Origin of the sequence: Enterococcus sp. AZ128, from assembly GCF_051714485.1 — a bacterium.
Taxonomy (GTDB): Bacteria; Bacillota; Bacilli; order Lactobacillales; family Enterococcaceae; genus Enterococcus_A.
The window spans coordinates 1-56247 of the sequence record NZ_JBIORZ010000006.1 but is presented as its reverse complement, the minus strand read 5'-3'; the positions used below and the strand labels follow the sequence as shown (position 1 = coordinate 56247).

At 36.5% G+C, this 56247-nt stretch carries 65 protein-coding genes and 6 pseudogenes (1 of these 71 only partly in view); 22 read left to right on the top strand and 49 right to left on the bottom strand.

Going from position 1 to position 56247, the window contains the following annotated elements; all coding sequences use genetic code 11:
- From IGI38_RS24260 to IGI38_RS24250, 3 genes are all read right to left on the bottom strand, one after another.
- Positions 1-1296, bottom strand: partial view of a SpaA isopeptide-forming pilin-related protein gene (locus tag IGI38_RS24260; RefSeq protein WP_438734518.1) — the beginning only. The gene continues 1509 nt to the left of window position 1, outside the view; 1296 of the gene's 2805 nt are visible here — the first part of the coding sequence; the start codon lies at positions 1294-1296; the stop codon falls past the left edge of the window.
- 209 nt (positions 1297-1505) lie between these two features.
- The gene (locus IGI38_RS24255) at positions 1506-2189 is read right to left on the bottom strand and encodes a hypothetical protein (protein WP_438734517.1); all 684 of its coding nucleotides are present in this window, start codon (positions 2187-2189) and stop codon (positions 1506-1508) included.
- Positions 2190-2225: 36 nt separating this feature from the next.
- Positions 2226-3029 carry a LysM peptidoglycan-binding domain-containing protein gene (locus IGI38_RS24250; RefSeq protein ID WP_438734516.1) on the bottom strand — a complete coding sequence of 268 codons (804 nt, stop codon included), beginning with the start codon at positions 3027-3029 and terminating at the stop codon, positions 2226-2228.
- A gap of 147 nt (positions 3030-3176) precedes the next feature.
- Between IGI38_RS24250 and IGI38_RS24245 the strand changes: the two genes are divergently transcribed.
- Complete coding sequence (locus tag IGI38_RS24245) at positions 3177-3416, top strand: hypothetical protein (RefSeq protein WP_438734515.1); 240 nt, start codon at positions 3177-3179, stop codon at positions 3414-3416.
- Between the two features lie 22 nt (positions 3417-3438).
- Here the strand turns inward: IGI38_RS24245 and IGI38_RS24240 are convergent, their stop codons facing one another.
- From IGI38_RS24240 to IGI38_RS24210, 7 genes are all read right to left on the bottom strand, one after another.
- On the bottom strand, positions 3439-4809 hold the full coding sequence (locus IGI38_RS24240) for a C39 family peptidase (RefSeq protein WP_438734514.1): 1371 nt from the start codon (positions 4807-4809) through the stop codon (positions 3439-3441).
- A 465-nt stretch (positions 4810-5274) separates the two neighbouring features.
- Positions 5275-5448, bottom strand: coding sequence for a hypothetical protein (locus IGI38_RS24235; RefSeq protein WP_438734513.1), 174 nt, complete (start codon positions 5446-5448; stop codon positions 5275-5277).
- A gap of 37 nt (positions 5449-5485) precedes the next feature.
- Positions 5486-5692: a hypothetical protein gene (locus IGI38_RS24230; protein WP_438734512.1), complete on the bottom strand. Its 207-nt coding sequence runs from the start codon at positions 5690-5692 to the stop codon at positions 5486-5488.
- A 105-nt stretch (positions 5693-5797) separates the two neighbouring features.
- Complete coding sequence (locus IGI38_RS24225) at positions 5798-6217, bottom strand: hypothetical protein (RefSeq protein WP_438734511.1); 420 nt, start codon at positions 6215-6217, stop codon at positions 5798-5800.
- A gap of 576 nt (positions 6218-6793) precedes the next feature.
- A complete protein-coding gene (traE, locus tag IGI38_RS24220) occupies positions 6794-7132 on the bottom strand; it encodes a type IV conjugative transfer system protein TraE (RefSeq protein ID WP_438734510.1) in 339 nt (112 codons plus the stop codon).
- A gap of 1107 nt (positions 7133-8239) precedes the next feature.
- Complete coding sequence (locus IGI38_RS24215; RefSeq protein ID WP_438734509.1) at positions 8240-9283, bottom strand: replication initiator protein A; 1044 nt, start codon at positions 9281-9283, stop codon at positions 8240-8242.
- A 22-nt stretch (positions 9284-9305) separates the two neighbouring features.
- Complete coding sequence (locus IGI38_RS24210) at positions 9306-9626, bottom strand: XRE family transcriptional regulator (protein WP_438734508.1); 321 nt, start codon at positions 9624-9626, stop codon at positions 9306-9308.
- 371 nt (positions 9627-9997) lie between these two features.
- On the opposite strand from IGI38_RS24210, the gene IGI38_RS24205 reads away from it, so the two are divergent.
- Together IGI38_RS24205 and IGI38_RS24200 are read left to right on the top strand one after the other, a co-directional pair.
- Entirely contained in the window at positions 9998-10963 is a 966-nt protein-coding gene (locus IGI38_RS24205; protein WP_438734507.1) for a ParA family protein, read from the top strand.
- The gene (locus IGI38_RS24200; RefSeq protein ID WP_438734506.1) at positions 10963-11430 is read left to right on the top strand and encodes a hypothetical protein; all 468 of its coding nucleotides are present in this window, start codon (positions 10963-10965) and stop codon (positions 11428-11430) included. The genes IGI38_RS24205 and IGI38_RS24200 overlap by 1 nt, the downstream gene beginning before the upstream one ends.
- Positions 11431-11732: 302 nt before the next feature.
- On the opposite strand, the gene IGI38_RS24195 is transcribed toward IGI38_RS24200, so the two are convergent.
- From IGI38_RS24195 to IGI38_RS24185, 3 genes are all read right to left on the bottom strand, one after another.
- Positions 11733-12263 carry an IS30 family transposase gene (locus IGI38_RS24195; RefSeq protein ID WP_438734505.1) on the bottom strand — a complete coding sequence of 177 codons (531 nt, stop codon included), beginning with the start codon at positions 12261-12263 and terminating at the stop codon, positions 11733-11735.
- 6 nt (positions 12264-12269) lie between these two features.
- Positions 12270-12680 (bottom strand): transposase, encoded by a 411-nt coding sequence (locus IGI38_RS24190; RefSeq protein WP_438734504.1) that lies wholly within the window; start codon positions 12678-12680, stop codon positions 12270-12272.
- A gap of 350 nt (positions 12681-13030) precedes the next feature.
- Positions 13031-13642: a recombinase family protein gene (locus IGI38_RS24185; protein WP_438734503.1), complete on the bottom strand. Its 612-nt coding sequence runs from the start codon at positions 13640-13642 to the stop codon at positions 13031-13033.
- A 477-nt stretch (positions 13643-14119) separates the two neighbouring features.
- Here IGI38_RS24185 and IGI38_RS24180 point away from each other — a divergent pair, with 477 nt between their 5' ends.
- On the top strand, positions 14120-14206 hold the full coding sequence (locus IGI38_RS24180) for a type I toxin-antitoxin system Fst family toxin (protein ID WP_127446299.1): 87 nt from the start codon (positions 14120-14122) through the stop codon (positions 14204-14206).
- A gap of 251 nt (positions 14207-14457) precedes the next feature.
- Here IGI38_RS24180 and IGI38_RS24175 read toward each other — a convergent pair whose 3' ends face one another.
- The 3 genes and pseudogenes from IGI38_RS24175 to IGI38_RS24165 all read right to left on the bottom strand — a co-directional run.
- Positions 14458-15312: an ISLre2 family transposase gene (locus IGI38_RS24175; RefSeq protein ID WP_438734502.1), complete on the bottom strand. Its 855-nt coding sequence runs from the start codon at positions 15310-15312 to the stop codon at positions 14458-14460.
- Entirely contained in the window at positions 15249-15842 is a 594-nt protein-coding gene (locus IGI38_RS24170) for a UPF0236 family transposase-like protein (RefSeq protein WP_438734501.1), read from the bottom strand. The genes IGI38_RS24175 and IGI38_RS24170 overlap by 64 nt, the downstream gene beginning before the upstream one ends.
- Before the next feature lie 163 nt (positions 15843-16005).
- Positions 16006-16358, bottom strand: a pseudogene (locus IGI38_RS24165) (DDE-type integrase/transposase/recombinase); the annotation flags it as partial.
- A 279-nt stretch (positions 16359-16637) separates the two neighbouring features.
- Here IGI38_RS24165 and IGI38_RS24160 point away from each other — a divergent pair.
- Complete coding sequence (locus tag IGI38_RS24160) at positions 16638-17582, top strand: N(5)-(carboxyethyl)ornithine synthase (RefSeq protein WP_438734500.1); 945 nt, start codon at positions 16638-16640, stop codon at positions 17580-17582.
- 225 nt (positions 17583-17807) lie between these two features.
- Here IGI38_RS24160 and IGI38_RS24155 read toward each other — a convergent pair.
- A pseudogene (locus tag IGI38_RS24155) lies at positions 17808-18130 on the bottom strand (transposase); the annotation flags it as partial.
- 126 nt (positions 18131-18256) lie between these two features.
- Here IGI38_RS24155 and IGI38_RS24150 point away from each other — a divergent pair.
- Positions 18257-19654: an IS5 family transposase gene (locus IGI38_RS24150; protein WP_438733013.1), complete on the top strand. Its 1398-nt coding sequence runs from the start codon at positions 18257-18259 to the stop codon at positions 19652-19654.
- Positions 19655-19899: 245 nt separating this feature from the next.
- On the opposite strand, the gene IGI38_RS24145 is transcribed toward IGI38_RS24150, so the two are convergent.
- The 4 genes and pseudogenes from IGI38_RS24145 to IGI38_RS24130 all read right to left on the bottom strand — a co-directional run bounded on the left by IGI38_RS24145 (position 19900) and on the right by IGI38_RS24130 (position 22633).
- The gene (locus IGI38_RS24145; RefSeq protein ID WP_438734499.1) at positions 19900-20154 is read right to left on the bottom strand and encodes a transposase; all 255 of its coding nucleotides are present in this window, start codon (positions 20152-20154) and stop codon (positions 19900-19902) included.
- Between the two features lie 70 nt (positions 20155-20224).
- A pseudogene (locus IGI38_RS24140) lies at positions 20225-20359 on the bottom strand (transposase); the annotation flags it as partial.
- 149 nt (positions 20360-20508) lie between these two features.
- Entirely contained in the window at positions 20509-22410 is a 1902-nt protein-coding gene (gene feoB, locus IGI38_RS24135; RefSeq protein ID WP_438734498.1) for a ferrous iron transport protein B, read from the bottom strand.
- Positions 22397-22633: a FeoA family protein gene (locus tag IGI38_RS24130; RefSeq protein ID WP_438734497.1), complete on the bottom strand. Its 237-nt coding sequence runs from the start codon at positions 22631-22633 to the stop codon at positions 22397-22399. The genes feoB and IGI38_RS24130 overlap by 14 nt, the downstream gene beginning before the upstream one ends.
- 475 nt (positions 22634-23108) lie before the next feature.
- Here IGI38_RS24130 and IGI38_RS24125 point away from each other — a divergent pair, with 475 nt between their 5' ends.
- The 6 genes and pseudogenes from IGI38_RS24125 to IGI38_RS24100 all read left to right on the top strand — a co-directional run.
- Entirely contained in the window at positions 23109-23663 is a 555-nt protein-coding gene (locus tag IGI38_RS24125) for a recombinase family protein (RefSeq protein WP_438734443.1), read from the top strand.
- 3 nt (positions 23664-23666) lie between these two features.
- Positions 23667-24596 carry a DUF4158 domain-containing protein gene (locus tag IGI38_RS24120; RefSeq protein ID WP_438734442.1) on the top strand — a complete coding sequence of 310 codons (930 nt, stop codon included), beginning with the start codon at positions 23667-23669 and terminating at the stop codon, positions 24594-24596.
- A 78-nt stretch (positions 24597-24674) separates the two neighbouring features.
- Entirely contained in the window at positions 24675-25622 is a 948-nt protein-coding gene (locus tag IGI38_RS24115) for an IS30 family transposase (RefSeq protein WP_438725454.1), read from the top strand.
- Positions 25623-25884: 262 nt separating this feature from the next.
- Positions 25885-26139: a transposase gene (locus IGI38_RS24110; protein ID WP_438734496.1), complete on the top strand. Its 255-nt coding sequence runs from the start codon at positions 25885-25887 to the stop codon at positions 26137-26139.
- Positions 26136-27023: an IS3 family transposase gene (locus IGI38_RS24105; protein WP_438734532.1), complete on the top strand. Its 888-nt coding sequence runs from the start codon at positions 26136-26138 to the stop codon at positions 27021-27023. Before IGI38_RS24110 ends, IGI38_RS24105 begins: the two co-directional genes overlap by 4 nt.
- A 43-nt stretch (positions 27024-27066) precedes the next feature.
- A pseudogene (locus tag IGI38_RS24100) lies at positions 27067-27432 on the top strand (transposase); the annotation flags it as partial.
- 242 nt (positions 27433-27674) lie between these two features.
- On the opposite strand, the gene IGI38_RS24095 reads toward IGI38_RS24100, so the two are convergent.
- The 5 genes and pseudogenes from IGI38_RS24095 to IGI38_RS24075 form a co-directional block, all read right to left on the bottom strand.
- Positions 27675-28145, bottom strand: coding sequence for an OsmC family protein (locus IGI38_RS24095; RefSeq protein WP_438734495.1), 471 nt, complete (start codon positions 28143-28145; stop codon positions 27675-27677).
- A complete protein-coding gene (locus IGI38_RS24090; RefSeq protein WP_438734494.1) occupies positions 28138-29325 on the bottom strand; it encodes a cobalamin-independent methionine synthase II family protein in 1188 nt (395 codons plus the stop codon). The genes IGI38_RS24095 and IGI38_RS24090 overlap by 8 nt, the downstream gene beginning before the upstream one ends.
- Before the next feature lie 23 nt (positions 29326-29348).
- Positions 29349-30158, bottom strand: a complete 810-nt coding sequence (locus IGI38_RS24085; RefSeq protein ID WP_438734493.1) for a phosphate/phosphite/phosphonate ABC transporter substrate-binding protein — start codon at positions 30156-30158, stop codon at positions 29349-29351.
- A gap of 18 nt (positions 30159-30176) precedes the next feature.
- Positions 30177-31307 (bottom strand): acyl-CoA dehydrogenase family protein, encoded by a 1131-nt coding sequence (locus tag IGI38_RS24080; protein ID WP_438734492.1) that lies wholly within the window; start codon positions 31305-31307, stop codon positions 30177-30179.
- A 480-nt stretch (positions 31308-31787) separates the two neighbouring features.
- A pseudogene (locus IGI38_RS24075) lies at positions 31788-32471 on the bottom strand (IS6 family transposase); the annotation flags it as partial.
- Between the two features lie 117 nt (positions 32472-32588).
- Here IGI38_RS24075 and IGI38_RS24070 point away from each other — a divergent pair.
- A complete protein-coding gene (locus tag IGI38_RS24070; protein ID WP_438734491.1) occupies positions 32589-33404 on the top strand; it encodes a hypothetical protein in 816 nt (271 codons plus the stop codon).
- Here IGI38_RS24070 and IGI38_RS24065 read toward each other — a convergent pair.
- Positions 33321-34019: an IS6 family transposase gene (locus IGI38_RS24065; RefSeq protein WP_438734490.1), complete on the bottom strand. Its 699-nt coding sequence runs from the start codon at positions 34017-34019 to the stop codon at positions 33321-33323. The genes IGI38_RS24070 and IGI38_RS24065 overlap by 84 nt on opposite strands.
- Here IGI38_RS24065 and IGI38_RS24060 point away from each other — a divergent pair.
- From IGI38_RS24060 to IGI38_RS24035, 6 genes and pseudogenes are all read left to right on the top strand, one after another.
- A pseudogene (locus IGI38_RS24060) lies at positions 34011-34484 on the top strand (UPF0236 family transposase-like protein); the annotation flags it as partial. The gene IGI38_RS24065 and the pseudogene IGI38_RS24060 sit on opposite strands and share 9 nt — an antisense overlap.
- Before the next feature lie 104 nt (positions 34485-34588).
- The gene (locus tag IGI38_RS24055) at positions 34589-35536 is read left to right on the top strand and encodes an IS30 family transposase (RefSeq protein WP_438725454.1); all 948 of its coding nucleotides are present in this window, start codon (positions 34589-34591) and stop codon (positions 35534-35536) included.
- A 26-nt stretch (positions 35537-35562) separates the two neighbouring features.
- Entirely contained in the window at positions 35563-35742 is a 180-nt protein-coding gene (locus IGI38_RS24050; protein WP_438734489.1) for a hypothetical protein, read from the top strand.
- 391 nt (positions 35743-36133) lie between these two features.
- Positions 36134-36442: a hypothetical protein gene (locus tag IGI38_RS24045; protein WP_438734488.1), complete on the top strand. Its 309-nt coding sequence runs from the start codon at positions 36134-36136 to the stop codon at positions 36440-36442.
- 32 nt (positions 36443-36474) lie between these two features.
- Positions 36475-36900: a universal stress protein gene (locus IGI38_RS24040; RefSeq protein ID WP_438734487.1), complete on the top strand. Its 426-nt coding sequence runs from the start codon at positions 36475-36477 to the stop codon at positions 36898-36900.
- 103 nt (positions 36901-37003) lie between these two features.
- Positions 37004-37366, top strand: a complete 363-nt coding sequence (locus IGI38_RS24035; protein WP_438734486.1) for a universal stress protein — start codon at positions 37004-37006, stop codon at positions 37364-37366.
- Between the two features lie 491 nt (positions 37367-37857).
- On the opposite strand, the gene IGI38_RS24030 is transcribed toward IGI38_RS24035, so the two are convergent.
- The 4 genes from IGI38_RS24030 to IGI38_RS24015 all read right to left on the bottom strand — a co-directional run bounded on the left by IGI38_RS24030 (position 37858) and on the right by IGI38_RS24015 (position 40089).
- On the bottom strand, positions 37858-38805 hold the full coding sequence (locus tag IGI38_RS24030; RefSeq protein ID WP_438725454.1) for an IS30 family transposase: 948 nt from the start codon (positions 38803-38805) through the stop codon (positions 37858-37860).
- A 286-nt stretch (positions 38806-39091) separates the two neighbouring features.
- The gene (locus IGI38_RS24025) at positions 39092-39427 is read right to left on the bottom strand and encodes a hypothetical protein (protein ID WP_438734485.1); all 336 of its coding nucleotides are present in this window, start codon (positions 39425-39427) and stop codon (positions 39092-39094) included.
- 30 nt (positions 39428-39457) lie between these two features.
- The gene (locus IGI38_RS24020) at positions 39458-39724 is read right to left on the bottom strand and encodes a helix-turn-helix domain-containing protein (protein WP_438734484.1); all 267 of its coding nucleotides are present in this window, start codon (positions 39722-39724) and stop codon (positions 39458-39460) included.
- Positions 39725-39726: 2 nt separating this feature from the next.
- A complete protein-coding gene (locus tag IGI38_RS24015) occupies positions 39727-40089 on the bottom strand; it encodes a type II toxin-antitoxin system RelE/ParE family toxin (protein WP_438734483.1) in 363 nt (120 codons plus the stop codon).
- A 308-nt stretch (positions 40090-40397) separates the two neighbouring features.
- On the opposite strand from IGI38_RS24015, the gene IGI38_RS24010 reads away from it, so the two are divergent.
- On the top strand, positions 40398-41342 hold the full coding sequence (locus IGI38_RS24010) for a N(5)-(carboxyethyl)ornithine synthase (RefSeq protein ID WP_438734482.1): 945 nt from the start codon (positions 40398-40400) through the stop codon (positions 41340-41342).
- 115 nt (positions 41343-41457) lie between these two features.
- Here IGI38_RS24010 and IGI38_RS24005 read toward each other — a convergent pair whose 3' ends face one another.
- A complete protein-coding gene (locus IGI38_RS24005; RefSeq protein WP_438734481.1) occupies positions 41458-42036 on the bottom strand; it encodes a recombinase family protein in 579 nt (192 codons plus the stop codon).
- Positions 42037-42051: 15 nt separating this feature from the next.
- Positions 42052-42402 (bottom strand): BRCT domain-containing protein, encoded by a 351-nt coding sequence (locus IGI38_RS24000; RefSeq protein ID WP_438734531.1) that lies wholly within the window; start codon positions 42400-42402, stop codon positions 42052-42054.
- Positions 42403-42612: 210 nt separating this feature from the next.
- Here IGI38_RS24000 and IGI38_RS23995 point away from each other — a divergent pair, with 210 nt between their 5' ends.
- Positions 42613-42891, top strand: a complete 279-nt coding sequence (locus tag IGI38_RS23995) for a hypothetical protein (RefSeq protein WP_438734480.1) — start codon at positions 42613-42615, stop codon at positions 42889-42891.
- Between the two features lie 128 nt (positions 42892-43019).
- On the opposite strand, the gene IGI38_RS23990 is transcribed toward IGI38_RS23995, so the two are convergent.
- The 5 genes from IGI38_RS23990 to IGI38_RS23970 all read right to left on the bottom strand — a co-directional run bounded on the left by IGI38_RS23990 (position 43020) and on the right by IGI38_RS23970 (position 46520).
- Complete coding sequence (locus tag IGI38_RS23990) at positions 43020-44381, bottom strand: PqqD family peptide modification chaperone (protein WP_438734479.1); 1362 nt, start codon at positions 44379-44381, stop codon at positions 43020-43022.
- 582 nt (positions 44382-44963) lie between these two features.
- The gene (locus IGI38_RS23985) at positions 44964-45239 is read right to left on the bottom strand and encodes a helix-turn-helix transcriptional regulator (RefSeq protein WP_438734478.1); all 276 of its coding nucleotides are present in this window, start codon (positions 45237-45239) and stop codon (positions 44964-44966) included.
- Positions 45236-45595 carry a type II toxin-antitoxin system RelE/ParE family toxin gene (locus IGI38_RS23980; protein ID WP_438734530.1) on the bottom strand — a complete coding sequence of 120 codons (360 nt, stop codon included), beginning with the start codon at positions 45593-45595 and terminating at the stop codon, positions 45236-45238. The genes IGI38_RS23985 and IGI38_RS23980 overlap by 4 nt, the downstream gene beginning before the upstream one ends.
- Positions 45596-45680: 85 nt before the next feature.
- Complete coding sequence (locus tag IGI38_RS23975; protein ID WP_438734477.1) at positions 45681-46289, bottom strand: hypothetical protein; 609 nt, start codon at positions 46287-46289, stop codon at positions 45681-45683.
- Positions 46290-46310: 21 nt separating this feature from the next.
- Positions 46311-46520 (bottom strand): hypothetical protein, encoded by a 210-nt coding sequence (locus IGI38_RS23970; protein WP_438734476.1) that lies wholly within the window; start codon positions 46518-46520, stop codon positions 46311-46313.
- A gap of 213 nt (positions 46521-46733) precedes the next feature.
- On the opposite strand from IGI38_RS23970, the gene IGI38_RS23965 reads away from it, so the two are divergent.
- Positions 46734-47681, top strand: coding sequence for an IS30 family transposase (locus tag IGI38_RS23965; RefSeq protein ID WP_438725454.1), 948 nt, complete (start codon positions 46734-46736; stop codon positions 47679-47681).
- Between the two features lie 4 nt (positions 47682-47685).
- Here IGI38_RS23965 and IGI38_RS23960 read toward each other — a convergent pair whose 3' ends face one another.
- The 11 genes from IGI38_RS23960 to IGI38_RS23910 all read right to left on the bottom strand — a co-directional run.
- On the bottom strand, positions 47686-49611 hold the full coding sequence (locus IGI38_RS23960; RefSeq protein WP_438734475.1) for a relaxase/mobilization nuclease domain-containing protein: 1926 nt from the start codon (positions 49609-49611) through the stop codon (positions 47686-47688).
- Positions 49611-50033, bottom strand: coding sequence for a plasmid mobilization protein (locus tag IGI38_RS23955; RefSeq protein WP_438734474.1), 423 nt, complete (start codon positions 50031-50033; stop codon positions 49611-49613). The genes IGI38_RS23960 and IGI38_RS23955 overlap by 1 nt, the downstream gene beginning before the upstream one ends.
- 250 nt (positions 50034-50283) lie before the next feature.
- On the bottom strand, positions 50284-50547 hold the full coding sequence (locus IGI38_RS23950; RefSeq protein WP_438734473.1) for a hypothetical protein: 264 nt from the start codon (positions 50545-50547) through the stop codon (positions 50284-50286).
- Between the two features lie 25 nt (positions 50548-50572).
- Positions 50573-51544, bottom strand: coding sequence for an ArdC-like ssDNA-binding domain-containing protein (locus tag IGI38_RS23945; RefSeq protein ID WP_438734472.1), 972 nt, complete (start codon positions 51542-51544; stop codon positions 50573-50575).
- 9 nt (positions 51545-51553) lie between these two features.
- On the bottom strand, positions 51554-52921 hold the full coding sequence (locus IGI38_RS23940) for a hypothetical protein (RefSeq protein WP_438734471.1): 1368 nt from the start codon (positions 52919-52921) through the stop codon (positions 51554-51556).
- Entirely contained in the window at positions 52911-54107 is a 1197-nt protein-coding gene (locus IGI38_RS23935) for a hypothetical protein (protein ID WP_438734470.1), read from the bottom strand. The genes IGI38_RS23940 and IGI38_RS23935 overlap by 11 nt, the downstream gene beginning before the upstream one ends.
- Positions 54100-54462, bottom strand: a complete 363-nt coding sequence (locus tag IGI38_RS23930; RefSeq protein ID WP_438734469.1) for a hypothetical protein — start codon at positions 54460-54462, stop codon at positions 54100-54102. The genes IGI38_RS23935 and IGI38_RS23930 overlap by 8 nt, the downstream gene beginning before the upstream one ends.
- Positions 54463-54542: 80 nt before the next feature.
- A complete protein-coding gene (locus IGI38_RS23925) occupies positions 54543-54764 on the bottom strand; it encodes a hypothetical protein (protein WP_438734468.1) in 222 nt (73 codons plus the stop codon).
- Entirely contained in the window at positions 54757-54957 is a 201-nt protein-coding gene (locus IGI38_RS23920; protein WP_438734467.1) for a hypothetical protein, read from the bottom strand. The genes IGI38_RS23925 and IGI38_RS23920 overlap by 8 nt, the downstream gene beginning before the upstream one ends.
- A gap of 169 nt (positions 54958-55126) precedes the next feature.
- Positions 55127-55750, bottom strand: a complete 624-nt coding sequence (locus IGI38_RS23915; RefSeq protein WP_438734466.1) for a hypothetical protein — start codon at positions 55748-55750, stop codon at positions 55127-55129.
- A 22-nt stretch (positions 55751-55772) separates the two neighbouring features.
- The coding region (locus tag IGI38_RS23910) for an NlpC/P60 family protein (RefSeq protein WP_438734465.1) at positions 55773-56247 on the bottom strand (475 nt) is incomplete at its 5' end.

The following is a 56247-nucleotide window of genomic DNA, read 5'->3' as shown; positions in this document are numbered from 1 at the left end:
CGTAGTGATCGTGCTAATGACTTCGCCTGTTTCACTATCTTTATGGATTTCAAAAACATTTCCAGCTAAACTATAGTTTGCGTTCCATAACTCGTGTCCACTTTCTATGCCTTGCTTTTCAATCAGGATTTGTCCTTTTGCTTTCATGTTCCGTTGTGTTAGCGTAATTTCTTGCCCTGCAACAACGTCCCCTTCTACAACATCCGACTCACCAAGTGCAGACCCTAACACATACGGATTAGGGACAGATATCTCGGTCGCTTTTACATGGACTTTATGATTAATCCCTTTAATGGTAGCAAGACCATTTTTATTTGTTTTTACCATTTGTGTCGCTGGAGCACCATTCCCGCTAAATTCTACTTTAAACTCTGTGTTAGGAACAACGTCCCCAGTTTCTTTATCTACTTTTTTGATCGAAATATCCCCAGTTGTTTTGATGTTAAAATTAACCACATAGAGATTTGGATCTTTAACGCTAGGTAAATAGACTGTTTGTGATCCTTGTTTTTCTAACGCAATTGGTGTGCCTTCCATAAACGAACGTTTATAAATTAATTGACCACTTTGTACACTTGGGTCTGTTGGTGTTACATCAACAGATTTTCCATCTGCCGCTACATTCCAGTTTACTTTTGCACTGTTTGATACTAGCGTTTCAAATGAATGTAAATCAACCGAAGAATTTAGACGTTTAGTTTCGCCAAAAGTTAAATCAACAGTTGATTTGTTAAATTCAGGTAATCGTTTATATTCTTCTATACCTGCATATAACTTTTGCTTCCTTGCTTGAAAATCAGGAATACCGCTAATAGCATCTACTTTGATTCCATATTGCGGCAATAACTCCCAAATTACGGCTTGAGCGGTGATACGATCGGCGATCGTCCAATTATCACCAAACGCATAAAACGTGTTCCAAATAACGGAAGCAATTTGAGCATCCTGCGGAATATCATTTACACCAACTGCTTCATATCCGGGATTGTCCGTCGATGTAAACGGTACACCCGGTTCAATGCAAAATACGATTTTTTGGTTGCTCCCATTATCAGGTGATACTGCCATAACTGCTGTTTCATCCGACCAAGGTGCACCATGTTTTGTCCCACTCATTGTATAAATGTTGTTCGTGTCATAATAGATATTTCCGGTTTCTCCCGGTTTCATTTGTAATTCGTCACTTGCCGCATTTGCAGGCATTGAAGCCAAACTTATTCCTGTTACAATAGCTAACAGTCCCAGAACCGTTAATAAAAATTTGGAGATTTTACTTTTTTTTCTAACTATTTTCATATACGTCTTCCTTTCTATTTTTGGTCACAAAAAAGAACGTAGCCATATACGCTACGCTCTACCTACAATGATTCAGTTTTTCTCATAGGATTCCCCCTCTCAAAATATATCTATACTTAACGTGTGAGTAATTATACGTTAGAGCCTTATAACACAAAAAAGCACTTAAGAAGTATTTTTTCTTAAGTGCTTTGTATACCACTAATTTATTATTGAACGAGATACGAAGACACTCCATAACTACTTGGTGTTACATTCTCTTTTGATAAATTCACAGCATAGTTATCAATCCACGTTGTTGCTTCTGCTTCTGTATTAAACAACTTATTTCCCTTAGAAATATTGTGAACCGCATCTGCGCTATCAGAAGCCGTGTACCACACAGTGAATTTTGTAACAGTCACAGATGTACTAGAACCTGAATAGAATGCGACGCCTTCATATCGCCAGCCTTTGCGTCTTAGATTATCTCGTTCAGACGTATGAACTGTAAAATGATGCGTTCCTGTTTTAGCATTCGGATTATACAAGCGATACACAGGTGTTGATCCGCCTGATTTCCAAGATTCACCTTCATACCGCCAGCCTTTGCCCTTTAGCATGTTCACTTCGTTCCAATTTTGCGTATAATGATGATCTCCCCCGTTGTTCGGATTGAACATACGGTAGACTGGGGAACCTTGACTCGGTGCCTCCCATGCTGTACCCTCGTTGTTCCAGCCTTTTGAGACTACAAACGGAATTTCATTGCTGTTTTGCGTATATAAATGTTCCCCTGTGTTCGGATTGTATGCCCGATACAATGTAGCTGCAGAAGCTGTAACACTAGTTGATACAAAAAATAAACCAACGAAGCATACTACGCCTATAATACTTCCCAATGCCTTTTTCATTTTTTCTCTCCTCCTAGTTCCGATTCGTTAAAAATATTATACCTGATAAGAAGATACTCCGTAACTACTTGGCGTTACGTTTTCTTTTGCCAAATTTTCAGCATAACTGTTAACCCAAGCTGTTGCTTCTGCTTCTGTACTAAAGACTTGCATACCTTTAGAAATGTTGTGTGCTGCATCCGCTGGATCAGAAGCTGTATACCATACGGTAAATTTTTCAACCGGTTGGGTTGGCTCCTCAGTTTCACCAGTCCCGCCACCATTTGTTCCTCCTGAATTTTCTTCGGTAGTTGGCGTGGTTGTTCCACCTTGCGTTCCATTCATAGAAGATGAAGTCGGTTGGGTTGGCTGATTTGGTTGCTGTTCAATCGTTGTGTTTGGCGCACTGCTCGCTGGTTGATCGGTAACAGGTGTTACTACACTGGAAGGTACGGCTTCATTCTGACTTACTGGAGGTGCAACAGACGTACCAACCGATTGATTAGGCTCAACTTTTTCTGCTTCTTGGATAACCGACTGCATGACCGTTTGTCCTTGACTATTTTGAACAGTAGCAACATTCCCATCAAACAACAACTTGTTCCCTGCGAAAATCAAATCATTATTTGCAATTTTGTTCATATCTGCCAGCTTTTGCACTGAAATATTGGTGGCGCCACTGATTCCGCTCAGTGTGTCTCCCCAAACAATTGTATATTCTTTTCCATTTGTTTTTCCAATATCTACCTTTATTTGTTCAATTGTTCGTGGAGTCCATTCCGCGGCATTCGCATTAACTCCTACAGCTAACCCAATTCCTCCAACGGTAACACCAATAGCCAACACGTTTAAAAACTTCATGATTCATTCCTACTTCCTTTTAATTTTATTATAGTAAGTTTATTATATCTAATTAACTATAATAAGTAAAGTGGTTTTGAATAAATAGTTTAAGTTTAGTATAATAAGTTTAGCATCATAACTTACTAGAAAAGGAGACCTTTGCTAATGAAGATCGAATCTTTGGATCAAATGAAAGAATGGGCATTAGAAAACCTAGTTACTAGGCAAGAAGCCGCGAATATTACGGGGCAAAGCTATACCGCTTTTTCACAATCTGTTAATCTAAGAAATATTATTCCTTTTTTAGAATACGGAACCGGTACTAGAACGGTTCGTTTGTACTTAAAAAGCGATATAGAGAAATATGCGGAACAATTAAAAAATAAGAAGCAGAAACTGCATTAATCGTTTCTGCTTCTTATTCTTTTTAGCGCACAACGACCGCGTATTTTCTTGCATTGTAAATAGTTTCAAAGGTCGTGCGACTCAACCAATAAGAGCCACTGATTGGATCAGACACGTGAACCTGATTACTCGATTTGTTATACCCATCGAGCGTTACGGCGTGATTATTGTTAGCGGCAACACCAAAATTCCAATTCCCCCAACGAATTGGTTGGAAATTGATTGTCACCCAAGCAACAACCGGATTGCCATTTTTAACCTCATTAAGAAGTGTGTACATTGAACTTCCAGAAATGTTTGCGACATTCCCGTATTTCGCGCCCCATGGCGCAAGCGGTGCCGGATAGATTGCTGAATACGTGTAAGAGTTCTCTACAAAGGGCGACCCGACAAATCCATTGTTTGGATTCCCATTGGATGATTTTGGAGTTGTATTTAAGAATTGAACCAATCCCCAATTAGTGATTTTTCCTTTATACTGCAGTGCTTGGAGTAAAGAAGCCCCTTCACAACCACTCGGTGCACCAAGCGCATACTGATTATAATTTCGTACGCCTAAGAGTTTGTAGTTATCCGTATTTTGTTGTCCACCACCAACGGCATACCACGCAAGCCCTTCATCACGCCACCCATGATTCATTAAATTGCGCTGCTCGTTGTAATTCATCGTGTAATTATGGCTTCCTGATCGTGCATTTGGGTTGTAGGCACGATAAACTTTGATTCCTTTACTTTTATCTGAATACCATGCAATCCCTTCGTAGCGCCATCCTTTCCGTTTCAGATTGTCTCGTTCGCTCGCATGAAGCGTGAAATGATGATCCCCTGCATTAGGGTTGTACATCCGATATACTGGATCGCCTGATACTGGGGCTTGCCATCCAATCCCTTCATATCGCCAACCAGCTTTTTTGACTTTATCCCTTTCAGTCGCATTGCCGGTATAAAAATGCTCCCCTGAATTGGGATTATACAATCTATACATAGGGATAGATTGTACACTCCTAGCGGATCGTGAAAATCCTTCTTGTAATTCTTCCTTTGGCGCTTGGGTTGCATCTGCTTCATCTTTTCCTGCTTTTACTGGTGGTTCAAGTGTGACTTGTTCCCCATTAACAACAGTGGTTCGAGTTTCTTCGTTAGTGCTTGGAGTGCTTTCTTGATTAGGCGTCGGTGCGTCAGCTGAACTAGAACTATCCGTCGTTTGATCGTCTCGATCGTATTTTACTTGATTTTCGTTTTCAATATCCCATAACGTTGTTTGTGAACTTGAAACGCTCGCTGTTTCAATAGCAGAAGACTGAATTGTTGTTTCTTCTGCTAATCCAACAATGGGTAGAGCCAAACTCGATAATAAGGTCGTACACATCAGTAACACTACTTTTTTCTTCACTTTAAATCTCTCCTTGTTCCCTAATTGAATACTTAACAATTTATATCCCTACTAAAACCATAACATGGCTTTAGCCTACCTTTGGTCAATTTCCTAAATTCGTTTTGGAAATGAACACATTTTCATTTGATTGTAAGGGCTTTTTTAAATTTTTTCCATATCTTTCGCTCGCTTGAAGCATTTGTTTGTTAATACTTTTGTAAAGAAGAAATTTCCTTCTTTCATCAAAAAATTGTTGCCGTATATCAACTATTGAGTTTAGATTATCCATTTCTTTTCATTTTCCAATAGAAGCATCCGACTACAAAACTTGCCAAAATTGAAAGAATTGTACAAAATAGAGATTCTCTATAACAATTATCCAATCGATACGTTACAACAGATAAGCCTATACTGACTAGAGTAATGACAATCATTCGTTTCAAATCGGATTTAAGTTCGTTGATTCCAGCGTAGTTTATGGGCTTAATTTTTGAAGACCTTTGCGATCTCATAAGCATTATTGATGACCTCCTCCAACACATCACATGGATAAACCTTTGTTTTTGAATTCTTTTGCTTCTGTTCAATCAAATAGTCCAATTTTTCGAGTGCTCCGTCACTAAGAGCGTATTTCTTTCTTTTCTTCTTAGTTGTCATATGGTGTCCCCTACTTTCTAGCAAGGTGTCCCCTCATTTAATAAACGTAGCTCTGTACTTTACAGTCTAGAGTTGACTCCTTTTCTGAAATGACTTCGTGGATATACTGATTTTTTGTAAAACGTTTCGCCACTGTTTTTAACGCTTCGTCAACGTTTTCAGCTGCCACATGAGTTTTCGCAATTATTTTCCAGCCATCATTTGCGGTTTTTAGTTCTTTTGTCTCAACGAGGAATAAACGCATCTTCGTTCCCACCTTATTCTTTCACTAACTACTAATAATTTTTTGACCATACATAAATAACTTTACGCGAATTGACTAAAATTGAAAGGGTATCGTCACACACGGTCACTTTTCCACCTTGTTAGGTGCTTCCTCTATTGGCTCCATACAATCGATTATTTGTTCAACTTGTTGATCGTTGAATCCTCTTTCCTTCAAATATTTTCCAATCACGCCAGCTGCTTGATCACTAATTTCTGGGAATTGTCGTTCGCTGGCACTTACAGGATAGCTATTATTCTGTAAATAGTCATTTTGACTTAGAACTCTTTCTAGTTGTTCGTTCTGAATTTCTAAATGCTCAATGTTCTGACGAGTCTCAATATTGAGAAAATACGTCTCGATATTCATTGATAAAGAAATAATACATAAAATGAACGTTACTTTGTAAACGCCTTTTAGTTCTTCACAACAAACAAATAGAATGACTAAACATACCAACATCATGATCACAATTGACGCCAATCCACCCCAATAACTTAGCATTTGCTCCCCCTTCTATGTGTCTTCTCTTTTTTCGCACACTTGAAAATAAAGAAAAATCTCGACGAGTTTATGGCGTCCGGAACTCGAAACCCTAATAGACAACGGTAAATGTCACTGAATCGTTCTGACAAGTGCCTATATGTAGTGCAGCACACGACATAAAAAGTTTTTCTTATGCGCTTTCCCATTACGAAAAGCCCGCTTGGTCTTTCTCCAAGTTTGCGTCAATGTCTTAGACCCCTTTAGTTAGCTGCTCTGATTCGTCCAAGACGCTATGAATTGCTAGACAAGCAATTCCTTTGGTTGTTTACCGACTGCTTTTCGTGCAGCCGTTCATTTCATCCGCTTCTACATGAACAGTTTGCTTGAAGTGACCCATTTTTTACGATACCACCCATCAACAACTACCCACGTTCTCCTAAATGTTCTTATGCCGTATTTGCGATCTAAAATTCATTTTAGTGAATGTTTGATAGTTTAAAGCCTAATATTCAGCGTTCACGGATTCATCAAATTCTTTTGCTTGCTTCACAAATTTTTCAAGCAAGCGAAAAAAGAGAAGTAATGTATTTTTATCTACCCATATCTTAAAAACTTACTCATGCCCTTTCCGGTAATTCGAAGGGGTTGCTTACGATCGTTTCTCCGAGCGATCAACACATTGTCATGATCGTAGACATGTTTGATCCTTCGGTAAATGGCGTGGATCATCACCGTTTCAACCACGCGCTCTCGCTTCAACTTGCCTTCAAAGTACGTTTCGATCTTTTCAGCTTTCAAGCCATTGATTCGGTAATGACTCATTGTTTTTCGGAAATACGGTACGCCTTCACACTCATTTTTAACGTGCTTTTCAAAAACCGTAACGCGTTTTCCGTAATACCCGATTTCTTCCACACTGATCGTTTTTCGCACGATGTTTCCTCCATTTCAAATTTTTTATGGTCTTACTACATCCATGAAACTGCGGGTTTCTTCGTTAAGAGGTCGCTTTTTTTGAAAGTAAATCACATGGATGCAGCAAGTACCACTGACAACCTGTTTTTGCATCAGCAGGAAACCGACAACAAAAAGGGAGGGAGACCACACCCGATAGGTATAGTCTCCCTCCCTTTATACACGTTATTACGTAACACAAACACGACGGGTTTTATTCGTGAAAAAAATTTGACTGGTCGAATCGCCCTATTTCAGTGCATTCTTCACCCTAAAATAAATAGTTTAAAGAGTGCACAAAAATATGTTATGATTGTGCTGTTGCAGAAACTCTGCAACGTATAAGGCAGGAGCTACGCCGTCGGTATTGGACGGTCACTTTCAGTTCAATGATCCAGCAAAGGATTCCCGTCCTTTGTTGGGGAGAGCTGAAAGAGTCTCCTGTCTTTGCTTTTGCCGGCTTCCTGCCGACGCAAAAACAGATATATTCAGTCTTACTTTTCTTGCTTCGTAAAGATTTAAAACTCACGTTATTTGAATCGTTCTCACACACAGGGTAACACAAGAATGCGAAATGGCAAAATGTTTTTTGCACATTCCATGTTCTCAACAAAAATTCTGTTTCGCTTAGAAAACGCTCTTTGAGGGCTTTTTTTCTACTCTTCAATAAAAAGCAATTCTGAATACTTTTTTATTTTATTCCTTTGAAAACGCTGTGTCAACAGCTGTAAAATCGCTTTTAAAACTGTTTTTGTTATCTGAACAATTTAACTTTCTGTTATTTTATGATTTCAAAAAAAATTTTTTGTTCTACGAATAGGTCTTATCGTGCTGACAACTGATATATTTTTCACCGGAAATAATCGTCGGTTGCTTTCTGCAAAAGCCCCTTGCTGCTTCCAATTTTTTGCTGCCCTCAAATTTGATAGCCAAACCAAATCCATTGGAGAGACATCTAACTCTCTACCCTAATTATCCAAACCTTCCCAAAAACAAAGCAGGCTCTTACTATGTTTCCAAGACTATTTAAGACCGGAAAGCGAGCGTTCAAGGTAATTTCAATAACTAGTTGTATGATGAACTTGGTTATTCTAGGTAATTATGCAAACTGACTTCCGGCAATTGTTCTCTTTCCTGTACTGCTTTTTTCGCTTGCATCGGATATTCAACAAACCAATTCTTCACGTAGGTAAAGATCACATTCTGCATATCTTTCACTTTTTCAGTCTTCTGTTTCTGATACGCACGCAATAGGGTGTTGTACAATCCTTGATCGGGATTTTCGATATACGCAGCTAATTCTTCATAGGCAATCTTCACACCTGAGATTTGTTCTGCTTTGTGTTTTGCATTGTGAATCGTCTTCACGGTTGTTTGAGCAACAGCGTAACTGGAAGAAAAAGTTTTAATCAAGTCTAGTACCTTATCAGGAATGAACGTAGCATTGACTCGCTGGGAATTGCTATGAAGTTCGACAAAATTTTCTAAAAGCAGTCGATCTTGTGAATCGTCTTTGTCTGAGTCTATTAAGTGTCTATTAGTGTCTAGAGTATTAGAAGATTTATATAGATTGTGTGTGATTTTCCCACTTTCGGAGGAATGCTGGTTTGACAAGGAATTTCCCCAAGATGGGTTATTCCCACTTTGGGGAAATTCCTTGATTTTATCGTTTTCTCCTGAAAGTGGGAATAACCCACTTTCGGAAGATTCAGCGTTCTCACTCGATTTTTTATCGGTGTAAACATCCGTTGCTGTTAGATCTAGCTGTCCTAAATACAGTCTAGCTGGTACTCCTTTTTTGCTGCCATCAGGCAATGTTTTTGGTGGCATTCTTTTTGATAGCAGTAAACCGAAAGAAGCGAGTTCTTTTTTTATGGTCGCTACTTTATTATTACCCACATGCAATAGATCCATTAACTCGGTGGTAGTGAAGATAAAATATATATTTCCGTCTTGATCAACCCAGTCATTTTGTAAGGAATACTCACAACGATCTTTTAACATTGCATAAGCAATTTTTGAGTCATTAGACATTTTCATGTATTTATCACTTTCGAAAAGGACTTTTGGTAATTGATAAAAAAGAGCTTTTCGAGTTTCATTTGCTGAAATAAAGTTAAAGTCTGTCATAAAAAACCTCTCATTTTTTAAGTTAGATCATCTCGAAATTATTTAAGCTGAACTCCTCTAGCTCCTCGTCTGATTCGATAGACTCTAACTGTTCTTTTATTTGGTTTAAATCGTATTCATGGACCTTTAGTAAAGGCTCATACTTGCTAAAAACTAGCTCTTCAAATTGATCTAATGCGGTTGCTCCGAAAGAACGAGTTCCATTGTCAAATTCTCTGACAAAACTTAAAGTAAGTCCGATTGCTTTTGACAGTTCTGGTCTGCTGATATAGTATTCTTTTATTAAAAGTTTTAGGATATATCGATCGTATTCATTTCTAAATTCTTTAGTTCCTTGTTCCATAAAAGAACCTCCTGCGATACGTTGTTGATTGCAACAACTATTCTCTTTTGTCATAGTTTATCATTTATAAGCCCCAATTTCAACTACTATCAGTACCAATCCCAACGCGTTCATACTAGCAAGAAGAAGGCTATATAAAGCTGTTTGTCTCAATTACTATTAGAAACGCATTACTAATAAAATACCAATATATTACTATTAGTATTTTATTACCATTCCTTTCATAATATATTAGATCACTTGGATTTCTGCATTGTTGTTGCAATCGACTATGTAATATGTTACCTTATAGTCATAGAAAGTATTATTCATGGATTGCTTTAAGTAATATTAAAGTAATATAACGTATGACTATTCAGGAGGAATGAAGTATGGCGTTGAAACTTAGTGTTTCGGCAAATAAAGGTGGCGTTGGTAAGACGCTCATTTCAATAAATTTAATTGGAGCTATTCGAAAATCTTTTCCGAGTGCTAGAATACTTGCGGTTGATACTGATGCGCAAGGGAATCTAACGAAGTCTTTTAGAGTTAAGGTAGGAAAAGAACAAAATACAATTTATGATGTTTTTATGGGTCAAGCTACGGTTGACGAAACTATTGTTCCAACCTACGACACACAAATAGATGTGCTGCCGGCAAACTCTGATAATAACTTTTTAGAGTTTGATAAGATGGAAGAGTTTAGAGATAACATCCTCGAATGGTTCGTATCATTAGTAAAAAAATCAAAAGATAATTTAAAGGCAATATCTAGTGTTGCCGGACTAAAAAAAATCCTAAACAAATCTATAGATCCTAGTTCAAACTATTTTAATGCTCTAGAAGGTTACTTTGATAGTGTTGAGGATGAATACGATTTTATTATCTTTGATACACCACCAGAATTGAAACAAGTAACGTCATCAGTATTGACAATATCTGATGTTGTGATTATCCCCTATGAACCGGATATGAACGGTGTTGATGGAGTAGTTCATTTGATTTCTAGAGTGAATACTTTAAAGGAGAAATTCAATCCCAGCTTGAGAATTGGTGGTGTTTTAGGGAATAAAGTATATAATACGAATGTTCACGCTAAAATGATCAACGCTATGATGAAATATACGAATAGAAATGGATACCACTATTTTGATACTGAGTTACCACGCTCTATTAAATTTGCAGATAAACTTATCAGAAGTGGTATGCCAATCACTATGAGCTTCCCAGATAATCCATTTGCACAACATTTCTATAAGCTACTTGATGAAATGAATCGAATCGGTTTGTTATCAGCTAAGGGTGAATCTCTTGATATTCCTCATAACCTATTTAAAGAAAGTGAGGTCGAAGAATAATGCCTAGATCTAATAAGAAACGACCATCAGCAGATTTTGAAACAGCATTTGATGATGATTTGAACGCAATCGAAACACCAAAGGATTCTTTAGAATTTGATACATCAGATCAGTTTGAAGCTGATCCAGAAGAAGTCGAAATTGTTGCGGATACGTCAAGTAATTCCCAAGCTCAAAAGTTTGGTTTAACGGCTGCAAAAGAAAGTGATTCAATTGAAAGTATCAACAAGACGTACAAACTAAATGAGTTCACCGTAAGGAAGCTCGATAGTCTAATTCATAAGGATAATAAAAACACCAAAAAGCTTGCAGGAACTAAGGGATTTCTTTCAGATTTTCTAGAGAATGCAATTTGGCAACACTTTTACCAACTAGGACTAATTGATGAAGATGAAGCCAACGAACACATTAAGGATTACGGAAAGTACCCTCTTAATGTAGAGAACTTTAAAAACATAAAAAAATAAGTTATACGACTAAAAGTATTATGTTGCATTGCTTTTAGTCGTATTTTATATTGCTAAAAGTATTGCTACATATTTTTTTGTTCAATCGTAAAATTACTAATAAAATACAATAAGAAATAGAAAGGTGTTCTATTACTAATTTAATAGTAATATACTGCATTACTATTATGATCGTTTTACATTACGTATTGTATTAGAAAGGTGTACAATAACTCGTCAAAGACGAAAAGTAAATATCGCAAATGAGATTAGTTATATGCCATAAGCATTTAGCTTATACATTTATTGGACATGCTGAATTGTCAAATTAATTGCAACATTTCTTCTTGAAAGACTTCCCAACAATTTTTCCAGTTCAATGTTTTTTTAGGACGCATATTTATCTTGCGTAATGCTTCCTGTTTCTCCGTAGGGGGTACCTTTGAAAAATCAGTTCCCTTAGGGAAGAATTCTCTAAATAAACCATTCCCATTTTCGTTAGATCCGCGTTGCCATGGGGAGTATGGATCACAAAAATACATAGGTACGTCTAAATCTTTCTCAATTTCTTTCCAGCAAGAAAACTCTTTCCCACGGTCGACCGTAAAGCTTAAAAATGCCTTGTGACTCCCTAGGTCTTGCACAAAAGCTTTAATCGCTTGTGCCATTGACTTCGCGGTACGATCCCTCATTGAGATCGCCCAATAAAAGCGTGTTTTCCGTTCAATAAACGTTGCTTCGCAGGCTTTGCTTTCCCCTCTGCTAGAAACAACTGTGTCCAACTCCCAATGTCCAAATTCTTCTCGAGTTGACACAGAAGCTGGGCGTTCATCAATGGTATGCCCTACAGTCATTTTGCCTCATGCCTCTTCTTGTTTTTCTTGTCTTCTGCCTTTATGTCTCAGACACTGTTTAGACACATTAAGAATACCGGCATAGAGCCAATTGTAAATGGTTTTGAATGAAACTATTTGACGATCATTCGCAATTTGTTCAGGGGACCAGCTGTCTTCAAGATCACATTCAATCTGATAAGCGAATTCAGAAGTCCATTTGGACTTCGCACCACAGGCACTGCGCTTCATTTCCGCATCTAATTGCGCATTGTCGGCATTATAGATCAAATCTTCGGGTACTCGTTTCAACTCACGATCAATCGTTGTTCGGCTAACACCAATTCTGTCCGCTATTTCTTGAATACTCTTGGCATCATAAATCATCGTCTCTATACATTTTCGATTATCTCGTGTAAGCTTTTTGTGTGAACCCATCAAAATCACTCCTAGTAGTTTGTTATCCTAAACTCATTTTACTAGAAATTTTTGATGGGTTCTTTGTTGCGATTAATATTACAATTCAGCGACATAAAGAAAAGCAACAACCAAAAAATAAATTTGGTTGCTGCTTTAATATGTTCTATTTTACTACGAGCGCACAATTTCTAGCATTGTAGATATCTTCAAATGTAGTTCTACTTAATCAGTACTAATGCACCTTTTCGGTGAGATAGGCGAAAATATCCCAGTAAGAGCCGCTGATTGGATCAGAAACATGAGAAGGTATTTTTAGAAACTAAAAGAATCATAAAAAGAGCAACAATTTCTCAGGAAATCGCTGCTCTTTATCTATTATGATCCTGCCTCTTTTCTCTTTTGACGCCAAATTTTTTCCGATAGCGTCTAAAAGTTTCTCGATTAATTCCGGTATTACGTTCTACATCTTTATCACTCATTCCATCTTTGTATAGCTTGAAGGCATGCTGTAAGCGATCGTCAGGCTCTTTAAATAGTGGCTTTCTTCCTTTATACTTTCCTTCACGCTTTGCTATTGAAATGCCTTGCTTCTGGCGTTCTAGTATACGCATACGCTCACTTTCGGCTTGATACTTGTATATCTCAATTATCAGATTATTAATGAGGGTACGTAGGTTTTCGTTTTCAATCCCTTGTGTCGTGGGTAAGTTTAAAATTTCAAGTGTCGCTCTCTTATTTTGAATTTGATACATCAGGTCGGTAAGTTCTTTACTATTCCTTCCTAAACGTTCTAATTCAGTGACAACGACAATATCACCTTCACGAATAAAATCAAGCATTTCGAGAAGGGCAGGGCGGTTTGTATTTTTTCCGCTTAGCTTATCAGAAAAAATTTTGCTACAAGTTTTTTCTAAGGATTCAACCTGTCGATCTAAATTTTGCTCCATGCTGCTGACTCGTGCATAACCAATTTTAGCCAAAAATTCCAACTCCTTTTTGAGCAGCTCTATTGTGGTTTCTCAAAAACTAGTATATCAAAGAATTGAAAAAACACAATAGAGGGTACCCTAGTGAGCATGTTATCTGAATTTTAGATTTCTGAATTTGGAAATAGTAATAGAAATTAGAGTATAGTGAATTAACTCTTATTTTATATGCGATATTAATATCAATTTAATCTCATGAAGTGCACTCGCACAATAAACGTGCTGTTCTTTTCACATCATTTTTTCTAAGGAGTCAAGAATAGAACAATAAAACAAAATTATCCTTCGAATTCATAATTATCACCCTCTTAAAATATAATACGCGGTTCATTTTCATCTTTCTAAACAATTTCTATTAATTATTCTTCATGTAACTAATTTTAGGTGCAACGACGCCTAGACCAACGATTACCAAATCTTTTACATATGTTATACTAATCACTGGCAACTGCCCCGTAAGGGGGTGTAAAAATGTTCACTGATTTAATTTCGTTTGTTATCGCCCCATTATTTGTGGGTCTAGTTCTTGTACTAGTTGATCACTGGCTAGATGATTAGCGGATAACAGAAGCAGTTGCCTTCTAGCTCCAACGCTGGAGTCGCAACAGCGCAAAGAAAAGCCCTCCTACTGGCATAGGAGGGCTTTTTGGTGTAAAAATGTTCACTTAATTTCGTTTCGCAAGGTTATTATAGCACGAATTTTTTCCATTTTCCACTTAGTGATACAAGGGGATTGCGTCAAGAATTTGTTGGAATTCGTATTTCTCCAAAATATGGTAATGAATGAAACCTTGATAAATCGATAGAATCTATTTAATCACGCTAGCTACTCTGTTGCGTGTACCGGTAATTAACCCATTTTCCAACAATGGTAATTTGGCAAAAAAACTTTGGTCTATGGTTAGTTTTGGCCGGTTGACACGTTTGTCTAATCGCTGAACCCGAGAATCTTTTTGAATCTTCTTGTTTTGCAATTCTAAGTGAACCATTAGGTTCCCTTTATTCCTTAGAAATACACGCATTTTAGCGATATTGTTCGCTCCAGTTTTACTCCATCCTAACGGGCGAGAACTTAATCGTGAAGACAGAATATGGCTCACATGACCTTCGGCGCTGCAGCCTATATAATCGACATTATGTTGATTTTGAATCGCTTCCCAGTTGCCTAAGAGATATTTTTTGGCTTGAGAGATTTGCTTCCTTTGATTTCCAGACAGCGTGTGATCTTCTAAACGACTAGTAAAGAACGCTTGAACAAAATTCTTGTGGTTCTTATTAATCCAATCAAGCAGTATTGGTGCACCTGATGATAGACCTGTACATGCTTTTTTCACATATTTAACTGTATGAAATTGATCTAAAACAAACATTGTATTCGGAATGTACTTCGCCCCTTCTTTAATCCATGAAGCTCCGTCACCTGAGAAGTAAATACGATCAACTTTTTCCAAATCATATGAATCGTCAAGATACGCATAAACTTCTTCCCAAAGACGTTGTCCATCTGGATAAAGACCGCTGAAATAATGACAATTTTTTAACCGGAGGCGCTTTGTCTGTCCTAAATTAGGTTGATAGCCTTCATGAACATAAACAAGCTTCATAAAGCGATTCGTTCCGTCTTGATAAGCAACATGGTCTTCATCAGCTTCAATGAAAAGCACCTTTGGTGTTTTGTCCCGTCGCTGTCCAAAACAATCAAGTTCTCCCCATCTAGTCGATGAACTACATTTTTAACCGTCGATCTACTTGTTATTCCAGAATGTTGGAATTGATCGACGGTTTGCTGGTAAGAACGTTCTGTGGCTGTTTCTAATATCTGTGATTTTAAGCCAGTATCCATCCGATCGTAAGGTAAAATTCCTAAATATTCATCCAACAAGTAAGAGAAGTGTTGGTCTTTCTTATGTTTGAAATACGTACGATTAAGTTCAACTGGGCCAAGCATCGTCGCACAAATTTTCGTGTCTTCATTTCGTTGAATAAACCATTCTTGCTTTCTGACAGAAGACTGCCGTATAGCAGAATCTGCTTCAATAATCAGTGTTTCAATCATAGAAACACCGATTTCATGGACACATGATCGAATATTTTCTACAAGTTCTGTGAAGTTCACATCATGATTTTGGATTCCAACAAATTGACTGATCATTTCTTGACTGATTTTCTCCGCAGCTTGTTGTACAATATTCATAAGAGATTCCTCCATGTTGATGTTTTAAGGTTTTTAGCACCTTGATTTTAACACATGTGGAGAAATCTCTTTTTTATTTTCCAACAATTATTTTACGCTAATACCCTGAGGTTCTGTTGCAAAGTTTAAAAATAAAAAGTAATGTTGCTAATTAATTGATATTTTAAGCTGGTATACCCAACAAGACTTTGATTTCAGTACAGACAGAACAGCCGAAAATAGGGGAATCTCTTCGGCTGTTCTTGTAGATATCTCGAATCGCTTCCATGCCTTTAATCGTGGTCGAGGCCGTTCGCAAGCATTCCGACGTTTGATTGGTCGGTGACCTTTCTCAATCAAATTATTGAGATACTTTGCTGTTCGATGCTCCGTCTTAATATATAGGTCAGCCTTTTTTAGCTTCTGGAAAGCACTACGAATAGATGGTGCTTTATCGGTTACTAGAACCTTCGGTCCTTCAAACTGTTTCTTTAGCCGTTTTAGAAAGGCATACGCAGCTTGAGTATCACGTCTTTTTAAAATTTTTTCCCTTTAAAATGTTTCATCTTCGTTCCTCCAAGCTATTTTTTCTTCATTTTAACTTAAAAGGCCGTTTGAAAACTTTGCAGCAGAACCAAATAGAATTAAACGCTAATTTATCAACGTTTGGGTCAAATTACACCGTTCATGAAGACAGCTTCTAAAATTGGTGGATAACCATCTTATACGTGTCCTTCTTTACAATAATGCCAAAAGTGATTACAGTTAGATTGTAAGTAACACTTTTGCCAGAATTAAAGAAAGGAGTTTTTTCATATGAAATTAGGCATCATCAGGACACACTTTCCCAATGAACGTAGAATTCCTCTGCTCCCTTCGGACATCAGAGATTTTCCGAATACAATCTATGTGGAAACGGGATTGGGCAATGGATTAGGCTTTTCAGATGAAGCTTATTCGGAAAAAGGGGCGATCGTTGCTTCAAAAGAAACGATTTTTGCCGAATGTGACGGTATTTTTTCCTTAAAAATTATTCAACCCGAAGATTATCGCTTGTTGAGGGATGGCCAAATCATCATTGGTTGGACACATCCGTTAGGTTCGGGCAAAGACTTTATGAAAACACAAGTACTCCCCAAAAAACTAGTGATCGTAGATTTAGATAATCGTTTCCCAACCGCCTATTATATTCACCAACAAAAACCTCTCTCTTGGATTCCTTCGAATTTTATTCGAAAAAACAGCTTTTATGCCGGTTATGCGGGAACGTTTCATGCACTTTTGACTTACGGATTACTACCTTCGGGAAAAGAAAAAATCGCTGTTTTAGGGTCAGGAAATGTTTCTCAAGGGGCGTTTCACGCCGTTTCAAAAATTACCTCAGAGGTCACTTTATTTTATCGTCGGACATTGCCAGAATTTAAAGAGCAACTTGCTGACTTCGATATGATTATTAATGGCATTGAGGTTGGAGACAACCGATTACCTATTTTATCTACCGAGGAGCAGCAACAACTTAAAAATGGATGCTTCATTATTGATGTCGCTGCAGACGCTGGGAATGCAATCGAAAACAATCGGTTTACTACAATTGCAGAGCCTATATACTACGAAAACAACCATTTTTTCTATTGCGTTCCTAACACGCCATCTTTGGTCCATCGAACGGTAAGTCCTATTTTGAGCAGACAATTTACCCAATATATTTATTCTAAAGATATCAGTATTTTCAAAGACATTTTTCAAAGTAGCAATCGCTGAACCATAAGCAAGAATGTGTGTTCTACCAAAACAGGAATCTCTAGTTTAGAGATTCCTGTTTTGGTTCGATTCCGTTAATTTAATCTGAAACTGTTGCCGTTCATGGGCATCTGAGTTAGTCAAGAAAAGTTGACACGGAAAAGTCTATTTTCTTCTGTGTCTATTTTTGTATCTTCGTTGACTGGATCAGAGTCAATAGATGAGACACTTTTTGCGAGAGATTTTTTATGCAGCTAGAATGGCTTGCTCAAACTGACTTGGAGATAAATAAGCTAACGCACTATGAATTCTGCGATTATTGTAAAATCCTTGTACGTAGCTAAAAATTTCGACTTTCGCTTCTTCAAAATTTTGATAAAAAGGCCGTTGGTACACGTGCTCTTTTTTTAGTAATGCGTGGAAAGACTCGATCCCGGCGTTGTCATAGGGACAGCCTTTTCTACAATTTCTGTTGTCATATGTTGATCAAAGTGATAACCGATTATTTTTCTTGAATGAAGATCCATGATTGTTGAAAGATAGCACCAACCGTCGTCTAATGTGTTTAGTGTCTACTGAATAATAAAATGGACTAAAATATCAACACTCCTGAAGCTTTTTAGATATAATAAATGTGAACTTTCTGCTGATTATCTGTAAAACGCTACTTCACTTCTTGAGGGGAATGTTATTGAATGTATAGAAAGCAAAAATACACGCAACTTTCTTTTGAAGATTTCAACCAGCCCATTGGCTTGCACATGGATTCCGAGAATCGCTGGATCAAAAAAGCCGACATCATTCCTTGGACTCTCTTGGAAAAGGATTACGCTAAACTGTTTAAAAATAAAAAGGGCAATGTCGCAAAGCCTTTTCGAATGGCCTTTGGTTCTCTACTCATTCAAACAAAATATGCTTGTTCAGACGAGGAAACAGTCGCTCAAATTCAGGAAAATCCCTACCTGCAATATTTCATAGGTCTACCTGGGTTCCAATTGGAAAAACCTTTTGATGCGTCCACTATGGTTTATTTCCGTAAACGACTTACCTCAGAGAAGTTGGCCGAAATCAATGAAGTGATTTTACAGTACAATGAGCAGGAATCACATCATGATAAAAGGGATCCTCCTACTGGAGGATCTAATGAAAATAAAGGGACACTGATGATGGACGCCACTTGTGCACCATCTAATATCAAGCACCCTCAAGATGTAGCGCTTCTAAATGATGCACGCACAAAAGCTGAAGAACTGATTGACGAATTATGTGAAAATTTCAGATTTAAGAAACCACGTACGGATCGCAAAGAGGCTAGAAGAAACTATCTGGCTTTTTCAAAATTGAAGATACGGACAGCTAAGAAACGTAGAAAAGCTATCAAGCAACAGTTGAAGTACGTGGAGCGTAATATCCGCCATCTTGATAAAATGCAGGTGCTGGGTGCTGAACTTGATGAAAAACAAAGGGCGAACCTTCAAGTGGTCACAGACATTGCCAACCAACAGCGTGACATGTATGATCATCAGACCCATCGGGTCAAAGATCGGATTGTTAGTTTCAGTCAGCCCTACCTTCGTCCAATCGTTCGAGGGAAAGTCAAAACGCCGACAGAATTTGGAGTAAAGCTTGATATCAGTCAATCCGATGGGTTCGTCCGGATCGAACGGATGTCTTTCGATGCGTTCAATGAATCTACGGATTTCCAGACAATCGTTGAGCGCTATAGTGAACGAACAGGTCACTATCCTGAAAGAGTTTTAGCGGATCAAATCTACCGTACTCGAGAGAATCGTGCGTATTGCAAGGAACACCATATCCGTCTATCTGGTCCTAAACTGGGTCGTCCATCTAAGGAAGAAGAAGGTCAGGAAATCCGTTGGAAGGATGAACGAGATCGAATTCAGGTGGAAAGAGAATTTAGCTTAGCCAAAAGATGCCATGGGTTGGGATTAATACGCACAAGATTGGCACAGACAACCTTCACTGCCGTCAGTTTGGCGATTGTTTCTTTAAATTTGTCCAAAATTCAAAGAAACATTTTTGTCTGGATTTTAGATTGGGCTTCACTACCATTTCTGATCACGAATTATTGAACTCATTGAGTTATTCAGGAGTCACTAGATAGCGAATTTTGCCTGCCCCATAGATACGATCACTTTCGTGATAGAGACACAAAACGCGTTGATCCAATAATTTCTGTTCTTGCATTCTTTTTGTTGGAGTGGGGTTGATTCTCCGATAATACGTTGCTCGAGGGATGTCAAGAAGCTGGCATATTTTCATAACACTATGATATGATGGCCTGCTTCGCTTTCTTGACGAATGAATTCAATGGTTTTTATTTCTTTGCCAGCAGACCGGGTGCTTTTTTTAAGATGGTAATTTCCTCATCTTTTTCTTTTAACAATTTTCTAAGTTCTTTCGATTCATCAGGCGTTAGTCCGCCAGGACTAGTTCTAGTGGAACCCTGGATCCATTTCAAAACCGTTGAATAACCGACTTCGTATTCTAAGGATAATTGACGGGCATTTTTCCCCTGATTGTATAAATCTAAAATAGTCTGTTTAAATTCCTTTGTGTACCGTTTGGACATAGGTTGACACCTTCCTTTGAGATTAGTTTACCCTCTCTCAAAAGCTGTCTCAACTTTTATACTACATCCAATACTCTGAAACCCATCGGGAAATTGTTGGACGAGAGATATTATATTCTTCAGCAATTCTCTTGGTAGTTACTTTTTTCTCAAGGAGATCCTGTGAAATCTTTAGTTTAAATTCACGAGCATATGTTTTTCTCAATGGAGTTCATTCCTTCCGGTAATGTAACTGATAGTCAAGAAAAGTGTATCACAGCCCGAAAAGTCTATTTTTTTCTGTGTCTATTTTTGTGTTTTCGTTGACAAGTTTTTCGTGAAAATATAATTTATCTGACATGATTGAGATTTAAACTAGAATAAATGAATAATAGTGGTGGTGATTATAGTAATTGTAATCCCTATTATAGTTGGTACGATAAATGAAACAAATGTCCATTTTTTACTTTTAGTTTCCTTATAAATTGTTAAAAGCGTAGTGGAACAAGGCCAATGATATAGCGTAAATAGTAATACGTTCATTGCTGTCAGCCACGTCCAACCATTTTCAATCAACAGTTGGTGGAATTCATTTAATGAATTATATTCAGTTATTGTGCCTGTTGCCATGTATCCCATAACCATCAGCGGTATAACTATTTCATTGGCTGGAAGCCCCAAAATAAAGGCCATTAATATAGTCCCATCAAGTCCCATAAGTTTTGCAAAGGGGTCAATAAACTGTGTTATATGTTGCAATAATGACAGCTCTCCCATTGAAATGTTAGCTAAAATCCAAATTATTAATCCCGCTGGAGCAGCTACTATGATGGCTCGCCACAAAACAAAGAGTGTTCTATCAAGGATTGAACGAACGAGCACTTGCCCGACTCGGGGCTTTCTATATGGAGGCAATTCTAATGTGAATGAAGAAGGAAGTCCTTTTAAAATAGTTTTTGACAATAAGCGAGAAACAACTATCGTTGATATAACACCTAGCACAATCACTGATGTTAAAAATATCGCTGACATAATTGAATTAGCTAACCCCTCGGAAGATCCAACAAAGAACATAGTGATTACAGCTATTAAAATTGGAAAGCGACCATTACAAGGAACGAAATTATTTGTAATAATAGCAATCAGTCTCTCACGAGGTGAATCAATGATTCTTGCTCCAACAACTCCCGCTGCATTACAACCAAATCCCATACACATAGTCAGTGCTTGTTTTCCGCATGCGCCAGCTTTTTGAAAATATTTATCAAGATTAAAAGCTATTCTTGGCAGATACCCAAAATCTTCAAGCATTGTGAAGATAGGGAAAAATATGGCCATTGGCGGTAGCATTACCGCTATAACTGTAGATAAAACTTTATAAATTCCTTCAATAAGAACACTCTGGATACTTTGAGGAATATTTAGTTGTGTTGCTTGAATAATTAACCATTCTCCAAGTTGACTGAAGTGATCAGCTAAAAAATCAGATGGTCCGTCAGCACCAGCGATTGTAAACCAAAAAATAATTAGGAGGAGGAGTATCATCATTGGAATTCCAGTAATTTTTTGAGTTAGTATTTTATCTAAGATACGATCATTCCGATCATAATTTTGATTTTCAAATTTCACCACTTCTTTTGCGATAATAGATGCTCTTTCTAAAAGTGCTAATGATTCTGTTTGAGTATCCTCATGAATTTGATCCAGCGCGTTACGCATGTTTCGGTTGGAAGTAACTTCTTTACCTATCACTTTTTCTATTGTATCCATCAATTCATTTAGTCCTTGTTTTTTTGCTGCAGATGTAGCCACAACAGGAACGCCTAAAAGCGTTTCTAGCCTAGCTAAGTTAATAGAAATTTTCTTCTTGTTTGCCTCGTCAATTAAATTGACACACACAATCACTTTTGGAGTAATTCGAATTATTTGCAACACAAGGTTTAAATTTCTCTCTAAACTAGTAGCATCGCAAACAACTACCGTTGCTTCTGAATCTTTGGATTTGATGAAGTCTTTTGCAACCTCCTCTTCTTGAGAATGAGCTGACAACGAATAAGTTCCAGGTAAATCGACGAAGACGTATCCGTTATGATTATGTTCAACGTATCCTTGGGCAAGATCAACAGTTTTTCCGGGCCAATTACCGGTATGTTGCCTCATTCCTGTTAGTTCGTTAAAAATTGTACTTTTTCCCACATTGGGATTTCCAGCCAATGCGATCGTTCGATCAGTCTTTTTTTTCTTTTGGATTTCAAACCCAGAGTTAGTTATCTCCATATCTTTTCACCTCGATATATTGTGCATCGCTATTCCTTAGAGCAATCGTTGTACCGCGTACTCTGTAGGCTATAGGATCTCCTTTGGGACTTATCAGAATCTTTTTTAGTGGAGTTCTTTCATAAAAACCTAAGTCCAGTAACCTCCGATTCATTTCAGCATTCGGATGATTAACTGATACAACATCATACGTTTCATCCATAATAATATTGTGTAACTGCATTTTGTACCTCCTATATTATTTTAGGTAGACCGAATACTTTTTTATTATATGACCAAAACTTTATACGTTCAAGGTAGAAACTACAAATTCTCATTGTTATTTAAGTTGAGCTAAAAAATGTTTTAGGTTATCCTAAAAAAGACAGAGTGATTTGGATTTTGAAAAGGTTCTTGATATATAGCGCGTGGAAAGGGACCTCGTAATGTTCTTAGAGGCCTCATTGTCGCAAAGAGGGCAAAAATCCCTTTAAGGACTAATTTGTTCTCTTTTCTTGTTATTTTATCCCTATAAGAATTTTTTGCTTTATTTTTAGGTACCATAAACGATCGTTTATGGTACCTTTGATGAATTAGTAAATTTGAACCATAAGTATTCTAAAACAAGAACCATAACTCATTTCCATAATCTAACGACCGATATTATTTGCACTCAACGTTTATGGTACTATTAAAGAAAAATATTGGAGGTATTATGAATGATTTTTGGCTATGCGCGTGTAAGTACAAATGATCAGAATTTAAATATGCAAATTGATGCTCTAAGGAACGTACAGACAGATAAAATTTTTAAAGAAAAAATTACTGGAACAAGGAAAGAACGTCCTGAATTAGCAGAACTTTTAAAAGTAATCCGGCCTGGAGATACTATCATTATTTATAAATTAGATAGGATTTCACGCTCAACAAAACATCTGATTGAGCTAACAGAACTTTTTGAAAAGAAAGAGGTCAATTTTATATCTATTCAAGACAATATAGATACCTCTACTAGTGTTGGAAAATTCTTTTTCAGAACAATGGCCAATTTAGCAGAGCTTGAGAGAGATATAATTGTTGAAAGGACTAAGGCTGGACTAGCAGCTGCTAGAGCCAGAGGAAGACATGGCGGCCGTCCTTACAAGGATCCATCGAAAGTTGAAACTGCTCTAAAAATGTATTCTTCAAAAGAATATACTATTAAACAGATAACTGAAGCAACAGGGCTAAGTAAAACAACCCTTTATCGCTATGTTGATAAAGGAGAACAATAATTTATGGTGACAAAAGCTCAAGGATTACTCACAAATGCTCAAAGAAATGACTTACTTTCAATAAAAAAATTAGGGAATGAAGAATTTAAATCCTATTTTAGTTTCTCTGCAGAAGATATCGAGTTGATCAATAAACATAGAGGGGAAGCTAATCGTATGGGATTTGGTGTTCAATTGTGTCTCGCTCGATACCCTGGAATAGCATTGTCTGATAGTCTGGATATCCCTGAGGATTTTCTTAAGTATGTGGGGGCACAACTTGGGATATCGATAATTGAGTTTGAGAATTATGGAAAAGGTAAAAATACTCTACTCAATCATTTGACTGAAATTTGTACATATTACAATTATCAGGAATGTACTTGGTCAAATTTATCCTATCTTAAAAAGATATTAGAAGACATTGTTAAAGAAAATTTTGACGAAATATACCTTATACAATCAGCCGTCCAAGAATTTCGAAAGCAAAGAATTTTGTTGCCTGATATTATTGAAATTGAGCGTATTGTTATTTCGGTTAGAACAGCTAATGAACTAGAATTATACCGACAAATCTCAGATATATTGTCTGATACACAAAAAGAGAAGCTAGAACAATTATTAGTTATAAGTTTAGAAAGTAAACGTTCTAAACTAGCTTGGTTGAAGACACTGAGCGGAAAATCCACCAAAGAGGCTGCTTTAGATGTTTGTTATCGTATACAAACGATAGCAGCTATAAACCTTAATCAAGAGGCATTATCCTTTGTTCATGAAAATAGACTAGGGCAACTCGCACGTGTTGCAGAACGTTATAAAACATATGATTATATCCGTTTTGACGAAAATAAGCGATATGCTCTGTTAACTACATTCCTTATAAAATATCAACAAGTGTTAATAGACCATTTGATTAATATACACACGCGTATTCTGATGACAGCTGAATTGTAATATTAATCGCAACAAAGAACCCATCAAAAATTTCTAGTAAAATGAGTTTAGGATAACAAACTACTAGGAGTGATTTTGATGGGTTCACACAAAAAGCTTACACGAGATAATCGAAAATGTATAGAGACGATGATTTATGATGCCAAGAGTATTCAAGAAATAGCGGACAGAATTGGTGTTAGCCGAACAACGATTGATCGTGAGTTGAAACGAGTACCCGAAGATTTGATCTATAATGCCGACAATGCGCAATTAGATGCGGAAATGAAGCGCAGTGCCTGTGGTGCGAAGTCCAAATGGACTTCTGAATTCGCTTATCAGATTGAATGTGATCTTGAAGACAGCTGGTCCCCTGAACAAATTGCGAATGATCGTCAAATAGTTTCATTCAAAACCATTTACAATTGGCTCTATGCCGGTATTCTTAATGTGTCTAAACAGTGTCTGAGACATAAAGGCAGAAGACAAGAAAAACAAGAAGAGGCACGAGGCAAAATGACTGTAGGGCATACCATTGATGAACGCCCAGCTTCTGTGTCAACTCGAGAAGAATTTGGACATTGGGAGTTGGACACAGTTGTTTCTAGCAGAGGGGAAAGCAAAGCCTGCGAAGCAACGTTTATTGAACGGAAAACACGCTTTTATTGGGCGATCTCAATGAGGGATCGTACCGCGAAGTCAATGGCACAAGCGATTAAAGCTTTTGTGCAAGACCTAGGGAGTCACAAGGCATTTTTAAGCTTTACGGTCGACCGTGGGAAAGAGTTTTCTTGCTGGAAAGAAATTGAGAAAGATTTAGACGTACCTATGTATTTTTGTGATCCATACTCCCCATGGCAACGCGGATCTAACGAAAATGGGAATGGTTTATTTAGAGAATTCTTCCCTAAGGGAACTGATTTTTCAAAGGTACCCCCTACGGAGAAACAGGAAGCATTACGCAAGATAAATATGCGTCCTAAAAAAACATTGAACTGGAAAAATTGTTGGGAAGTCTTTCAAGAAGAAATGTTGCAATTAATTTGACAATTCAGCATGTAAATACATCTCTATGGTTGGATATTCGTTTGAAGTAGTAACGTGTAGTTTTTTAGTCATTTTTATTTGACTCAAAAATAGGAGGGGGAGTGATTGTTTGATTACTTTTTTTTAACACTAGGGTTACTATTTTTTTCTATAATTTTGCTGATAGTAATCACAATACTTTTAAAAAGAGATTGGATGTAGTATAAAAGTTGAGACAGCTTTTGAGAGAGGGTAAACTAATCTCAAAGGAAGGTGTCAACCTATGTCCAAACGGTACACAAAGGAATTTAAACAGACTATTTTAGATTTATACAATCAGGGGAAAAATGCCCGTCAATTATCCTTAGAATACGAAGTCGGTTATTCAACGGTTTTGAAATGGATCCAGGGTTCCACTAGAACTAGTCCTGGCGGACTAACGCCTGATGAATCGAAAGAACTTAGAAAATTGTTAAAAGAAAAAGATGAGGAAATTACCATCTTAAAAAAAGCACTCGGTCTGCTGGCAAAGAAATAAAAACCATTGAATTCATTCGTCAAGAAAGCGAAGCAGGCCATCATAGTGTTATGAAAATGTGCCAGCTTCTTGACATCCCTCGAGCAACGTATTATCGGAGAATCAACCCCACCCCAACAAAAAGAATGCAAGAACAGAAATTATTGGATCAACGCGTTTTTTGTCTCTATCACGAAAGTGATCGTATCTATGGGGCAGGCAAAATTCGCTATCTATTAACTCAAAATTTTTCAGAGTACCGTAAAATTAATCTAAAACGTGTTCAAAAATCAATGGAGCGTCAAGGAATCCAATCTGTATCCATCAAGAAATTCAAAGCAGGTAAAGCAGCTAAACGAATCTTAAAAAATTATCCCAATCTGCTTAACCAAGATTTTTCAACAACTGCTTTAAACCAAAAATGGGTTGCAGATATCACGTATATAAACACATTAAACGACGGTTGGTGCTATCTTTCAACAATCATGGATCTTCATTCAAGAAAAATAATCGGTTATCACTTTGATCAACATATGACAACAGAAATTGTAGACAAAGCTCTTGATGAAGCTATTTTAAATCGAAATATTTGTAATGGCTTAATTTTGCATACCGATTTAGGGGCACAATATACCAGCAATGAATATGAAGAAAAATTAAAGAAGTTAGCTATAAGCCATTCTTACAGCCGAAAAGGCTGTCCCTATGACAACGCCGGGATCGAGTCTTTCCACGCATTACTAAAAAAAGAGCACGTGTACCAACGGCCTTTTTATCAAAATTTTGAAGAAGCGAAAGTCGAAATTTTTAGCTACGTACAAGGATTTTACAATAATCGCAGAATTCATAGTGCGTTAGCTTATTTATCTCCAAGTCAGTTTGAGCAAGCCATTCTAGCTGCATAAAAAATCTCTCGCAAAAAGTGTCTCATCTATTGACTCTGATCCAGTTGGCCCATCTTTGGGTCCTCAACTTATGACAGAGATTGGCGATATTCGCCGCTTTTCTCATAGAGGTGCATTAACTGCTTTTGCAGGAGTCGATCCTGGCGTAAATCAATCTGGAACGTATAGTCAGAAAGGTGTCCGTACTAGTAAGCGTGGGTCTGCCCAACTTCGCAAGACACTTTTCCAAGTAATGAATGTCTTAGTGAAAAGCTCACCTGAAGACGATCCTGTTTATACGTTCATTTCAAGAAAAAGAGCTGAAGGCAAACCTTACTATGTCTATATGACTGCAGGTGCAAATAAATTTTTGCGTATCTATTACGGACGAGTAAAAGAATATCTATCTTCTCTTCCAGAAATCGAATAACGCTATCCATGAAGAATCAATTTGAAACCAGCGATTTTCGGTGGTTATATTTGTCGTGCCTTCAAAAATAGATGAACCTTTTAGTAATTTATGGTTGACTTTTTATTTGCAGGCTTTATAGGGAGCATATCAGGACCATTTTCTGTACACTTTATTTGACTTTAGGCTGATAATGGAACTTAACCAAATAACGACCTTATTTGGTTGACTACAGTTCACCAGACTTTTTCATATTTTATACATCATAGTATCTGTTTGAACCTTACTTCTATAATTTGATTCATTCTCAATGTATTGTAGAGAATACTCTGATTTAGAGAACTTTCTATAAATCTTTCGAACTGTTCATCTGTCTCAAGTGAAGTAAACATAAAGAAGGTGATTGTAATTTTGTCAATTTTAGTAGTCATATCCTCATAGCCATGAACCAGCAAGAACGCTAAGGGAGAAGCGACTTTAATTTCAATTTTCCCTTCTAAATCGTCCAGAAAGATATCCTTTTTGCTAGCATATTTTAAAATGGATAGTAGCGTATCGCTGAGTAAACTTCCAGCAAATAAATCAATAGAACTATTTGTTGTTGAATCAATATCAAAATTAATGATATTCTCAACTGACAATACGGCCTTATTACTCAAAATTTTTATATGATTTTGATTGTCTACAAGTCCCCTATAATCAACTAAATAATGATCTGAATATAGATCATTCATCCATGCACCTCAATCTTTTTGCAACATCGACCATTTCATGTATTTTGTCCTCGATAATGTCATAATGATTTACTGGCCGGTTTGCAAAAGTCGCAAAACCACAATCTGGTGTTAGCCAAATTCTTTCACTGGGTAAGAATTTTTTAGCTTCATTTACTTGAGAGATAATTTTGCTCTTATCTTCTACTTTTTCCGTTCTGGGATTAATGACTCCTAGTCCGAGTATCGTATTTTTAGGAAACATGTCATTTGAAAATAGTGAGCTAAGTTCTCCAGCTCTAGGAGTAGAAAATTCTAAACCGAGTATATCGGGATTTATTGAATGAAACAATGGTAATAAAGGGGTGTATGGTCCCTGTAATAAGGTTGTTTCATCTGTACTCCAATTTCCTCTACAAACATGAACGGAAGACAATACATCTTTTTTCTTCATGTAATTAATAATTGGTTTTATTAATGACTCTGCAAAGGCTAATTCTTCCGTAGGATCTTTTTTTTCCGCCAAAGCGGCGCACATGAACGTCCGTGTTTTCCCTTCAGTAAAAACTACTTCTGTTAAAACAGGTTCATCTAATTGGATAACATTTACTCCTAAATTTGTTAAATTATCGATCTCTACTTTTAAAATTTTTATAACATCTGCGCCCAATTCTTCTTTAGATGCGTAATGCCCTCTTGTAAGTTCAGGGAACCACATGGAGCGCGTAAGAAGATAAGGTCCAGGAAGCGTGATTTTTATTGGCTTTTTAGTATATTTTTGTACCATTTTCAATTCGTCCACAGCAAGGCCGTTCGTATATCTCAATTTCCCGATACAAACGGGATTTTTTATAGCACTTGCTGGAACATCCAATATGTTTAACATTTCTTCAAAGGCTTTTTTGTCTTCTATATATTCTAACAGTTCGCTCATACTCATCATTTGAACACCAGAAAGCTTTTCAGAAACAAAAGAAACATAATTATCTCTATATAGCTCTCCGCTAGTAATAATATCTACTCCTAAAGCTTCTTGCCACTTTATAACCTCTGCAGTCTCTTTTTCTATAAGAGACCAATAGTCTTGTTCTGATAGTAACTTTCTTTTCAGTTTTCTTCTTGACGTCATATTATCGTTAGAACGGGGAAGACTTCCCATTAACGCTGTCGAAAATAAAGGATACTCATTTTTAGAGTTCATATACGCTAACCCTTCTTACTGTTTTATAAAAAATCTAAATATTGATTTGCTTGTTCAATCTGAGAAAAACCTGTTAGTCTCCCCGGCACCCATTGCTCCAATCCTTCTAAATCCATAATTTCTTTATGATTTGGAAGATTATAGTCCATCGATAACAGAATGTTATTCCATTGTTTAAAAAGTTCTTTATCAAAATCTGGGTGTCCAACAAAAATACAATGATCGAATAGTCTTGTTTGCTCAATTATTTTTAATTGTTGAGAATCAATTGTCCCATCTTTTGTCCAACTATTCCAATTCAAATCAATCGTTACTGCTGCGTCAACTTCTCCTCGAACTAACGCTTGGACAGCATCTAGTTCTCCTCCTATGTGATCACCGTGTAATCCTATACCAATGTCAAATCGTTTTTCAACATAATCTTTATTATACTCAAGCCCTTTTTGATGAAGATGATTGATTGGAATTAAACGTGCTTGCGGAGAATCCTCCGCTCCGAATCCAATCGCCTTGCCTTTCAGATCTAATAAAGAAGAAATGGTCGAATTTTTTCTTACGACGAAATATGTTTTCCTGTTTTGATCAGTATCTCTCATCGATCCATTTAAACACGTTCCTTTTGTTTGAATATAGCTATCTAACCAAGCTAACGGTGAGTTCCAAGCAATATCTATTTCTCTATTCAATAGAGCCTTTACTTGTAACTCATAATCTTTATAAAATTCACAGCTAGTTTCAATTCCTTGTTTCGTTAAGAATTTTGAAATCATTTCCCAAATAATTGTCACTTTAGGATCATAGATTACTGCTCCAACTTTAACTTTTTTCCTCATGGATTCTCCTCCTGTAGTTTATGGGATTTGTTGGCCGGTTACTGCTTTTCCTAACCAAAGATTTAAAACATCAACACTTGGAGCCATTATTTGTCCAGCATATGCGTCTCTAAGGTAGCGTTCGATTGGGGAACTTTGATTATATGCCTTTCCTCCACCTACTCGCATAGCAAGTCTCCCACATTCAATTGCAGCCTCAGAAGCTTGAATTCTCGCAGCAAGTATTTTAGCTAACGCATCTTCTTCTCCCGTTGCACCTGATTTGGCAGCTTCAAATGTTAACGTTCTACTAGCTATTGCTTTAGTGTAAATCGATGCTAAATGTGTTTGAATCCCATCTAATTTAGCTAATGATTTTCCATCAGGATAAATTCTATTATTCGCATGTTCAATTGCTAATTCATTCAATTTCACGCAAACGCCACTATATACAGCAGCCAGTCCTGTAATGAAGAATGGCGCTATAACATTAAGTACCTGATACATTCCAGACCCTTCATTACCGATTCGGTCCGTGTCTGTTAATTTCACATCATCTAAAATCATTGGGCAAGAAACATTTCCTTTCATCCCCATTCCGTGCCATTTTTCCGTTTGAAAAGTAACTCCTTCTCGCTCTAATGGAATAAGCCAATTATTAATTTTTTCTTGTTCGGACACGCTAGGGGAAAGAACTAAATAATAAGACGCATACGTAGCAGATGTGACCATGCTTTTCTTACCATTTAAAACTGTAATTTCTTCTGCGCTGTTCACAGTCATTTCTGGTTGATAAAAATGAACGCCTGAACCAAATTCACTATAAGCTAATGCTAAAAAAGTTTTATTTGAAATAACATCTTTGCATATTTTATCTTTCATTTCAGGGGTTCCATGCGTTAACACGCACATCAATGCGACGTTGTGCATCATATAACATAATCCCGCACTAGGATTTTCTTCTGCTAAAGCCATACATACTTCTGCATGCTCAAGGAGTCCCTTTCCTGCTCCACCTAATTCTTTTGGAATTAATAATTCAAAATAATTTTGATTACCTAACTCTTTGAAGGTTTCTACAGGAAACTCTCCGGTTTGATCTGTTTCTACAGAGTAAGGAGCAACGTATTTTTTTGCAAACTCTTTTGTCGTTAAATAATAGTTTTCCATTAATAGACCTCTTTTTCATTTTTTTATAAGCTAGAGCACCTTTCTAAAAGGTGCTTGTCATTCGTGTAACTAATCACAATAATAGATTACAATAGTATGGGGGCTTTTGAATAATTGATGACATTAAATAGAGCACGTTACAAGATATTGTATACGCATTGTAAAAAGTCGAATACGATTAACTTAGAAACTCTAAGGTTGTTGATCACTCAAAATCACCGATTCATTTTAATCATACTCATCCCTCCCAAAAAAACACTCCATAAAGCCCTTACAATTAAAAGACTATCAAAAATTTGCTTATGTTGCAAAGTTTAATTTTGACTTGCTTGATTGTAATATTACTGGTTCTTTTCCCGGCTATTCGTAGGTAGACTATTTGCAATCTCTGAGTGGCTAACTCCTCGTAAACTCTGCTAGCGAAGGTTGTGTTGCAAAGTTTTTTAAAACGACGAACGTCTCGAATATTCATCTAGCTGTTTATGCTGCTTTTAATAGATGTTCAATTTCTTCCCACGTGGAAAAGTCGAAGAGGGTAATTTCTCTTCGACTTTCTTTATATAGTGCAGAAACCACTTCAATTCCTTTGATCGTGGCAGCTGCTGTATGCGTGGATTGGAAACTATTGCCGTAAGGAAACTTGCCTTTCACCTGGCGGTGATCCTGTTCAAGAATATTGTTGAGATATTTGGACTTCCAATGGTGGGCCTGTTTACCTAGTATTCCCTCATCCTTCAGCTCTTTGATAGCTTTGAGAGAAGGGGCATACTTATCCGTCACAATCGAGCGTGGTTGGCCATAATCACGAATTAATCGCCAAATAAAGGACTTTGCAGAAACGGTATCTCGATGGTTTCGTAACCACATATCCAGGGTATTTCCGTTGGAATCAATGGCACGATAGAGGTAACGGTCTTTCCCTTTTACTTTGACATACGTTTCGTCAATCCGCCAGGATTTGGACAAGGAACGGCGTTTGTTACGTTTCTTCCATAAATGATAAAGGACTTTGCCATATTGTTTGTCCCAGCGATAGATGGTGGTGTAATGCACACCGATACTGAATTTACGCATTATTTTGGCACAATCACGGTAGCTCAAAGAAAAATGATAGTATAAGCCTAAGGCTTCAATAATAATCCGATAATCGTATTGTTGTGACTGCTAAACTAAAGTGAGCCAAAAATGCTCAGTAATTTTGAGCCACCTATAAAATCAGCTATTTTCGATAAACTAGTAAAGACTAATTTATCGGAGGCAAAACAGGTGGAGAGAAAATTTATGATTTATTCAAAAATAAAAGAATTGGAAGCCTTAGGCTTTTCTCAACGAAATATCGCAAAACAACTGGGCATTTCAAGAAACACAGTCGCTAAGTACTGTGATAAGGATGTGGAAACATTTACTACATGGCTCGCTTCTACTAAACATCGAAAACAGAAGTTAGATGAACACAAAGAACGAATCTTAGAATGGTTGAGAACCTATCCTGATTTAACAACTGCTCAAATTCAAGATTGGTTAGAAGAACGCGGCTTTGAGAATATAGTAGAAAGTACACTCAGACGATATGTGAAGAATCTTCGGGAAGAGTACCAATTGCCTAAGCAAGTACACCAACGACAATATGAAGCGATTCCTGACCCTCCAATGGGAGAACAAGCTCAAATTGATTTTGGACAAATCTGGGTAACCACTGAAAATAAGCACCGAATCAAACTGTATGTTGTCGCCTTTGTTCTATCACATTCAAGATACAAATATATGGAGTGGTGGGATCATCCTTATCGAACAGAAGAAGTAATACAGGCACATGAACATGCGTTTCGGTACTTTTCAGGAAAACCAAAAACAATCGTTTATGATCAAGATCGTACCTTATTTATCAACGAGAACTATGGCGATATTATTTTTACCCCACAGTTTGAAACTTATCGCCAAACACAGCGATTTAAGAGGTTCTGTTGCAAAGATTTATTAGAGGACAGACTTCCCCAATTTTCAGCGGATCGTCTAAACAGCTTGGAACAATTCATCAAATTTATCCCACAAAAAATGGTCGGAGCGATTTTCGTCGCTTCGACTTTGTTTGTCTAATGCATGCAGTACTTCAATCCCTTGAAGAGTGGCTTTCCCAGTTCGCATGGTTTGAAAACCGCAAGATTTTGGCACTCTTTTTTTGATTAACCGATGATCTTGTTCCAAAATATTATTGAGAACCTTAACGGTTCGGTGCTCTAAATCCTTTGGCAGAATCCTTTCTTCTTGCAACGCTCGAAGCGCCTTTAAGGTAGCCGCATACTTATCCGTAACGAGTGCCCGAGGCTGTCCGTGATCTCGAACTAACCGTTTGAAAAAGGCTTTGGCTGCTTGTGTATCCCGATGTTTTCGTAACCATAGACCCAAGGATTGACCTGTCGAATCAATGGCACGATACAAATAATGGTTCTTACCTTTAATCTTGACGTACGTTTCGTCCATGCGCCAAGAATCCGTAAACTGTTGCTTCCGAAGTTGTTTTTTCCACAAACCATAAAGAATCTTTCCATAGTGTTGCACCCAGCGATAGATGGTTGTGTGGTCGACACGAATCCGATAATAAGCTAGTAGCTCTGCGCATTCACGATAACTCAAAGGGTAATGGCAATACATAACGACTGCTTCATTAATGATTTTATACGGATAGTGTCTCCCTTTAAATAAATTCTTCATGAACGTCCTCCGAGTACTGTCAATTTTCTACAATTATACCGGAAAAAACGTTTCAACAAAAACTTTGCAACAGAACCGATTAAAGAAGGGGCGAAGTACATTCCGAATACAATGTTTGTTTTAGATCAATTTCATACAGTTAAATATGTGAAAAAAGCATGTACAGGTCTATCATCAGGTGCACCAATACTGCTTGATTGGATTAATAAGAACCACAAGAATTTTGTTCAAGCGTTCTTTACTAGTCGTTTAGAGGATCATACGCTGTCTGGAAATCAAAGGAAGCAAATCGCTCAAGCCCAAAGATATCTCTTAGGCAACTGGGAAGCAATTCAAAATCAACATAATGTCGATTATATAGGCTGCAGCGCCGAAGGTCATGTGAGCCATATTCTGTCTTCACGATTAAGTTCTCGTCCGTTAGGATGGAGTAAAATCGGAGCGAACAATATCGCTAAAATGCGTGTATTTCTAAGGAAGCTGAATTGTAATATTAATCGCAACAAAGAACCCATCAAAAATTTCTAGTAAAATGAGTTTAGGATAACAAACTACTAGGAGTGATTTTGATGGGTTCACACAAAAAGCTTACACGAGATAATCGAAAATGTATAGAGACGATGATTTATGATGCCAAGAGTATTCAAGAAATAGCGGACAGAATTGGTGTTAGCCGAACAACGATTGATCGTGAGTTGAAACGAGTACCCGAAGATTTGATCTATAATGCCGACAATGCGCAATTAGATGCGGAAATGAAGCGCAGTGCCTGTGGTGCGAAGTCCAAATGGACTTCTGAATTCGCTTATCAGATTGAATGTGATCTTGAAGACAGCTGGTCCCCTGAACAAATTGCGAATGATCGTCAAATAGTTTCATTCAAAACCATTTACAATTGGCTCTATGCCGGTATTCTTAATGTGTCTAAACAGTGTCTGAGACATAAAGGCAGAAGACAAGAAAAACAAGAAGAGGCACGAGGCAAAATGACTGTAGGGCATACCATTGATGAACGCCCAGCTTCTGTGTCAACTCGAGAAGAATTTGGACATTGGGAGTTGGACACAGTTGTTTCTAGCAGAGGGGAAAGCAAAGCCTGCGAAGCAACGTTTATTGAACGGAAAACACGCTTTTATTGGGCGATCTCAATGAGGGATCGTACCGCGAAGTCAATGGCACAAGCGATTAAAGCTTTTGTGCAAGACCTAGGGAGTCACAAGGCATTTTTAAGCTTTACGGTCGACCGTGGGAAAGAGTTTTCTTGCTGGAAAGAAATTGAGAAAGATTTAGACGTACCTATGTATTTTTGTGATCCATACTCCCCATGGCAACGCGGATCTAACGAAAATGGGAATGGTTTATTTAGAGAATTCTTCCCTAAGGGAACTGATTTTTCAAAGGTACCCCCTACGGAGAAACAGGAAGCATTACGCAAGATAAATATGCGTCCTAAAAAAACATTGAACTGGAAAAATTGTTGGGAAGTCTTTCAAGAAGAAATGTTGCAATTAATTTGACAATTCAGCGGAATAAAGGGAACCTAATGGTTCACTTAGAATTGAAAAACAAGGAGATTCAAAAAGAGTCTCGAGTTCAGCGATTAGACAAACGTGTCAATCGTCCAAAACCAACCATAGATCAAAGTTTTTTTGCCAAATTACCATTATTGGAAAATGGGTTAATTACCGGTACACGCAACAGAGTAGCTAGCGTGATTAAATAGATTCTATTGATTTATCAAGGTTTCATTCATCACCATATTTTGGAGAAATACGAATTCCAACAAATTTTTGACGCAATCTTTTCAAGCAAACTATTTGTAATCGTTTCCGAAAAAGTGGTATAAAATAAGTGTAAGGGATAGAGAATTCCCGATAAATTGTCAGCAATGGCAGCAGAATAGTGAATCTGTCGGTGAGAATCGACACGAAAGGAACGTGGGAGTTTGAAGAATCCCTTATTAACTGAACGGTCTAGCGGATGTTGCGTATAGTTGAGTGGACATAAGAACCTCAAATGTAGTAAGACAACTTGAAAAATCCGCTAGGCTATTTTGTATATCATTTCCATAAATAAGCAACTTCCCTTATACTCAAATAAAGGAGGCGTTTATAATGGTTTCGCCAAAAGAAGTTATTAGCCCCAAAGAAAAACTTGAATTGATGCATATTATTGAAGATGGTACCGAAACAGGTAAGGGCTATTCAATAGCAAAGTTGAGATGGAAAAATGTTATTTCATATGGTATTCGTTATGACGGTGATAATGAAAATGATAAAGGGTTTCCTACTACAGGTAAAGGATATCAATCAGCATGGTTCATTCTTCCTGATGTTGTTGCATACCCTTATTTGAGAACTGTTGTGGCACAAAAAGATATTGATTCGCGTTTAGACATAGTGACAAATTTCAGCAAAATTTAAGCAAATCTTTCAAATGTGGGAAGGCGGTTTCAATGCTAAATAAGTATAATAAAGTTTTAGTAGCGATTGATGGGTCGGAACAATCAGAAAAAGCACTAAAAGAGGCGATTGATGCGGCTAAGCGAAACGAAGCATTTCTAACGGTTATCACAGTTTCTGCTACAAACACGTTCGTAGCAGATGCACATATGGTTGCACATGTGTTAGAGCAGGCAGAAATTTCCTCGAAAACTATTCTGAAAAATGCAGAGGAAATTATTTCAGATGCGGTTGTTTATGAAGTTAAGGTATTGGTTGGCAATCCTAAGGCGGCGATTGTTGAGTATGCAAAAGAAGAAAAAGCAGATTTGATAATCATGGGCGCAACAGGAAAAGGAGCATTTTCTCGTTTATTACTAGGCTCTACGACCGCCTATGTTGTAAACCATGCGCCGTGTAATGTTTTGGTTGTGAGATGAAAAAGGGAACTTCTCATAAATTTGAGGAGTTTTTTCATTATAAGCAAAAAAATTCCTAAAATACGACCAATCCCTTATAATTTCAAAAAGGGAGGCGGTTGTAATGGCAGGGAGATATAAGAGAGTTATGGTTCTAGTTGATGGTTCAGACCAATCCTATGATGCGTTAAGAAAGGCAGTTGGTATTGTGCACAGAGATAAAGCACACTTATTTATTTTAGCAGACACAAAAATGTCCTTTGAAGCATACGATGGCCTTGAATACTCATCAGAACACATTACCTATACAATCCGAAAAAGCGAAGACGCTCGGAAGATGTATATCGTTCAATTTTCCCAAGAGAACAATATCGACTTAATTGTGATCGGAGCTTCAGGTATAACTAGTTTAGGTTCAACACTAGTAAGTTCTATCACTACGCATGTAGTTGGTTACGCTCCTTGTAAAGTAATGGTTGTGAGATAGCATATAAACCTCTCAATTAGTCTGAGAGGTCTTTTTTTGCTTCTCGAGAAGCTGTATAATAGGTACAAATTTAGGAAAAGAGGAACTACAAATAATCGATGGACGTGAATGTTTCGATCCAAATATGGCACCACTTACTGAGTTCAGTAAGAAACTGTCTTGGCCACCTACTTATATCAAATGTGATTGTGGCGAGATACTAAGCAGAGCTCAGCGGACTAACGCTTCTTTTTACTGGAGATGTAAAAAATGCGAGAAGATGTTCTCTATGGTTAGAGGAAGTTATCACTCCAAGACCTCCAATAAGTAAATTGATTCTTTACATATTGTGAGTTAGTAGTGGTCCCTTTTTCAACCATCGTTACTATGAAAAGCGGCCCCATTTTAAACTAGCATAAACATTTGATGATCTGGAAACCAGATTGATATTTAAACCAAGTGGATATTGTAAACCTAATGAGACACCGCAATATCTTTTATACGTTGAATTGTCAAATTAATTGCAACATTTCTTCTTGAAAGACTTCCCAACAATTTTTCCAGTTCAATGTTTTTTTAGGACGCATATTTATCTTGCGTAATGCTTCCTGTTTCTCCGTAGGGGGTACCTTTGAAAAATCAGTTCCCTTAGGGAAGAATTCTCTAAATAAACCATTCCCATTTTCGTTAGATCCGCGTTGCCATGGGGAGTACGGATCACAAAAATACATAGGTACGTCTAAATCTTTCTCAATTTCTTTCCAGCAAGAAAACTCTTTCCCACGGTCGACCGTAAAGCTTAAAAATGCCTTGTGACTCCCTAGGTCTTGCACAAAAGCTTTAATCGCTTGTGCCATTGACTTCGCGGTACGATCCCTCATTGAGATCGCCCAATAAAAGCGTGTTTTCCGTTCAATAAACGTTGCTTCGCAGGCTTTACTTTCCCCTCTGCTAGAAACAACTGTGTCCAACTCCCAATGTCCAAATTCTTCTCGAGTTGACACAGAAGCTGGGCGTTCATCAATGGTATGCCCTACAGTCATTTTGCCTCGTGCCTCTTCTTGTTTTTCTTGTCTTCTGCCTTTATGTCTCAGACACTGTTTAGACACATTAAGAATACCGGCATAGAGCCAATTGTAAATGGTTTTGAATGAAACTATTTGACGATCATTCGCAATTTGTTCAGGGGACCAGCTGTCTTCAAGATCACATTCAATCTGATAAGCGAATTCAGAAGTCCATTTGGACTTCGCACCACAGGCACTGCGCTTCATTTCCGCATCTAATTGCGCATTGTCGGCATTATAGATCAAATCTTCGGGTACTCGTTTCAACTCACGATCAATCGTTGTTCGGCTAACACCAATTCTGTCCGCTATTTCTTGAATACTCTTGGCATCATAAATCATCGTCTCTATACATTTTCGATTATCTCGTGTAAGCTTTTTGTGTGAACCCATCAAAATCACTCCTAGTAGTTTGTTATCCTAAACTCATTTTACTAGAAATTTTTGATGGGTTCTTTGTTGCGATTAATATTACAATTCAGAAAAAAATGACACTGAGGTTTGCAAGATGTCAGAAATGATTAAGTTAATGACACAGAAAAAGGAATCGAATTTTTTCGATTCCTTAATAAATTCCACTTAATCTAAAAATTTCTTGAAAAGACTGTCTCATTTATTGACTCTGATCCATTTGTAAAAAGATATCCTAAACATGATTAGAAAATTTTAATATATGCGTTTACTCATCAGTACGCTGGCGGATCGTAAATCCCTTCTTTTTTTCCACCGGATCCAGTGTGAATATTTCCTCAAATTCAGTAGGTTGCATTAGCAAGATTCTCCGTTTTCCTAACCGAACTAAAATCATTCCGTATTCAAAGGATTCATTTCCTGTGGGTAAATCAACAATAGCACGTCCGTGATCCTTGCCTTTTTTTGTTCGTTGAATAGTAAAGGGCGCACAAAAGGCGGCTATTTCTGACCAATTATGTTTGTTGTACGCAATAAAAGGAACGCTATCCTTGAAATGACAAAATCCTTTCGATTGAAATAACAATTGAATATCTAACTCCATTTTTCCACCTCCAGAATAAAAAAATGATGGTTAGTAAGCTTTTTCTCGCGGGATAAATGTAATCGTCATACTTAACCCTAATCCTGTAGCATACCTGTTAAGAGTAGCCATGCTTGGAACGGAAGTTAAGTTCTCGATTTTCGATAACTGTGATTGTTTCATCCCTATTTTTTCAGCAAGTTCTTTTTGTGATACATTTTGCTTTTTGCGTTCATTGATTAGAAATATCAGACTATCTAGCACTTCCTTTTCTTCATCAGGAAGTGCTATTTCCTCTTTTAATTCGCTCCATAACATATCTATTCATCTTTCCTTTCTATCCAATCCGCTAGATTGCTTTTAGCTTTCTCAATCTCCTTTTTTGGAGTCTTGTTGCTCTTTTTGTGGAAATAGTGTAACAAAACAAATTCATTTCCCTTGAACGTTGCATAAAAAATTCGATAAGGAACGGGTCTTAATTCATATAAGTCGTACCCTTTCAACTTCTTAGACACAGGTTCATTCAAACTATATCCTTCACTCTCCAAACGGCCAACTTGAAAGTATAGCTTCTTCAAAATGGACTTATCCATTTTACTAGCACTTTTATTCATTTGTTGAATCCATTCTTTGATTTCAGAATTCCCTTGCGAATCTTCATACACATGAACTCTATACGCCATAAACCTACCCTTTCCATATAACTTATTTGCTATAACTAGTATATAACTCATTTGCTATATAGTCAAGTTATATTTATTATATTACGATAGCTTTCACTAGCCATTCAATAGCGATAAAATAACAAATGATAAAGCTAAAGGTTGCTAGTTAACATAATCGCAATTAGACTAAGAATGCCTTCGCTCTAATAAGCTAAAATTGGTGTATAGTCGTCCTATAAGTGTCCTTCTTTACAATAATGGCTAAAGTGGTTACAGTTGGATTGTAAGTGTCACTTTTGCCATAAATAAAGAAAGGAGTTTTTCATATGAAATTAGGCATCATCAAGACACACTTTCCAAATGAATGCAGAATACCTTTGCTCCCTTCGGACATCAGAGATTTTCCGAATACAATCTATGTGGAAAAGGGATTGGGAACTGGATTGGGCTTTTCAGATGAAGCTTATTCGGAAAAAGGGGCGATCGTTGCTTCAAAAGAAACGATTTTTGCCGAATGTGACGGTATTTTTTCCTTAAAAATTATTCAACCCGAAGAGTATCGCTTGTTGAGGGACGGTCAAATCATCATTGGTTGGACACATCCGTTAGGTTCGGGCAAAGACTTTATGGAAACACAAGCGCTCCCCAAAAAACTAGTGATCGTAGATTTAGATAATCGTTTCCCAACCGCCTATTATAATCACCAACGAAAACCTCTCTCTTGGATTCCTTCGAATTTTATTCGAAAAAATAGCTTTTATGCCGGTTATGCGGGAACGTTACATGCACTTTTGGCGCACGGATTACTACCTTCGGGAAAAGAAAAAATAGCTGTTTTAGGGTCAGGCAATGTCGCTCAAGGGGCGTTTCATGCCGTTTCAAAAATTACCTCAGAGGTCACTTTATTTTATCGCCGGACACTGCCAGAATTTAAAGAGCAACTTGCTGACTTCGATATGATTATTAATGGCATTGAGGTTGGAGACGACCGATTACCTATTTTATCTACCGAGGAGCAGCAACAACTTAAAAATGGGTGCTTCATTATTGATATCGCTGCAGACGCTGGGAATGCGATCGAAAACGATCATTTTACTACAATCGATGAGCCTGTATATTATGAAAACAACCATTTTTTCTATTGCGTTCCTAACACGCCATCGTTGGTCCATCGAACGGTAAGTCCCATTTTGAGCAGACAATTTACCAAATATATTTATTCTAAAGATATCAGTATTTTCAAAGACATTTTCCAGAGTAGTAATCGCTGAATCATAAGCAACAATGTGTGTTTAACCAAAACAGGAATCTCTAAACTAGAGATTCCTGTTTTGATTCGATTCCCTTAATTTACTCTGAAACTGTTGCCGTTCATGGGCATCCAAGTTAGCCTTTCTCCGGTTGTTCTTTCATTTTTTTTATCCGATAGAGTGTGCTTCGGCTAAAAGGTGTCTTTGCTTGCACCTCTTTGTAGCTTAGCCCCTGTTGCATTAATTGATAGGCGTGTTCTTTTTGACTTGTCATAGTCGCTTTGGGGCGGCCTTCCCGATAATTCGGGTTATTCTTTTTAGCAAAGGCTTTTCCTTCTTGGGTGCGTTCAACGATCATGTCGCGTTCCATTTCAGCAACACTGAGAAGTGTGCGCACAATCATTCGTCCCATGGGTGTGTTTTCAATCGTTCCCAGATTCAATACTTTGATCGTAATATCATCATCCAGTAGGGGTTCGATGATTCCTAGTGCTTCGCGGGTATTTCTAGCAAAGCGATCGAGTTTCGTAACAACAATACTGTCGCCAGATCGTACCTTACTTAACATCTCGTTAAATACGGGGCGGTCTTTTTTCGTACCCGTGAAGTTTTCTGAAAAGATATGCTTCTTTTGCACACCATATTCGAGTAATTGCTGTATTTGTTCTTTTGTACTTTGAGAGAGGGTAGAGACCCGCGCATAGCCATACTGCATTTTTAGTGAACCTTCCTAAAACAAATTATTTTTTAATTGTTCCAACTGATCAACGACGACCGAAAAGAACTCCTTTTCGGTAAGAATTGAAATGTCGTACCCTTCGGTTTGATATTTTTTCGCAAGCAATTCTTTTTTTGAATAAGGGGCGGTGTCAAATAAAGTTTGTTTCCGAAAACCGGTTACTAAAATATCCGTTTGATGAGTGACGGTGTTTTGAATGTTTCCTTGAAGAATCGTCACAAAATGCTGCGCCTTTGTTCGCGTCATCGTTTGTAAGCTACCTGTAAAAACAATGTTCTTTTTGTAGAGAAAATTTGTCTCAAATGGAAGGGGAGACAGTCGTTTTTTATCCAAAATAATCACCACTTTATGAGATAAGTTTATGACATTCTATAAACCCCAGTATAAAGCGTTTTTAGTGTTGTGTCAAAAACTATTAAGTTTCTGACACGAAAAAAGGAATCGAAAAAATTCGATTCCTTAAAAAAACAGCTTAATTTAAAACTCTCTCGCAAAAAGCGTCCCATCAATTGACTCTGATCCACTCCTTATTTCTATTAGTAATGGTATACTATGAGTAAAATAGGAACGGATGGTGTCGTAGATATGAGTAAAACTAAAAAGAATGAGGTCGTTGGTACAATCGTTGAAGTTTTTCAACTTCTACCTGATCCCATAGAAATCCGGAATACTAAGTCTGCCACGTTTAGTTATGAGATTGATGGTAAATACTATGTTTCAGAAAACAGCATAACGATTCCAATGAGGTTTGAAGTAGGTGATAAAATGACTATAAAATATAATGTCGATCATCCAACTGAGATTTTCACTAAGCACTACTTCGTGATCTGAAATATAAACGTATTAACTTGCCTTTTCAAATTTCATTTTTTTATTGTATATAATAAGAAAGGTGGCATATAATTTCACCCAATAATTATATGCTACCTTTTTGAATATTTTCATATCCATAATAAATATTAGCCAACACACTTAGTCACAAGCTTCTTTTTTAACTCCTCAGGAAGAAAATTTCTGTACCAAATACATTCATCTTTCTTCTCAGATGCCTTTTGCATTCCTCTAAGTATACATCTGTTACAGTATAAATTGTGCTCGCAATCTTTACATATAGTTAAAACATCTGGTAAGGTTACTTGAGAAAAAGTAGTTAAGAAGTTCTGACTCCTATCATAAATATCAGTAAATTTTTCTTGAAATACATTTCCAAAATCTAAATTAAAATAATCACCTGTATCCATAGTACAGATTTTCAAATTCCCGTTTGATTTTATTGAAACACTTGATAGTAAAGCTCCGCAGGATTCTGAAGCATATCTCTCCTCACTCACTATTCTGATAAAGTCGGGATACTTATTATCGATTTTTTTGTAAATATTTACAAAATTCATAAAACTTTCTTCGGTAGATAGAAACAACGCCTCTTCCATGGTTGCTCCGTCTGCTCTTCCCATTGCAACTACTGTCGAAGCAGCAAACGCTTCTGCTCCGTGACTGTATGACCAATCAGCTATGCTTTCTATCTCATGAACATTCTTTTGAGTCACAATTGTCACAATTCTTACAGGAATGTTTTTAGAAATTAATAAATCTATGTTGGACTTTACCCGGCTAAGCTTATTTTGAGAACCGGTAAACCAATCATAATAGTTATCATCTAAACTATGAAGATCTATTTGAACAAATACGTTATCCTTATACTTTTCTAAAGTTCTAACAAGCTTCTGAGATAATGCTATCCCGTTTGTTAAAAGCATAATGGATCTTATACCTGATCGAATTGCAATTTCTATTGCTTCGGATACATACCTATATGTTGATGGATCACCACCTGTCATTTCAACAGTAATAACACCAGCTTCTGCCAAATTCTCAAATAGCGGTTTTAATTTTTCATAAGGAACATCTTGTGCTGAACACTCTCCAAAAAAACCATAACAATGCCTACAAAGAATATTGCATCTAGAAGTTAGCTCAATTGTTACAACTGTTGGATAAATTCCGTTGTATTCAATCACCTCTACCATTCTATTATGTTTAGTATTCGATGTCTTTACTTCAACTGAATAGTTCTCTTTCATTGTGTTCAGTAAAATAGCAATATTCCTCTCAATGATTTCAGGTTGTTCATTGTACTTAAATTGAAAATAAGCCACTATTTGATCATATGATTTAAGACCATTAAATTGTTCTAGTATTTCAGCAGCAACATTATTTAGTTCAAAAGATGAACCTTTATTAGTTTTCTGCTGCCATTCTGCATTTGGCGTTTGAAGAAAGTACTTAGGCTGTTCCCCTTTATTGTATTTGTAAATAATCATTTTAGGTTCCACGTAAATGTATGTCATTAGGGCCTCATAAGCGCAGAGAGGGCGATTTTCCCTTTAAGCAATTTAAAGCCGTTAGAATCAATGTTTCTAATTATTTGTATTATTGGTTTTGAAAATCGAATTGTTTTTTGAATTAATAACGATTGATACAAAGTTCCAAAACCGTTTCACGCTTTAAGTATTGGAACTTTGAATAAAGTAATGAGTTATAGGACTTGATTTCAAGTGTTAATTCCATACTTCAAGGGACTTTTCATTTAGTACCGTAAACGACCGTTTATGGTACCTAAAAATAAAGCAAAAAATTCTTATAGGGATAAAATAACAAGAAAAGAGAACAAATTAGTCCTTAAAGGGATTTTTGCCCTCTTTGCGACAATGAGGCCCAAAGTAACTCTATAGCGATCCATCATTACACCTCGTTTTTTGTTTTCTTTGTTTACTGATTTAAAGCCAAGCTTCTACTTCTTCCAATTCTGCGCTATGAAATCTTTTGTTTGCTTATCATTCCTAAAGTTTATTGTTAGCACCTCAATCAAATATTTCTACCCTTTCTTATGTTAGCGCTCCAAACTATTTAAATTCCACATGCAGCTCTTTACCTACTCTATTAGCAATCTCATAGAGAATTGTTAAACTCGGATTCATCGATCCGTTTTCAATTCTAGCAATAGTTGATTGAGGTTTACCTACTTTATCAGCTAATTCACGTTGACTTAGTCCTAATTCTTTTCGCAATTGAGTTAAAGCAATCGCAACTTCTAAACGTTGCGATTCCTTTTCATACTCAGCGGCAAAGATTGAGCTTTCCGCCTTTTTTTTATTAATTAATTCGTCAATTTTACTCATTGAAATTCTCCTCTCTCATACCGTTCTTTAACTGCTTTAGCATGTTCAATTTCACTTTTTGGTGTTTTTTGCTGCTTTTTCGTGAATCCGTGCGTTATCAGATATTCATTTTCGATCTTCTGAAAATATATTGCTCGTTGGATATTACTACCTACTTTTGAACGTAATTCGAACAATTCGGTATCTAGTTTTTTAACCCACTCCATTCTTTGTGCCACGAGTAATCCATGTTCTTCTGTTTTGCTGATTGTTGCTAACAGTTTTGCAGAATCTTTTTCAGGAATCGAGTTTAAAAATTCTTCAAACTCACTTGATCCATCCTTCCGTTTTACGAAATCAAATTGTGGTTTTTCCATACCTTCATGATAGCACATTCGCCATCATGAATAAAGAGTAATTTGACGAATTTTTATCATAGTTTGCGTCAACTAGAAGCACTACTTAATTAATCTTAATGTACCCGTTTGACAAGTAATTTTGTGCATTTTCAGACTCTCTAGCTTCGGACTCATCTATGACACTAATTGCCAACCCATCGTTCGTATGGACGAGTTTTACAAATCCTTGAGCTAATTCATCGTCAAATTCAGCAAGTGGATAGCACCGGCTCTTGACTCCTTTACCGAGTTTGCCAAGTGATAATTGATTCGGAGTTCTTGTCACTTTGTTGTTTTCACTAGCGCAAACACTATCAAAAACTTGATTCATTTTGTCAATACTTCCATCAACAGGTAAATGCTTATTCAAGATATCAAGTAACCGACTATATTCATATGAACCTTTGGAGAAACTAAGTTTGTCGTGGCGGTCGGAAAATATTGTTCGTAATGATTCAACTTCTTCTAGGGTAAGTCTTTCTTTGATTATTTTGGTAAATAACCTAGCGTGGTAATCTTTATCCATATAAGCAATAACAAATGGATCAAGCAATTTTCCTATTTGATCGATTGATCGTTTTGTTTGAGTTAGCTTTCTTATATAATCAATTGATTCTTTAGCAGCTAATGCAGCCACACTTCCTATAACGATCGTTCCAAATGTTTTTTTCATTGTAGAAACCTCTTTTCAATTTTAGCGCTCTTGTTCAGAACGTTTGCTATTTGTTTTTTGATCTTGTGCTCTTTCGTCGTTCTCTTTTTCGATTTCAGAATAATCAAATATTCCCTGTTTAGACAAACTATCGATGGTTTCTTGAACAGCGATTAGTTTATCTAATTTTTCCTCATAGAAACGATAACTCTCAACCAGTCGTTGGCGTTGGGTTGTTTGATTTTTTGCCATCGAAATAATTTTTTCTTTTGTCAAATCGTGCCGCAAATTATCCGTTGCGAGTAGCTTTTTTTCTGCAAATCTGAATTGCTGTATCTCGTTTTTATATTTTTTTTGCATAGAAAGTTTTTCTAGGCTGAATTGTAATATTAATCGCAACAAAGAACCCATCAAAAATTTCTAGTAAAATGAGTTTAGGATAACAAACTACTAGGAGTGATTTTGATGGGTTCACACAAAAAGCTTACACGAGATAATCGAAAATGTATAGAGACGATGATTTATGATGCCAAGAGTATTCAAGAAATAGCGGACAGAATTGGTGTTAGCCGAACAACGATTGATCGTGAGTTGAAACGAGTACCCGAAGATTTGATCTATAATGCCGACAATGCGCAATTAGATGCGGAAATGAAGCGCAGTGCCTGTGGTGCGAAGTCCAAATGGACTTCTGAATTCGCTTATCAGATTGAATGTGATCTTGAAGACAGCTGGTCCCCTGAACAAATTGCGAATGATCGTCAAATAGTTTCATTCAAAACCATTTACAATTGGCTCTATGCCGGTATTCTTAATGTGTCTAAACAGTGTCTGAGACATAAAGGCAGAAGACAAGAAAAACAAGAAGAGGCACGAGGCAAAATGACTGTAGGGCATACCATTGATGAACGCCCAGCTTCTGTGTCAACTCGAGAAGAATTTGGACATTGGGAGTTGGACACAGTTGTTTCTAGCAGAGGGGAAAGCAAAGCCTGCGAAGCAACGTTTATTGAACGGAAAACACGCTTTTATTGGGCGATCTCAATGAGGGATCGTACCGCGAAGTCAATGGCACAAGCGATTAAAGCTTTTGTGCAAGACCTAGGGAGTCACAAGGCATTTTTAAGCTTTACGGTCGACCGTGGGAAAGAGTTTTCTTGCTGGAAAGAAATTGAGAAAGATTTAGACGTACCTATGTATTTTTGTGATCCATACTCCCCATGGCAACGCGGATCTAACGAAAATGGGAATGGTTTATTTAGAGAATTCTTCCCTAAGGGAACTGATTTTTCAAAGGTACCCCCTACGGAGAAACAGGAAGCATTACGCAAGATAAATATGCGTCCTAAAAAAACATTGAACTGGAAAAATTGTTGGGAAGTCTTTCAAGAAGAAATGTTGCAATTAATTTGACAATTCAGCCTAGTTTTGAAACTTCATCTAATTTAGTGACAATGGGCAAGTATTTTTCATAGGTGATTAGAAGTTTGGCTACTTGATTGTAGTTTTTTATTTTTTCATCAATCACACTAATTTTATTTTCTATTTCAATCTTTTGATCTGTTAATGTGGCTAATTGTGCTTGAATTTGATTCGGTGTTGAAATTTTTTCTTCACGGATTGTATTTAACGTAGTAAGCAATTTATCAGTATGCGCACGTTGCGAACGTCTTTTCAACATGGCTAGCTTTGGTTGAATATAAACATCAAGCAGCGGAACTTCTTTCTCCAATCCAGATAAAATTTGACTGCCAGTGAATTTTTGATTTGCTCTTTTTTTAGTGTCGTTCTCATTTTCGATTTGCATTTCTTGACCGTAATAATTCCAATTTTTACCAATGGCTACGGTAACGGATTGACTAATTTGATCGATAGATACGTATTCACTCGGAATAAATATTCTTTCAATATTGGCGCTAGGAATAGATAAAGAAACCCCTCGTTCGCTGATTGATTGAATATTTTTTCCAGCAACAGTGATTTTATCTGGTTCTAAACCTTGTTTAATTTCTAATCCTCGAATAATCCCTTCGCCTTTAATTGAGTAATTTTTATCTTCCATTGTCGATTTGTCTTTTACTGTGTAATCAAATTTATCATTGAGCCAAATTGTATAGCTACCGTCGTTTTCATTGACATCAACATAGTTACTCGCAATAAAAAATAAGCCTTCGGGTTCATTTGTTTCAAGCCTAACCAATAGACCTTCTTTTGTTGCTTTTTCAATTTGTTCATCTAATAAAGTTATCGGTGTATCTTGCTGTACAACAACACTTTTTTCTTTTTCTCTATATCGCTCATTAATAGGGTCAAGTGTAGATTCTTTCGTAAATTCATAATTAGTACGAAAACAATTTTCAAAATTGGAAAGATGGAAGCTATCAGGTAATAAAACTTCCTTAACTCTAGTATCGCTGACATCATTAAATAGGAAATCACTACTACCATCTTTATTCTGCTTTATAGTTATGTTGTAATCTTGATTAAGAAGATAGTTAAAATCTTTCAAAGAGTCACTAGCGAAAAAAGTATCCTCTATCGCTTTTTCCAGACTTTCTAATAACTCTTGATTCGTGATTAAGCGATTTGAAATGCCTTCCTTTGTAAACGTATCCATATCATCTAATTTATTACCACGAGTTTTTCGTTGTTGCCCTTCTTCTTCTAAAGCAAAAGTGATATGCTTTCCATCAGAGTTTACAGCTATTCCCAAAGCAGCAGTCTTTTCTTCGAATGCTTCCCATGAAGTTGTTTCATTTAAAATCATAGTCAATCTTTTTCTTATTTCAGATCGATAACTGGTGTTCTTACGTCTCTTTGAGTAGTTCTTGTATGAATCTTTTAGTTTTTCCTTTTTTGGAGAAATCGCAAGATTATGTTCAGCACATATTCGATTACTTATCTCTTTAATTTTGTTAGCAGTACGGTAAGGTTGACAACGAAATTTCTTTAAATCGTAAAATGATACACTGTTGAAAATGATGTGATTATGGATATGCTCTTGATCGACATGAGTAGATATTACGTATTCAAATTTCCCCTCAGTCAATTCATCAATCAATTGTTTACCTAATTCATGAGCCAATTCAGGTGTTATATCATCATCGGGAGAAAAACTTTGAATTAAATGATGTGCAAGTATTTCGCTTCCGCCGACTTTTTTGTAATCACCACGAACATCTAACGAAAATCCCCTTGTCATTTCCATTTCAACAGACGCACTTTGCGCCTGACAATTGTAACTACTTACGAGGTCACCATTATTTGTTTTTTCAGGATCAGTAATATAGCTTACAGCTATATTCAAAGTGTTTTTTATTTGATGAATCGTTGTAACTGCCATTAGATAAACCTTTGTGCGTCTCTAGCTCGGCGCATTTTAAAAAGTAGTTCTTCATTAATCATTTGTGTGAGTTCATGATATGAAACACTCAATTCTTGAAAATCTTCTTTTGAAACACTATTCGATATATTGGCTCTATGAGCCAACTGGTTGATGTTATTTCCGATTCGCCCTAATTCTGTTACCAGATTCTTTAAATCGGAAAAATCTGTGGTAATAGTAAATCCAGCTAGACACATATTTCTAGCGTACAAAGAAAAGTTTTCTATTTTCGCTTGACTCATTTTATATTTGAGCAAGAAATCTTCTTGCTCAGTGACTCTGAATTTTTTTTGAATTGTTCGAATTTCATTATCGTAGCTTTTTGAAATTTCCACTATTTCTGATGGCGTTTTTCGTGGTTTGAAATTTTCAATTTCCAAATAGAATCACTCCTAACGGTGGCAATCTGTTTTTTCTTCCTTAATGACTGTTTTTTATGACTTTTGGAGCTAATCTATTTTTCAAATAGTGATCCAAACTCTTTGACCGCCGACCTTCTTGGAATCGTAGATTACAGGGAGGCGGTCTTAGAGCAAGATTTGCAAGTTGGTACCAACTTACGAAAAAAAAAGAAAAAGCCACGGTGTGACTCTTTCTTTTTTGCACTTGGGGCGTTGCCCCAAACCCCTTTTATTTCAGTTCAGAGATTACGGAAAAATCTATTTGATCAAATTCCTTTTCCGTTAGATTAGCTAATTTCTTTGATACAGATAAGTAATTCCTATACGTATATTCAAGTTGTTTTTCATCTTCTATAAATTGTTTTCCTGTTTCTCCTTGTAGAACACTTAACATATTATTGATATCTGAACGGACACTCAAAAAGTTGTTTGTTTTAAGAATTTTTTTGTGCCCTTCGATTATTTCTAGTTCATGTTGCGAAAAAGTTTCCATATTTTACTCGTCCTTTCTTAAATCATTAAATGATACTGTGTTGATTATCTTCAACTTGTTTTTGTTTCTCTGCCGTTATATTATTTGTGCTTTCGTTCAATTCATTTGCTATTTTTTCGTACCTATTTAACTGATCTGTCAAACTAATAGTTTGATCTTGCACTTTTTCTGCTTCTTTCTGCAACACTTCTAAATGATGATCTATCTTTTGAATTAGTGAATCAGCTTGCTTCAAAATGCGATCAAAACTTTCCTTTAGCTCAGGTACATCTTTGTCGCTAGACCATGAAGCTAGGTACGGAAAACTGTAGTCTTTGGTATCAATTCCGAAATGTTCACAAACGACAAAAGCACAACTCTCAGCTTCTACTTCTTTGGTCTGACGAGACAATTTTTCTGTACCGGAATGTAGATCACTATGGGTTATTTCATGCACTAAAGTTTTTATAGTTTGTGATTGGCTCATGCCTTTATTGATAGCAATTTTTTTATTCTGATTATCACAGTATCCCTTTACGCCACCTTGCAATGATTCAAAAACAATCGAATAATCCGAAGTATATTTAATAGCTGAAAAGAGTTTTGCGTACTCTTTTACGTCGCTACTCAATTCTTTGGTTAGCTCTGGTAAAGGATCTCCACTTGTTTGAGAAACATCAAAAACAGATACAGGAAAGAAAGAAATTCCTTGAACTTCTTTCTTTTCTTTCTTACCATTTTTTACTTCTTCTACCTCTTTTTTATAAGGACGTCCACCAATAATTTTGATAGACTTTTCCCCTTTATTTACTTGTCGCTTAAAGGTATTCTTCCAAGTCTTGTAACCAGCTACACGCGTCGCTTTTGGCATTTGCATTAAGATTAGGAGTGTATTATTCAAGCTATACGAATGAAATTTTGACATAGTTTTAAGAAAGATTTTGTATTTATCAGATGATAAAAAATCCTTAATTCCTTCTTCCGCTTGGTTCAATAATTCAACAGTTTTATTATTCATTATTATCACCTACACCTTCGAGTCTTCTTTTTGTACTGGATTGTCAACTTGTTGACTAGGTGTGTCAGGCTGTGTTTCTGCCGGCAAAGAAGGCAATTGATCGTATTCATTTATAGCCTCTTGTGTGCTTTCTTTCAACGTTTCTGCTTGATTATTCAATGTATCAACAGTATTTTTAGCATCTTCTACAGCAGCTTGGATAGCGGTTGAATCTGCTTCTTCTACTTGTTTAGCCACTGTTTCGCTCGTACTATTCATCTTTTCAACAGCATCTTTAGTTGAGTTAATTTCAGGTTGAACAATTGTAGCAACCGTATTATTTTCTTGCGCTTTACTTATAACGGTTTCCGATTTGTTGCTGGTTTCCTGAATGTCATTTTGTGTCTTCTGAACGTCTTCTTTTATTGTATCTAGGTTGTTCACGGTATTTTCTGCTTTTGTTACAGATTGATTTACTTGTTTCAATTTTTGATCTGCAACGTCCTGTGATTCTTTCAATTCATTGATTTTAGCAGTTAGTTTATCATACGTATTTCTATATAAATCTTGATTTTCAACTAGGATAGAACCATCAATTTCAATCAATTGCTTGATTTCAGATAGTAGTTGATTGTATTCGACGGTTAACTCACTAATCCTTTCCCATTGCTTATTTAATGAATCTTTACCTGACGTTACAGTGGATTCAACACTTAGTAACTGATCTAATTCATTTTTTACATTGCCCATTTTTTCATTCAAGTTATTAGCGTTTTCTCGAACACTTTCTAAATCCTCTTTGGATTGATTCACCAATTGATTAATGTCAGGAGTTGGCTCTGGTTCGGGTTCAGGCTTTGGATCAGGAATCGGATCAGGAGTTGGACTAGGGTTTGGGATTGGCGTTGGTTCTGGAATAATAATTTCGTCCAATTTTTTATTTGTATCATTAACTTCTGGTTTAATTGTTTGTCCTTTTGAATCTTGGTTTTTACTTGGTGACGGATCGCTTAATAATAAAACTGGATTCTTAGAGCTACGGCTATTCTCCTTCTGTTTCTGTTCATCTAATGCAATATTCAATTGGTTGGATAGCTGATTTCTTGTTCCTTTATTTGTTTCGAATTTTGAATTATTTTCAATTCCAGATGATAGAATTTTATCGGTAGATTCGGAAGTTTTTTTCTGTTTTTTGGTCTTTTTTTCTTTTTGCTGAACCTGATTTTCCCAAGAAGATTTTGATTTTTTCTTCTTGGTATCATGGGTAGCTTTTTTTTCAATCTTAGGTGGTTGTGTTTTCTGGGATTGATTGTTATAAACTCCATACCCAACGCAACTCCCAAGTAAAGCAATTGAGAATAAACCACCAATTAAATATTTCTTCTTATTATTCATCATTTGTTTTTCCTCCTAATTTTTTCAAATTATTTAACCAAGTATCATAATCTTTTTTTGCTTCTTTTCTTTCCTTATCAGATAGAGAACTATCCCTACTATCCGATTCATACTTTTTCAAAAGATTCACTATACTTTTTGCGACAGTAATATCTTCCTGCAAATCGCTATCTTTGATCTCTTGATTAATTTTTTCAGCTTCTATTAAATTTTGAGCGCGCAGGAAATCGTATGCTTTTTCTTTTTGATAAAGTTTAATTTGCGAACTCAATGTCTTATTTTTTATTGCTTGATTAATCAATTTTGCTTCTTCAAATTTTCCTTGCTTCAAATAGGCAAATCCTTTCATGGCTTGAATGGTTTCACTTTGAGGAATATTTTGGATGTCGGTTACTTTTGACCAGTTCTCTTTTAAAAATGACCAATAGAAAAGAGCTAGCTGAGATTTATCTTTCTCTGCTAGCTCCTTCAATATTTTTTCATCTTTGTTACTATAAAGCGTTTCGATTAAGTTAGTTTCTTCGTCAGGATAGCTTTTTAAAGCCGTTTCGTAATCTTTATTTTCCACTAATTGTTCATAGCTTGGTATTTTTTTTTCTTCATTCACTGTATGATTTTTGACTACAGAAACGCCATAAGTAATACCCATAGGTAAAATACAAATACAAAGTGCACCTAGAAGAAATTGTTTCAAGGTGAACCTCGTGTTATTAATGATAATCGAAAACTTCCATTTCGTTTTCAACTTTCTTTCTACAGATTCTTTTTGCTCCATAGATTGATCTATTTCTGTTGGCTCATCATCTAATGACTCTACTGTCTTAGAATATTTGATGTCCGGTGCTATCTCTTTGGCTTTGGTGGACTCTTTATTAACGCTAATAAGACTTTCTTGCACATGATTTTCAGAACCACCCAGCGTTTGAAATGGATTTTCAACAGCTGATGTTACAACTTCCATTAAATTTTGATCTGTTGGCAAAGTCACACTAAATTGAAAAAGTGTATTCGCTTTTCTATCGGTCACAATTATTTCGATATTATCCATCAGGTGTTGATCAATCAACTTTTGATTTGCTTTTTCAAGCAAAAAAATACCCTCGTACATATCTACGGGGGTATCAGGTAACAATAAATCAGTTGTATATCTAAAATAGATTAGTGACTTTTTTTTGAACAAACTAATCAAACTCCCCTCCTCCCCACAATAAGTTAGGTACTCGGTTGATGACAGCACTTATATTTCCAAACAAAGTAGGTAAAAATTCGACAAAGAATACAGGTAACAACAGACAAACGTCCATTACAACAATACCTACTAACCCTAATAGTATTTCATTTATAGGTACACCATCTTTGTAAAGAAAGTATGTTGCACCTATAAAAAATATTGTTACAATGCTTGCTATGGGAAGAAGGATTTTTGAAAACATGGATAGGACGGTCGCAGTAAGAGTCAAGATCACGCTCAATAGAGTTAAAATCAGCCCTATTACTATACAAGGTATGAACAAAATAACCGCAAATATTCGTCTAATCACCATAAAAAATCCTCCTATTTCATAATACTTCTTTGTTCTATTATACCATAACGAAGCTTATTTTAAAAAGGTTTTTAGCTAGTTTATTGGTTATTTTGATGGTTGTTTCGTTGCAATATTTGATTTAATTCTGACACACTGACATGGTGTGTCTCTAAAATTGTAAATACCTGTTCAGACTCCAATTCACGCAAATCAGTTTCTAACGCTGCGACTTTCTTTTTATCTGAAACTATACGATCCTGAACTTTTTTTAATTCTTCTTTTTTTTCTGATATTCTTTTTTGAATAGATTTCTTAGCCATCATTCTTACTCCCATTTCTGATAATTTTAAATACTTTATTGATATCTGTTCCTTCATAATGCGTGGAATTGCTTACAACGGCTGGTACTGACGTTAAGTGATAATCTTTGATGTACTTTCGGTTTTTAGGATTGTTCATATTGATAAACAGTAGTTTATTGTCAATAAGATTATAACGTATCAACGTAGGCATAATTTTCTGACAATCTATACAGTCCTCTCTATAGAATACGAGAATCTTCTTTGTTTCACTAGAAATTGTAATTGTTTGGTGATCTCTTTCTACTTTAGAGATATACTGATAGTCGTAAATATTGACGAATAGCAACATTCCCAATAACACCAAAAGTATTTTGTTTTTACTACTCAAATTCTAACCCTTTATTATAAGAACCTAGGCTCTTAATGTCGGTAATTTTTTGAGTTTCCAAATCGTAGGAGACCGTGTAAATCTCACTATTTTTATACCAATCAGTTTCAGCCATCTTATTCTCGTAATCTACAGTAAGAAAGCCAGTAATTATCTTGTTATTTTCTACTGATCCGCTGAATATTTCCAACTTGTCTAAGCGAGAGCTTACATTATTCGAATCACCATAAGTGAATGAATCACCAAAAAGCTTCTTATATAGATCGTCAGATAGTAAATTTTTAACGGATTCCTTACTCTGTTCATAATCCTTCGGTGTATAATTGAAGCGGCTTGTAAAATAATTCGTAACAATGCTTGAAAATTGTTGATATACCTCACTATTTTTATCGGTGATTTGAGAAGCTATGAGCTGTTTATTCTTTTTTTCAGATAGACTTCTTTTCTTTTTTTCAACATCATATTGAGTTGTAACCTTCTCTATTTTTGCTTCTAATTGGTCATTTGATTTTTTCAACTTTTGATTAGTCACTTTTTCGTACGAACATAAACCAAAAAGTAAAACAATGATAGCCCCTACTACCACTGGTACGGCTATCCTCAATCTATTTGTCAATTTCGATCCCTCCATTTTACAATTAATTTCCTGCTTTTATTGGTCTAGCAAATGTAACTGTTCCGCCACTTAGCAAGCTAGTAAAAGACATTCCGAACGCCGTGTTGTTTACACTATCACCCGAACCACCTTGTTGTAGCACCTTCGTATTATTTCCTATCCATTTTTCAGATAGAATACCAGTGTGCCCATTGCTTCCAGCGCCACCACCAGTATTCACAATAACAATGTCTCCTGCTGTTGCTTCACTTTCGGATACTTCTTTTAGGTACTGGTGACTCCCTTTTGCGTCAATCTCCATAGACATGGTGTACCAGCCCATATTTGGCGGAACTTTGTATCCTGCTTTATTTAAAACCAACCAAACATAGCCGGAACAATCTGTACTGCCTTCTTTGTTGGGATTCTTAAAATCTGTACCTAGATCGGGCGACGGATGTAGTTGTAAATATTTAAACCAGCCTAGCCATCCTTTAGCGACTTGTAAGATTTCTCCG

What these genes read in the sequence shown, in the direction of transcription:
- IGI38_RS23965 (WP_438725454.1), top strand. Translation starts at nt 46,734, where the DNA reads ATGGGTTCACACAAAAAGCTTACACGAGATAATCGAAAATGTATAGAG.
- IGI38_RS24085 (WP_438734493.1), bottom strand. Translation starts at nt 30,158, where the DNA reads ATGAGGAAAAAAGTTAAAGTTGGAGCAGTAATCTATGATCCTAAAGTG.
- IGI38_RS24150 (WP_438733013.1), top strand. Translation starts at nt 18,257, where the DNA reads ATGTATAGAAAGCAAAAATACACGCAACTTTCTTTTGAAGATTTCAAC.
- IGI38_RS24180 (WP_127446299.1), top strand. Translation starts at nt 14,120, where the DNA reads ATGTTCACTGATTTAATTTCGTTTGTTATCGCCCCATTATTTGTGGGT.
- IGI38_RS24110 (WP_438734496.1), top strand. Translation starts at nt 25,885, where the DNA reads ATGTCCAAACGGTACACAAAGGAATTTAAACAGACTATTTTAGATTTA.
- IGI38_RS24035 (WP_438734486.1), top strand. Translation starts at nt 37,004, where the DNA reads ATGGCAGGGAGATATAAGAGAGTTATGGTTCTAGTTGATGGTTCAGAC.
- IGI38_RS24015 (WP_438734483.1), bottom strand. Translation starts at nt 40,089, where the DNA reads ATGGCGTATAGAGTTCATGTGTATGAAGATTCGCAAGGGAATTCTGAA.
- IGI38_RS24195 (WP_438734505.1), bottom strand. Translation starts at nt 12,263, where the DNA reads ATGACTGTAGGGCATACCATTGATGAACGCCCAGCTTCTGTGTCAACT.
- IGI38_RS24120 (WP_438734442.1), top strand. Translation starts at nt 23,667, where the DNA reads ATGGTGACAAAAGCTCAAGGATTACTCACAAATGCTCAAAGAAATGAC.
- IGI38_RS24125 (WP_438734443.1), top strand. Translation starts at nt 23,109, where the DNA reads ATGATTTTTGGCTATGCGCGTGTAAGTACAAATGATCAGAATTTAAAT.
- IGI38_RS23980 (WP_438734530.1), bottom strand. Translation starts at nt 45,595, where the DNA reads ATGGAAAAACCACAATTTGATTTCGTAAAACGGAAGGATGGATCAAGT.
- IGI38_RS24115 (WP_438725454.1), top strand. Translation starts at nt 24,675, where the DNA reads ATGGGTTCACACAAAAAGCTTACACGAGATAATCGAAAATGTATAGAG.
- IGI38_RS24205 (WP_438734507.1), top strand. Translation starts at nt 9,998, where the DNA reads ATGGCGTTGAAACTTAGTGTTTCGGCAAATAAAGGTGGCGTTGGTAAG.
- IGI38_RS24235 (WP_438734513.1), bottom strand. Translation starts at nt 5,448, where the DNA reads ATGACAACTAAGAAGAAAAGAAAGAAATACGCTCTTAGTGACGGAGCA.
- IGI38_RS24050 (WP_438734489.1), top strand. Translation starts at nt 35,563, where the DNA reads ATGGTTCACTTAGAATTGAAAAACAAGGAGATTCAAAAAGAGTCTCGA.
- IGI38_RS24010 (WP_438734482.1), top strand. Translation starts at nt 40,398, where the DNA reads ATGAAATTAGGCATCATCAAGACACACTTTCCAAATGAATGCAGAATA.
- IGI38_RS23940 (WP_438734471.1), bottom strand. Translation starts at nt 52,921, where the DNA reads ATGATGAATAATAAGAAGAAATATTTAATTGGTGGTTTATTCTCAATT.
- IGI38_RS23950 (WP_438734473.1), bottom strand. Translation starts at nt 50,547, where the DNA reads ATGGAAACTTTTTCGCAACATGAACTAGAAATAATCGAAGGGCACAAA.
- IGI38_RS24065 (WP_438734490.1), bottom strand. Translation starts at nt 34,019, where the DNA reads ATGAAGAATTTATTTAAAGGGAGACACTATCCGTATAAAATCATTAAT.
- IGI38_RS23970 (WP_438734476.1), bottom strand. Translation starts at nt 46,520, where the DNA reads ATGGCAAAAAATCAAACAACCCAACGCCAACGACTGGTTGAGAGTTAT.
- IGI38_RS23985 (WP_438734478.1), bottom strand. Translation starts at nt 45,239, where the DNA reads ATGAGTAAAATTGACGAATTAATTAATAAAAAAAAGGCGGAAAGCTCA.
- IGI38_RS24245 (WP_438734515.1), top strand. Translation starts at nt 3,177, where the DNA reads ATGAAGATCGAATCTTTGGATCAAATGAAAGAATGGGCATTAGAAAAC.
- IGI38_RS24025 (WP_438734485.1), bottom strand. Translation starts at nt 39,427, where the DNA reads ATGGAGTTAGATATTCAATTGTTATTTCAATCGAAAGGATTTTGTCAT.
- IGI38_RS23990 (WP_438734479.1), bottom strand. Translation starts at nt 44,381, where the DNA reads ATGATTATTTACAAATACAATAAAGGGGAACAGCCTAAGTACTTTCTT.
- IGI38_RS24055 (WP_438725454.1), top strand. Translation starts at nt 34,589, where the DNA reads ATGGGTTCACACAAAAAGCTTACACGAGATAATCGAAAATGTATAGAG.
- IGI38_RS23920 (WP_438734467.1), bottom strand. Translation starts at nt 54,957, where the DNA reads ATGCCTACGTTGATACGTTATAATCTTATTGACAATAAACTACTGTTT.
- IGI38_RS24090 (WP_438734494.1), bottom strand. Translation starts at nt 29,325, where the DNA reads ATGAACTCTAAAAATGAGTATCCTTTATTTTCGACAGCGTTAATGGGA.
- feoB (WP_438734498.1), bottom strand. Translation starts at nt 22,410, where the DNA reads ATGGAGATAACTAACTCTGGGTTTGAAATCCAAAAGAAAAAAAAGACT.
- IGI38_RS24040 (WP_438734487.1), top strand. Translation starts at nt 36,475, where the DNA reads ATGCTAAATAAGTATAATAAAGTTTTAGTAGCGATTGATGGGTCGGAA.
- IGI38_RS24225 (WP_438734511.1), bottom strand. Translation starts at nt 6,217, where the DNA reads ATGCTAAGTTATTGGGGTGGATTGGCGTCAATTGTGATCATGATGTTG.
- IGI38_RS24145 (WP_438734499.1), bottom strand. Translation starts at nt 20,154, where the DNA reads ATGTCCAAACGGTACACAAAGGAATTTAAACAGACTATTTTAGATTTA.
- IGI38_RS24210 (WP_438734508.1), bottom strand. Translation starts at nt 9,626, where the DNA reads ATGGAACAAGGAACTAAAGAATTTAGAAATGAATACGATCGATATATC.
- IGI38_RS24130 (WP_438734497.1), bottom strand. Translation starts at nt 22,633, where the DNA reads ATGCAGTTACACAATATTATTATGGATGAAACGTATGATGTTGTATCA.
- IGI38_RS24080 (WP_438734492.1), bottom strand. Translation starts at nt 31,307, where the DNA reads ATGGAAAACTATTATTTAACGACAAAAGAGTTTGCAAAAAAATACGTT.
- IGI38_RS24070 (WP_438734491.1), top strand. Translation starts at nt 32,589, where the DNA reads ATGATTTATTCAAAAATAAAAGAATTGGAAGCCTTAGGCTTTTCTCAA.
- IGI38_RS23945 (WP_438734472.1), bottom strand. Translation starts at nt 51,544, where the DNA reads ATGAATAATAAAACTGTTGAATTATTGAACCAAGCGGAAGAAGGAATT.
- IGI38_RS23975 (WP_438734477.1), bottom strand. Translation starts at nt 46,289, where the DNA reads ATGAAAAAAACATTTGGAACGATCGTTATAGGAAGTGTGGCTGCATTA.
- IGI38_RS23925 (WP_438734468.1), bottom strand. Translation starts at nt 54,764, where the DNA reads ATGGCTAAGAAATCTATTCAAAAAAGAATATCAGAAAAAAAAGAAGAA.
- IGI38_RS23960 (WP_438734475.1), bottom strand. Translation starts at nt 49,611, where the DNA reads ATGGCAGTTACAACGATTCATCAAATAAAAAACACTTTGAATATAGCT.
- IGI38_RS24170 (WP_438734501.1), bottom strand. Translation starts at nt 15,842, where the DNA reads ATGAATATTGTACAACAAGCTGCGGAGAAAATCAGTCAAGAAATGATC.
- IGI38_RS24095 (WP_438734495.1), bottom strand. Translation starts at nt 28,145, where the DNA reads ATGAATGATCTATATTCAGATCATTATTTAGTTGATTATAGGGGACTT.
- IGI38_RS24030 (WP_438725454.1), bottom strand. Translation starts at nt 38,805, where the DNA reads ATGGGTTCACACAAAAAGCTTACACGAGATAATCGAAAATGTATAGAG.
- IGI38_RS24005 (WP_438734481.1), bottom strand. Translation starts at nt 42,036, where the DNA reads ATGCAGTATGGCTATGCGCGGGTCTCTACCCTCTCTCAAAGTACAAAA.
- IGI38_RS24250 (WP_438734516.1), bottom strand. Translation starts at nt 3,029, where the DNA reads ATGAAGTTTTTAAACGTGTTGGCTATTGGTGTTACCGTTGGAGGAATT.
- IGI38_RS24230 (WP_438734512.1), bottom strand. Translation starts at nt 5,692, where the DNA reads ATGCGTTTATTCCTCGTTGAGACAAAAGAACTAAAAACCGCAAATGAT.
- IGI38_RS23995 (WP_438734480.1), top strand. Translation starts at nt 42,613, where the DNA reads ATGAGTAAAATAGGAACGGATGGTGTCGTAGATATGAGTAAAACTAAA.
- IGI38_RS24045 (WP_438734488.1), top strand. Translation starts at nt 36,134, where the DNA reads ATGGTTTCGCCAAAAGAAGTTATTAGCCCCAAAGAAAAACTTGAATTG.
- IGI38_RS23930 (WP_438734469.1), bottom strand. Translation starts at nt 54,462, where the DNA reads ATGGTGATTAGACGAATATTTGCGGTTATTTTGTTCATACCTTGTATA.
- IGI38_RS24215 (WP_438734509.1), bottom strand. Translation starts at nt 9,283, where the DNA reads ATGACAGACTTTAACTTTATTTCAGCAAATGAAACTCGAAAAGCTCTT.
- IGI38_RS24255 (WP_438734517.1), bottom strand. Translation starts at nt 2,189, where the DNA reads ATGAAAAAGGCATTGGGAAGTATTATAGGCGTAGTATGCTTCGTTGGT.
- IGI38_RS24160 (WP_438734500.1), top strand. Translation starts at nt 16,638, where the DNA reads ATGAAATTAGGCATCATCAGGACACACTTTCCCAATGAACGTAGAATT.
- IGI38_RS24020 (WP_438734484.1), bottom strand. Translation starts at nt 39,724, where the DNA reads ATGTTATGGAGCGAATTAAAAGAGGAAATAGCACTTCCTGATGAAGAA.
- IGI38_RS24200 (WP_438734506.1), top strand. Translation starts at nt 10,963, where the DNA reads ATGCCTAGATCTAATAAGAAACGACCATCAGCAGATTTTGAAACAGCA.
- IGI38_RS24190 (WP_438734504.1), bottom strand. Translation starts at nt 12,680, where the DNA reads ATGGGTTCACACAAAAAGCTTACACGAGATAATCGAAAATGTATAGAG.